Source organism: Stenotrophomonas sp. GL_101 (assembly GCF_057835675.1).
Genome location: NZ_CM174432.1, coordinates 283646 through 339790 on the forward strand (window position 1 = coordinate 283646; position 56145 = coordinate 339790).

At 67.3% G+C, this 56145-nt stretch carries 53 protein-coding genes and 1 tRNA gene (2 of these 54 only partly in view); 32 read left to right on the top strand and 22 right to left on the bottom strand.

Features of this window, described 5'->3' with window-relative positions:
- The 3 genes in view from AC3IR9_RS01240 to mmsB are tightly spaced (each overlapping or abutting the next) and all read left to right on the top strand, a layout consistent with a single transcriptional unit that may run on beyond the window.
- Positions 1–111, top strand: the final stretch of a protein-coding gene (locus AC3IR9_RS01240) for an enoyl-CoA hydratase (RefSeq protein ID WP_489293511.1). Its footprint begins 687 nt before the window's first position; 111 of the gene's 798 nt are visible here — the last part of the coding sequence; its start codon lies off the left edge, out of view; its stop codon occupies positions 109–111.
- Positions 108–1283: an enoyl-CoA hydratase/isomerase family protein gene (locus tag AC3IR9_RS01245; protein WP_489293513.1), complete on the top strand. Its 1176-nt coding sequence runs from the start codon at positions 108–110 to the stop codon at positions 1281–1283. Before AC3IR9_RS01240 ends, AC3IR9_RS01245 begins: the two co-directional genes overlap by 4 nt.
- Complete coding sequence (gene mmsB / locus AC3IR9_RS01250) at positions 1280–2170, top strand: 3-hydroxyisobutyrate dehydrogenase (protein WP_489293515.1); 891 nt, start codon at positions 1280–1282, stop codon at positions 2168–2170. The genes AC3IR9_RS01245 and mmsB overlap by 4 nt, the downstream gene beginning before the upstream one ends.
- A gap of 315 nt (positions 2171–2485) precedes the next feature.
- Here mmsB and AC3IR9_RS01255 read toward each other — a convergent pair whose 3' ends face one another.
- A complete protein-coding gene (locus tag AC3IR9_RS01255) occupies positions 2486–2911 on the bottom strand; it encodes an organic hydroperoxide resistance protein (protein ID WP_489293517.1) in 426 nt (141 codons plus the stop codon).
- 110 nt (positions 2912–3021) lie between these two features.
- On the opposite strand from AC3IR9_RS01255, the gene AC3IR9_RS01260 reads away from it, so the two are divergent.
- The gene (locus AC3IR9_RS01260) at positions 3022–3855 is read left to right on the top strand and encodes a cupin domain-containing protein (protein ID WP_489293518.1); all 834 of its coding nucleotides are present in this window, start codon (positions 3022–3024) and stop codon (positions 3853–3855) included.
- A 15-nt stretch (positions 3856–3870) separates the two neighbouring features.
- Here the strand turns inward: AC3IR9_RS01260 and AC3IR9_RS01265 are convergent, their stop codons facing one another.
- Positions 3871–4827, bottom strand: a complete 957-nt coding sequence (locus AC3IR9_RS01265) for a cation diffusion facilitator family transporter (RefSeq protein WP_489293520.1) — start codon at positions 4825–4827, stop codon at positions 3871–3873.
- Between the two features lie 158 nt (positions 4828–4985).
- Here AC3IR9_RS01265 and dusA point away from each other — a divergent pair, with 158 nt between their 5' ends.
- The 4 genes from dusA to AC3IR9_RS01285 all read left to right on the top strand — a co-directional run bounded on the left by dusA (position 4986) and on the right by AC3IR9_RS01285 (position 8807).
- Positions 4986–6014 carry a tRNA dihydrouridine(20/20a) synthase DusA gene (gene dusA, locus AC3IR9_RS01270; protein WP_489293522.1) on the top strand — a complete coding sequence of 343 codons (1029 nt, stop codon included), beginning with the start codon at positions 4986–4988 and terminating at the stop codon, positions 6012–6014.
- A 211-nt stretch (positions 6015–6225) separates the two neighbouring features.
- Positions 6226–6597, top strand: coding sequence for a hypothetical protein (locus tag AC3IR9_RS01275; RefSeq protein WP_489293524.1), 372 nt, complete (start codon positions 6226–6228; stop codon positions 6595–6597).
- 72 nt (positions 6598–6669) lie between these two features.
- Entirely contained in the window at positions 6670–7353 is a 684-nt protein-coding gene (locus tag AC3IR9_RS01280; RefSeq protein WP_228884579.1) for a response regulator transcription factor, read from the top strand.
- A gap of 26 nt (positions 7354–7379) precedes the next feature.
- On the top strand, positions 7380–8807 hold the full coding sequence (locus AC3IR9_RS01285; protein WP_489293525.1) for an ATP-binding protein: 1428 nt from the start codon (positions 7380–7382) through the stop codon (positions 8805–8807).
- A gap of 31 nt (positions 8808–8838) precedes the next feature.
- Here AC3IR9_RS01285 and AC3IR9_RS01290 read toward each other — a convergent pair whose 3' ends face one another.
- Both AC3IR9_RS01290 and AC3IR9_RS01295 read right to left on the bottom strand, forming a co-directional pair.
- Positions 8839–9630, bottom strand: a complete 792-nt coding sequence (locus AC3IR9_RS01290; protein WP_489293527.1) for a M90 family metallopeptidase — start codon at positions 9628–9630, stop codon at positions 8839–8841.
- Positions 9597–9872, bottom strand: a complete 276-nt coding sequence (locus AC3IR9_RS01295; RefSeq protein ID WP_489293529.1) for a hypothetical protein — start codon at positions 9870–9872, stop codon at positions 9597–9599. The genes AC3IR9_RS01290 and AC3IR9_RS01295 overlap by 34 nt, the downstream gene beginning before the upstream one ends.
- Before the next feature lie 130 nt (positions 9873–10002).
- Between AC3IR9_RS01295 and birA the strand changes: the two genes are divergently transcribed.
- The 7 genes from birA to AC3IR9_RS01330 all read left to right on the top strand — a co-directional run bounded on the left by birA (position 10003) and on the right by AC3IR9_RS01330 (position 14464).
- Positions 10003–10971 carry a bifunctional biotin--[acetyl-CoA-carboxylase] ligase/biotin operon repressor BirA gene (gene birA, locus AC3IR9_RS01300; protein ID WP_489293530.1) on the top strand — a complete coding sequence of 323 codons (969 nt, stop codon included), beginning with the start codon at positions 10003–10005 and terminating at the stop codon, positions 10969–10971.
- Positions 10968–11705 (top strand): type III pantothenate kinase, encoded by a 738-nt coding sequence (locus tag AC3IR9_RS01305; protein ID WP_489293531.1) that lies wholly within the window; start codon positions 10968–10970, stop codon positions 11703–11705. The genes birA and AC3IR9_RS01305 overlap by 4 nt, the downstream gene beginning before the upstream one ends.
- 9 nt (positions 11706–11714) lie before the next feature.
- Positions 11715–12527 carry an SPOR domain-containing protein gene (locus AC3IR9_RS01310; protein ID WP_489293532.1) on the top strand — a complete coding sequence of 271 codons (813 nt, stop codon included), beginning with the start codon at positions 11715–11717 and terminating at the stop codon, positions 12525–12527.
- A 41-nt stretch (positions 12528–12568) separates the two neighbouring features.
- Positions 12569–12644, top strand: a tRNA-Thr gene (locus AC3IR9_RS01315).
- A 122-nt stretch (positions 12645–12766) separates the two neighbouring features.
- Positions 12767–13687, top strand: coding sequence for an arginase (gene rocF / locus AC3IR9_RS01320; protein ID WP_489293534.1), 921 nt, complete (start codon positions 12767–12769; stop codon positions 13685–13687).
- Positions 13688–13917: 230 nt separating this feature from the next.
- A complete protein-coding gene (locus AC3IR9_RS01325; protein WP_489293536.1) occupies positions 13918–14055 on the top strand; it encodes an entericidin A/B family lipoprotein in 138 nt (45 codons plus the stop codon).
- A 187-nt stretch (positions 14056–14242) separates the two neighbouring features.
- Positions 14243–14464 (top strand): CsbD family protein, encoded by a 222-nt coding sequence (locus tag AC3IR9_RS01330; RefSeq protein WP_489293537.1) that lies wholly within the window; start codon positions 14243–14245, stop codon positions 14462–14464.
- 98 nt (positions 14465–14562) lie between these two features.
- Here AC3IR9_RS01330 and AC3IR9_RS01335 read toward each other — a convergent pair whose 3' ends face one another.
- Positions 14563–15387, bottom strand: coding sequence for a hypothetical protein (locus AC3IR9_RS01335; RefSeq protein ID WP_489293538.1), 825 nt, complete (start codon positions 15385–15387; stop codon positions 14563–14565).
- Between the two features lie 108 nt (positions 15388–15495).
- Between AC3IR9_RS01335 and AC3IR9_RS01340 the strand changes: the two genes are divergently transcribed.
- The 4 genes from AC3IR9_RS01340 to AC3IR9_RS01355 all read left to right on the top strand — a co-directional run bounded on the left by AC3IR9_RS01340 (position 15496) and on the right by AC3IR9_RS01355 (position 19972).
- Positions 15496–16791, top strand: a complete 1296-nt coding sequence (locus AC3IR9_RS01340) for a tryptophan--tRNA ligase (RefSeq protein ID WP_489293539.1) — start codon at positions 15496–15498, stop codon at positions 16789–16791.
- A 131-nt stretch (positions 16792–16922) separates the two neighbouring features.
- Positions 16923–17261 (top strand): hypothetical protein, encoded by a 339-nt coding sequence (locus AC3IR9_RS01345; RefSeq protein ID WP_489293541.1) that lies wholly within the window; start codon positions 16923–16925, stop codon positions 17259–17261.
- A 30-nt stretch (positions 17262–17291) separates the two neighbouring features.
- Positions 17292–18224 carry an MBL fold metallo-hydrolase gene (locus tag AC3IR9_RS01350; RefSeq protein ID WP_489293542.1) on the top strand — a complete coding sequence of 311 codons (933 nt, stop codon included), beginning with the start codon at positions 17292–17294 and terminating at the stop codon, positions 18222–18224.
- 95 nt (positions 18225–18319) lie between these two features.
- A complete protein-coding gene (locus AC3IR9_RS01355; protein ID WP_489295661.1) occupies positions 18320–19972 on the top strand; it encodes a M28 family metallopeptidase in 1653 nt (550 codons plus the stop codon).
- Between the two features lie 97 nt (positions 19973–20069).
- On the opposite strand, the gene AC3IR9_RS01360 is transcribed toward AC3IR9_RS01355, so the two are convergent.
- Positions 20070–21404: an MFS transporter gene (locus AC3IR9_RS01360; protein WP_489293543.1), complete on the bottom strand. Its 1335-nt coding sequence runs from the start codon at positions 21402–21404 to the stop codon at positions 20070–20072.
- Between the two features lie 220 nt (positions 21405–21624).
- Between AC3IR9_RS01360 and yedA the strand changes: the two genes are divergently transcribed.
- Together yedA and rarD are read left to right on the top strand one after the other, a co-directional pair.
- Complete coding sequence (gene yedA / locus AC3IR9_RS01365) at positions 21625–22524, top strand: drug/metabolite exporter YedA (RefSeq protein WP_489293544.1); 900 nt, start codon at positions 21625–21627, stop codon at positions 22522–22524.
- Entirely contained in the window at positions 22521–23426 is a 906-nt protein-coding gene (gene rarD / locus AC3IR9_RS01370) for an EamA family transporter RarD (RefSeq protein ID WP_489293546.1), read from the top strand. The genes yedA and rarD overlap by 4 nt, the downstream gene beginning before the upstream one ends.
- A 635-nt stretch (positions 23427–24061) precedes the next feature.
- Here the strand turns inward: rarD and AC3IR9_RS01375 are convergent.
- From AC3IR9_RS01375 to AC3IR9_RS01400, 6 genes are all read right to left on the bottom strand, one after another.
- The gene (locus AC3IR9_RS01375; RefSeq protein ID WP_489293547.1) at positions 24062–26890 is read right to left on the bottom strand and encodes a TonB-dependent receptor plug domain-containing protein; all 2829 of its coding nucleotides are present in this window, start codon (positions 26888–26890) and stop codon (positions 24062–24064) included.
- Between the two features lie 17 nt (positions 26891–26907).
- Positions 26908–27267: a hypothetical protein gene (locus tag AC3IR9_RS01380; protein ID WP_489293548.1), complete on the bottom strand. Its 360-nt coding sequence runs from the start codon at positions 27265–27267 to the stop codon at positions 26908–26910.
- 335 nt (positions 27268–27602) lie between these two features.
- A complete protein-coding gene (locus tag AC3IR9_RS01385; protein WP_489293549.1) occupies positions 27603–28913 on the bottom strand; it encodes an ABC transporter permease in 1311 nt (436 codons plus the stop codon).
- 11 nt (positions 28914–28924) lie between these two features.
- A complete protein-coding gene (locus AC3IR9_RS01390) occupies positions 28925–30085 on the bottom strand; it encodes an ABC transporter permease (protein ID WP_489293551.1) in 1161 nt (386 codons plus the stop codon).
- Positions 30086–30099: 14 nt separating this feature from the next.
- Positions 30100–30789, bottom strand: coding sequence for an ABC transporter ATP-binding protein (locus AC3IR9_RS01395; RefSeq protein WP_489293552.1), 690 nt, complete (start codon positions 30787–30789; stop codon positions 30100–30102).
- Between the two features lie 118 nt (positions 30790–30907).
- Entirely contained in the window at positions 30908–32149 is a 1242-nt protein-coding gene (locus AC3IR9_RS01400; protein WP_489293553.1) for an efflux RND transporter periplasmic adaptor subunit, read from the bottom strand.
- 206 nt (positions 32150–32355) lie between these two features.
- On the opposite strand from AC3IR9_RS01400, the gene AC3IR9_RS01405 reads away from it, so the two are divergent.
- The 5 genes from AC3IR9_RS01405 to AC3IR9_RS01425 are packed head-to-tail and all read left to right on the top strand — an operon-like array spanning position 32356 to position 36878.
- Positions 32356–33255, top strand: coding sequence for an ABC transporter ATP-binding protein (locus tag AC3IR9_RS01405; RefSeq protein WP_489293554.1), 900 nt, complete (start codon positions 32356–32358; stop codon positions 33253–33255).
- A complete protein-coding gene (locus tag AC3IR9_RS01410; protein ID WP_489293555.1) occupies positions 33252–34019 on the top strand; it encodes an ABC transporter permease in 768 nt (255 codons plus the stop codon). Before AC3IR9_RS01405 ends, AC3IR9_RS01410 begins: the two co-directional genes overlap by 4 nt.
- 20 nt (positions 34020–34039) lie before the next feature.
- Positions 34040–35269, top strand: coding sequence for a sensor histidine kinase (locus tag AC3IR9_RS01415; RefSeq protein WP_489293557.1), 1230 nt, complete (start codon positions 34040–34042; stop codon positions 35267–35269).
- On the top strand, positions 35266–35868 hold the full coding sequence (locus tag AC3IR9_RS01420; RefSeq protein ID WP_489293558.1) for a response regulator: 603 nt from the start codon (positions 35266–35268) through the stop codon (positions 35866–35868). Before AC3IR9_RS01415 ends, AC3IR9_RS01420 begins: the two co-directional genes overlap by 4 nt.
- A gap of 44 nt (positions 35869–35912) precedes the next feature.
- Positions 35913–36878, top strand: a complete 966-nt coding sequence (locus AC3IR9_RS01425) for a hypothetical protein (RefSeq protein ID WP_489293560.1) — start codon at positions 35913–35915, stop codon at positions 36876–36878.
- Between the two features lie 112 nt (positions 36879–36990).
- Here AC3IR9_RS01425 and AC3IR9_RS01430 read toward each other — a convergent pair whose 3' ends face one another.
- The 10 genes from AC3IR9_RS01430 to AC3IR9_RS01475 form a co-directional block, all read right to left on the bottom strand.
- Positions 36991–37566 (bottom strand): cytochrome b, encoded by a 576-nt coding sequence (locus tag AC3IR9_RS01430; protein WP_489293562.1) that lies wholly within the window; start codon positions 37564–37566, stop codon positions 36991–36993.
- Positions 37563–38675: a catalase family peroxidase gene (locus AC3IR9_RS01435; protein WP_489293564.1), complete on the bottom strand. Its 1113-nt coding sequence runs from the start codon at positions 38673–38675 to the stop codon at positions 37563–37565. Before AC3IR9_RS01435 ends, AC3IR9_RS01430 begins: the two co-directional genes overlap by 4 nt.
- Positions 38676–38904: 229 nt before the next feature.
- Positions 38905–40272: a leucyl aminopeptidase family protein gene (locus tag AC3IR9_RS01440; protein ID WP_489293565.1), complete on the bottom strand. Its 1368-nt coding sequence runs from the start codon at positions 40270–40272 to the stop codon at positions 38905–38907.
- A 31-nt stretch (positions 40273–40303) separates the two neighbouring features.
- The gene (locus tag AC3IR9_RS01445) at positions 40304–41014 is read right to left on the bottom strand and encodes an HAD family hydrolase (protein ID WP_489293566.1); all 711 of its coding nucleotides are present in this window, start codon (positions 41012–41014) and stop codon (positions 40304–40306) included.
- Between the two features lie 47 nt (positions 41015–41061).
- Positions 41062–42168, bottom strand: coding sequence for an AI-2E family transporter (locus AC3IR9_RS01450; RefSeq protein WP_489293567.1), 1107 nt, complete (start codon positions 42166–42168; stop codon positions 41062–41064).
- Positions 42169–42297: 129 nt separating this feature from the next.
- Positions 42298–42747 carry a protein sip-5 gene (locus AC3IR9_RS01455; RefSeq protein WP_489293568.1) on the bottom strand — a complete coding sequence of 150 codons (450 nt, stop codon included), beginning with the start codon at positions 42745–42747 and terminating at the stop codon, positions 42298–42300.
- Positions 42744–43244 carry a phage holin family protein gene (locus AC3IR9_RS01460; protein ID WP_489293569.1) on the bottom strand — a complete coding sequence of 167 codons (501 nt, stop codon included), beginning with the start codon at positions 43242–43244 and terminating at the stop codon, positions 42744–42746. The genes AC3IR9_RS01455 and AC3IR9_RS01460 overlap by 4 nt, the downstream gene beginning before the upstream one ends.
- 6 nt (positions 43245–43250) lie before the next feature.
- Positions 43251–43613, bottom strand: a complete 363-nt coding sequence (locus tag AC3IR9_RS01465; RefSeq protein ID WP_489293570.1) for a hypothetical protein — start codon at positions 43611–43613, stop codon at positions 43251–43253.
- Positions 43614–43726: 113 nt separating this feature from the next.
- Positions 43727–45154, bottom strand: a complete 1428-nt coding sequence (locus AC3IR9_RS01470) for a Do family serine endopeptidase (RefSeq protein WP_489293571.1) — start codon at positions 45152–45154, stop codon at positions 43727–43729.
- A gap of 230 nt (positions 45155–45384) precedes the next feature.
- Positions 45385–45648, bottom strand: a complete 264-nt coding sequence (locus AC3IR9_RS01475; protein ID WP_489293572.1) for a hypothetical protein — start codon at positions 45646–45648, stop codon at positions 45385–45387.
- Positions 45649–45852: 204 nt separating this feature from the next.
- On the opposite strand from AC3IR9_RS01475, the gene AC3IR9_RS01480 reads away from it, so the two are divergent.
- The 6 genes from AC3IR9_RS01480 to AC3IR9_RS01505 all read left to right on the top strand — a co-directional run.
- Complete coding sequence (locus tag AC3IR9_RS01480; RefSeq protein WP_489293574.1) at positions 45853–46791, top strand: histone; 939 nt, start codon at positions 45853–45855, stop codon at positions 46789–46791.
- A gap of 216 nt (positions 46792–47007) precedes the next feature.
- The gene (locus AC3IR9_RS01485; protein WP_489293576.1) at positions 47008–49263 is read left to right on the top strand and encodes a type VI secretion system Vgr family protein; all 2256 of its coding nucleotides are present in this window, start codon (positions 47008–47010) and stop codon (positions 49261–49263) included.
- Between the two features lie 22 nt (positions 49264–49285).
- On the top strand, positions 49286–50908 hold the full coding sequence (locus AC3IR9_RS01490; protein WP_489293577.1) for a hypothetical protein: 1623 nt from the start codon (positions 49286–49288) through the stop codon (positions 50906–50908).
- Entirely contained in the window at positions 50905–51030 is a 126-nt protein-coding gene (locus AC3IR9_RS01495) for a hypothetical protein (protein ID WP_489295952.1), read from the top strand. The genes AC3IR9_RS01490 and AC3IR9_RS01495 overlap by 4 nt, the downstream gene beginning before the upstream one ends.
- A gap of 19 nt (positions 51031–51049) precedes the next feature.
- Positions 51050–55702: an RHS repeat-associated core domain-containing protein gene (locus AC3IR9_RS01500; protein ID WP_489293579.1), complete on the top strand. Its 4653-nt coding sequence runs from the start codon at positions 51050–51052 to the stop codon at positions 55700–55702.
- Positions 55703–55729: 27 nt separating this feature from the next.
- A protein-coding gene (locus AC3IR9_RS01505) for a hypothetical protein (protein WP_489295663.1) crosses the window boundary here: on the top strand, positions 55730–56145 show its 5' portion. It continues 163 nt past the right edge of the window; 416 of the gene's 579 nt are visible here — the first part of the coding sequence; its start codon is at positions 55730–55732; the stop codon falls past the right edge of the window.

Sequence of the window (56145 nt, forward strand, 5' to 3'; positions counted from 1 at the left end):
GCACTGGTGGCCGAGCGCGAAGCCTTCGTCGACCTGTTCGACAGCGCCGACCAGGCCGAGGGCGTGAACGCCTTCCTGGAAAAGCGCGCCGCGCAGTGGAAGAACGCATGAGCGCCGTCGTCGCCAGCGACGAAGCACCGGTGCTGTTCGACGAGCGCCGTGCCGGCAATGGCAAGCGCATCGGCATCGCCACGCTCAATGCGCCGCGCACCCTCAACGGGTTCTCGCTGCCGATGGCGCACCTGCTGCGCGAGCGGCTGGAGGCGTGGGCGGCCGACGACGGTATCGCCCTGGTGGTACTGCAGGGGGCCGGTGAAAAGGCATTCTGCGCGGGCGGTGACCTGCACAGCCTGTATCGCAGCATGCTTGCCTATCGTCAGGCAGGCAGCAGCGACATTCGCGACAACGCCTACGCCGCCGAATTCTTCGACGTCGAGTACCGCGTCGACTACGCCATCCACACCTATCCCAAGCCGATCCTGTGCTGGGGCCATGGCATCGTCATGGGCGGCGGCATCGGGCTGATGTCCGGCGCCAGCCACCGTGTGGTCAGCGAGCGGTCCAAGCTGGCCTTCCCTGAAATCACCGTCGGGCTGTTCCCCGATGTTGGCGGCAGCTGGCTGCTGCCGCGCGTGCCCGGCAAGGGCGGCCTGTTCCTGGCCCTGACCGGCGCGCCGCTCAATGCCGGTGATGCCATCTATGCCGGCCTGGCCGACATCCACATCGCCGAGGCGCAGCGCGAGGCGGTGTTGGCCGCGCTCACCGAGGTGCATTGGAGCGATACCGCCAAGCGCAACCACGAACAGCTCAGCGCGTTGCTGCAGCAGCATGCCAGCGATGCGGCCACCGGCCCGCTGCTGCGCAATGCCGCCAGCATCGATGCGCTGTGCGAGGGCGATGATGTTGTCGCCATCGTCGAACGGATCACCGGGCTGGAATCGGATGATCCGTGGCTGAAGAGCGCGCAGGCCACCTTGGCTGCCGGCGCGCCCGGCTCGGCCCGGCTCGCCGTCGAACTGCAACGTCGCGCCGCCGGTGCCAGCTTGGCCGAGGTCTATCGTGTCGAGTACATCGCTGCACTGCACTGCACGGCCCACGGCGATTTCGCCGAAGGCATCCGCGCGCTGTTGATCGACAAGGACCGCACCCCGCGCTGGCAACCGACCACCCTGGCCGAGGCCACCGCGGAGTGGGCCGGCACCTTCCTTGTATCGCCCTGGACGGAAACAGCGCACCCGCTGGCCGACCTGGGCGCCACCGTCCCTGACAGGAGCCACGCATGAGCCGTATCGCATTCATTGGGCTGGGCAACATGGGGGGCCCGATGGCCGCCAACCTGGCCAAGGCCGGCCACGCCGTGCGCGTGTTCGACCTGGTCCCCGCTGCCGTCCAGGCGGCGGTGGATGCCGGCGCCAGCGCCGCGCATTCGGCGCTGGATACGCTGACCGATGCCGAGATCGTCATCTCGATGCTGCCGGCCAGCCGCCACGTCGAAGGTGTGTACCTGGGCGATGATGGCCTGCTCGGCGACATCCCCGGGGGCGCGCTGGTGATCGACTGCAGCACGATTGCCCCGGCCACCGCGCGCAAGGTCTCTGAAGCGGCCGCCGCACGCGGCCTGCAGATGCTCGACGCGCCGGTCTCCGGCGGTACTGCCGGTGCGCAGGCCGGCACGTTGACCTTCATTGTCGGTGGTGAGGCCGAGGCGCTGGAACGCGCGCGTCCGATCCTGCAGGCGATGGGCAAGAACATCTTCCACGTCGGTGCCAGCGGTGCCGGCCAGGTCGCCAAGCTGTGCAACAACATGGCACTGGGCGTGATCATGGCCGTCACCGGCGAGTCGATCGCGCTCGGCGTGGCGCATGGCCTGGACCCGAAGGTGCTCTCGCAGATGATGGCGGTCAGCACCGGCCGCAGCTGGGCCACCGAAGTATGCAACCCGTGGCCGGGCGTGCTGGAAAACGCCCCGGCCTCGCGCGGTTACAGCGGCGGTTTCGGCAGCGACCTGATGCTCAAGGACATGGGCCTGGCGGTGGAAGCGGCGATGAACGTCGGCGCCTCGATCCCGCTCGGCGAACTGGCCCGCAACCTGTACTCGATGAACCACCAGGCCGGCCGCGGCAAGCTGGATTTCTCCAGCGTCGTGCAGCTCGTTACCAGCGACCGATAAACCCGGTCGCTGGTCGGGGCATTCCACCTGAACCCTGGGCCTTCGGCGCGCCCCCTTGAACATCAAGGGGGCTGTTCTCCAGACAGACAACGGTAGTGCCGGGCTCTGCCCGGCAACCGCATTGAAAGCGGCGGCATCACACCTTCACCGGTAGGCAACGACCGTTGGTCGTTGCACCGCAGAATCAAACGCATCCCGTGGCCTGGCCCCGGGATCCACCGCGGTGGGATGGGCGATTGCCAGGCCAAGGCCAGGCAGTCGCCCATTTTTTTCGCTGCAGTAGGTACCGACCGTTGGTCGGCACGCGCTACCGCATCAGGCAACCGTCAACGTCACATCGATGTTGCCGCGGGTCGCGTTTGAATACGGGCACACGATGTGCGCCTTCTGCACCAGTTCTTCCACCTGCTCGCGCGGCAGGCCCGGCACGCTGATCTCCAGCGCCACTTCGATGCCGAAGCCGGTCGGGATCTGGCCGATGCCCACCTTGCCGGTGATGCTGGTCTCGGCTGGCAGGGCGACCTTGGCCTGGCCGGCCACGTACTTCAACGCGCCCAGGAAGCAGGCCGAGTAGCCGGCGGCAAACAGCTGTTCCGGATTGGTGCCCGGGCCGCCGGCGCCGCCCAGCTCGCGCGGGGTGGACAGCTGCACGTCCAGCACCTTGTCGGACGAGGCGGCGTGGCCTTCACGGCCGCCGGTAGCCGTGGCGGTGGCGGTGTACAGAACGTTTTCGATGGTCATGGGAATCTCCTGTGCAGTGAAGGGGGTAAGCCAGATGGCAGGTGTACTTTGCGCTATCCATGGGTACGTTGGGTTACATTTCGTCTATCAAACTTGATCCAGAGTCCGAAATGGTCGACCGCCTGCAATCCCTGCTTAGCCGCTTCGCGGTCAGCGCCGAGGTGTTTCACGCCGGCCCGCTGTGCGGCATCACCGCGCTGGGTGCCGAGGGCGAGCGCGGCCAACTGCACCTGATCCGCGACGGCCAGGTGCGCGTGGAACACGACGACGGCAGCGTGCTGCAGATCACCCGGCCCAGCGTGCTGCTGTATCCGCGCCCGCTCGCGCATCGGTTTGTCACCGATGCCCGGCGCGTTGCCGACTTCGCCTGCGCCCACCTGCAGTTCGAGGGTGCTGGCAACAACCCCGTCGCCGCCGCGCTGCCTGCGTTGATCTGCCTGCCGCTGGACGATCTGTACGGTGGCCAGCCGATCCTCGCGCTGTTGTTTGAAGAAGCCTTCGCCCAGCGTTGTGGTCGCCAGGCGCTGCTGGACCGCTTGTTTGAAGTGGTGCTGATCCAGATCCTGCGCGCGCTGATGGAGAGCGGCCAGCTTCGCGTCGGCCTGCTTGCCGGCATGGCCCACCCGCGTCTGCGCCACGCACTGGTCGCCATGCATGAAGCCCCGGCCGAAGACTGGACCCTGGCATCGCTGGCCCAGCGCGCTGGCATGTCGCGAAGCGCGTTTGCCGACAGCTTCCGCGACACCATCGGCAGCACGCCTGGCCACTACCTGCAGGGTTGGCGCACCCGTCTGGTGCAGCAGGCGTTGCGCCGTGGCGAGCCGCTGAAACGCATCGCCATAGACGTGGGCTACGGCAGTGAAGCGGCCTTGTCGCGCGCGTTCAAGGCGCAGACCGGGCATTCGCCGCGGCAGTGGAAGCAGGCCACGGCACCGGCGGGTTGACCGCGACCGCCAGGGTCAGATCGTCCACTCGCGATCGGTCGTAAACATGATCGTCAACCAGCGGTCCGGTGACTCCTCACCCAACGCCTCGCCGATCTGATCGCGCAGCCGGTCCCATTCCACCAGCGCTCGCGGCGCGTCGTCCTCGCGAACCACGAAGAACAGTTCGATCTGTTCACCACGGCCCACCTTGGCCACATAGCTGCGGTGCTCGACGAAGCCGTGCCTGGCCACGATCGTGCGTGCGACCTCGTCCACGTGCGCCTGCAGGTCCACCGGCGTGATCAGCAGGATGTCCGCCAGCGCCTGGCGCACGGTGCCCAGCGGCGCGACCATCACAAACAGGCACACCACCAGCAGGATCGCCGGATCGATGTACGGCACCAGCCACGCCCACGGCGTGCCGCGCAGGACGAACCCGCCGACGAAGGCGACCAGGTACGCCGCCGACATGCTGGCGGCCACCACCCAGTTCTTCGCATCGAGTGCGATGAATTCCGAACCGATCGAGCGGTTCGCGCGGCGTACGAACAGGGCCAGGCCACTTTCAGCGATGATCGACATCACCGCGAACACGATCGCCGGCCCCAGCGCGATCACGCGCCCGCCCGACAACAGCGCGTCCACCGCATTGACCGCCGCGTACAGCGCCGCGCCGATCATCAGCGTGCCGCTCACCCCCAGCACGATCGGCTCCAGGTGCCAGAAACCCATGGTGAAGCGCTGGTTCAAGCGCGACTGCAGCGCATCCACGTTGGTCGACAGGCTGATCAGGCGCACCACCAGCAGCGACAGCCAGGTCATCACCACGTCGATCAGGCCGTAGATGCCGTCGAAGATGATCAGCGAGGAGTTGGCCAGGAAGCCGAACACCACCGCGACGGCCGCCATCGCCAGCGATGCGGCGATCGACAGGCGCAGCACGCCTTGTTCGGTGGTGGGGTCCAGGCCGTTGAAGCGGGGCAACGTCATCGTGGCGCTCAGTGCGAAGCAGTGCGGTGGCGCATTGTCCACTGTCGCCGCCGCACCGTGCGCATTGACCACGCCCCGGCCTTCACGGCGGGGTCGCGGGCAGCGTTCATTGCGAGCGGGTAAACTGTTGATTGCGCTGGCATTGCCAGCTGTTCCCGATGCGCCACCCGATGACCCTGCCCGCCACCGACGCCGCCGCGCGTTACGCCGCCTCCCTGCGTCTGTCCGTCGCCCCGATGATGGACTGGACCGACCGCCACTGCCGGGTGTTCCACCGCCTGCTGGCGCCGGGCGCACGGCTGTACACCGAGATGGTGCACGCCAATGCCGTCATCCACGGCGATCGCGAGCGCCTGCTTGGCTTCGATGGCAGCGAGCACCCGCTGGCCCTGCAGCTGGGCGGCAGCGACCCGGCCCTGCTCGCGCAGGCCGCGCGCATCGCCCAGGACTGGGGCTATGACGAGGTCAACCTCAATTGTGGCTGCCCCTCCGACCGGGTCCAGGCCGGGCGCTTCGGTGCCTGCCTGATGCGCGAGCCGGCGCTGGTGGCCGAGTGCGTGGGCGCCATGGTGGCCGCCGTGCAGATCCCGGTCACGGTGAAGTGCCGGTTGGGCGTGGATGAAGACAACGACTACGAAACCTTCGTCAAGTTCGTCGATCAGTCGGTCAACGCCGGCAGTGCGATGTTTGTCGTGCATGCCCGCAATGCGTGGCTGAAGGGCCTGTCGCCGAAGGAAAACCGCGAAGTGCCGCCGCTCAAGTACGACTGGGCGCACCGTCTCAAGGCCGACCGCCCGGCGCTGCAGATCGTCCTCAACGGTGGCCTGGCCACGGTCGACGCCGCGCAGGCGCAGCTGCCCGCGCTGGACGGGGTGATGCTGGGCCGCGCGGCGTACCACGACCCCTACGTGCTGCATCAGCTGGAGGCCGCCCAGACCGGCGCAGCGCTGCTGCCGCGCGAGGCCCTGCTGCGCGCCATGCGCCCGTACATCGAGGAGCAGCTGGGCCGCGGCCTGGCTCTCAAGCACATTACCCGCCATCTGCTGGGCCTGTTCCACGGGCAGCCCGGCGGACGCGCGTTCCGCCAGGTACTCAGCGAAGGCGCGCACCGCGCCGGGGCCGACTGGACGCTGATCGAGCAGGCGCTGGCGGTCACCCGTGCCCGGGCCGAGCGCGTCGCGGCGTGAGGCGCGTCACCTTGTCTGCTTGACAAGGGGCTCACTTTAGTCGCCAATGTTCACTTATATGAACGGCGCGACCGCGCATCCGGAAAAGTTCAGACCGGATTCACTGCGTAAAACCAAGAATTCGCTAAAGATTCGTAAAACGCCGGCCTGGCTGGCGACTGCGATTCACAACTTTTGAACGTTTTGCCGCGCTCCGCTAGGATCTGACCGAATGCTCTCCGTGACCTGCCCCCGCCGACTTGCCGTCCTCGCCCTGCTGGCGTCGGGCGCTGCTGCATCGCTCGGCAGTGCATGGGCGCAGGAGCCGCCGCAGGATCAGGGGCGTGGCGAGGCGATGGCGCGTGCCGCGCGTGGCGCCCCGCAGGAGCGTTCGCTGTCCGATGCGGTGCGCCGCGTCCAGCGCACCACCGGCGGCCATATCCTGGGCGCCGAGCGGGTTCCGTTCGACGGCCGCGACATCAACCGGGTCAAGTACATGGATGACCGCGGCCGGGTCCGCTACATGGACGATCCGGCGCCGGCGCGTTCACAGCCCCGCGCACCGCGATCGGATATGTCTTCACTACGCGGCGATAACCCCTGAACAGGGATAGTTGTCCGTAATCAACTGTATTCCACTGGCCTCCGGCCATACCCAGGACACTAGGGAGAGTTCATGCGTATCCTTCTGGTCGAAGACGAAGCCCCGCTGCGGGAAACCCTGGCCGCCCGGCTCAAGCGCGAAGGTTTTGCCGTCGACGCTGCGCAGGACGGTGAAGAAGGCCTGTACATGGGCCGCGAAGTGCCGTTCGACGTGGGCATCATCGATCTGGGCCTGCCCAAGATGTCGGGCATGGAACTGATCAAGGCCCTGCGCGACGAGGGCAAGAAATTCCCGGTGCTGATTCTTACCGCGCGGTCGAGCTGGCAGGACAAGGTCGAGGGCCTCAAGCAGGGCGCCGACGACTATCTGGTCAAGCCGTTCCACGTCGAAGAACTGCTGGCCCGCGTCAATGCGCTGCTGCGCCGTGCCGCCGGCTGGAGCAAGCCGACGCTGGAGTGCGGCCCGGTTGCGCTGGATCTTGCCGCGCAGACGGTGAGCGTTGCCGGCAGCAACGTGGACCTCACCAGCTACGAGTACAAGGTGCTCGAATACCTGATGATGCATGCCGGTGAACTGGTCTCCAAGGCCGACCTTACCGAACACATCTACCAGCAGGATTTCGACCGCGACTCGAACGTGCTGGAAGTGTTCATCGGCCGCCTGCGCAAGAAGCTCGATGCCGATGGCGAACTCAAGCCGATCGAAACCGTGCGTGGCCGCGGCTACCGTTTCGCGATTCCGCGCAACGAAGGCTGAGCCGGTCCGCCGGGCGAAGGAAGGTGATGTCAGGCCGTCTGTGGTTCTTTAAACGCTGGCGGCCGCGCTCCCTGCAGGCGCGCCAGCTGTTGGCCGCCTCGGTGGGCCTGGTTGCGTTCCTGGCGATCGCCGGCTACGCGCTGGATGCGGCATTTGCCGACACCGCGCGGGCCAACATGCAGGATCGCCTGAAAAGTTATGCCCGGGCCTACGCGGACGGGATCGACTTCACCCGTGACCGATCGCTGTACATCCGCGAGCAGCCACCGGATTCACGGTTTGCCGGGCCCGGCAGCGGCCTGTACATGCAGGTGGTGATGGCCGACGGCTCCACGGCCAATTCGCTGTCGGCCGAAGGGCCGATATTGCCCACCGTGGGCGGTGGCCTGCTGGCCCCGCGCCAGGAGGTCTTCGAAGGCCCGCTGCCGATGATCCAGATCGATGGCAGCGAGGGCTCGGTGTATCGCTACGGGCTGGGCCTGGTATGGGATGCCGACGCCGACCCGGCCACCGAATACCCCTACACCATCTACGTGATGGAAGACTCGAGCGCACTCGGCGCGCAGCTGCGCGTGTTCCGTGCCCGGGTGTGGTTCTGGATGGGTGGCGCCGGCTTGATCCTGCTGCTGTTGCAGACGGTGATCCTGCAGTGGAGCCTGCGCCCGATGCGACGGGTGATCAACGAGTTGACCAAGGTGCAGCGCGGGGAGACCGAGCGCATGAGCGAGCGCCACCCGCGCGAGCTGGAACCGCTCACCGACAGCATCAATGCCTTCATCGAGAGCGAGCGCGAAAACCTGGAGCGCCAGCGCAACACCCTGGCCGATCTCGCGCATAGCCTGAAGACGCCGCTGGCGGTGCTGCGCACGCAGCTGGACAGCGGTGCGCACGACCAGGACCTGCGCGAAGAATTCGACGTGCAGTTGCGGCGCATGAACAACCTGGTGTCCTACCAGTTGGCACGCGCGGCCTCATCGGGCCACAAACTGTTCTCCGCGCCGTTGCCGATTGAATCCAATGCCGAAGAGATCGTGCGCGGGCTGGAAAAGGTGTACGCCGGCAAGGGCGTGCTGTGCGAGTTCGACATCGATGAGGCCGCACGCTTCCATGGCGAGCCGGGCGATCTGCAGGAGTTGCTGGGCAACCTGCTGGAGAATGCGTTCAAGTGGGCCAACCGCCGCGTGCTGCTGACCGCCAGGGCGCTGCCCGCGCCGGGCGCGCGCCGTGCCGGGCTGCGGCTGTCGGTGGATGACGATGGCCCGGGCATCGCCTCGGAAGACATCGCCAAGGTGCTGCAGCGTGGCGTGCGAGGCGACGAACGCGTGCAGGGCCATGGCATCGGCCTGTCGATCGTGCAGGACCTGATCAAGGACTACCGGGGCGAGCTGCACGTGACGCGTGCGCCCGAGCTGGGCGGTGCCCGCTTTGAGGTGACGCTGCCGCCGGGGCCGTGATGGCCCGGCGCATCGAGCAACCCGCGGTGCCCTAGCGCGTGCGGTGGCCCGGCGAGTCACCGTAGAACCGCCGCAGATGCGCGGCGACCGTCGGCATCTCCTGCTCAAGCAGTGCCGGCGCGGAGAAGTGGTATTCGGTAGCGACTGCGAAGAACTCTTCCGGCGCTTCGGCCGCATAGGGGTCGATCGCGGTGTCCCCACCTCGATCCACGCGCGCGCAGAACGCATCGTAGGCGGCCTGGAAATCGGCTGCCCACTGCTGCTGCCATGCACGTGGCAGCGGTGGGGTGCCGTCGATTGCGCCGTCCAGCGCATCGATCTTGTGCGCCATTTCATGCACGGCCACGCAGTAGCCGGCGTGCGGGTCGGCGATGTCGGCCTGGATATCGGCCCAGGACAGGATCAGCGGGCCGCTGTCCCAGGATTCGCCGATCAGTTCGTCGTCCCATTGGTGCAGTACGCCGGCCGCATCCACATGGCTGCGCTGCACCCGGAACGCATCGGGGTAGACGATCAGCTGCGACCAGCCGCGCAAGCCAATCTCACCCAGTTCCAGCAAGGGCAGGCAGCACAGCGCGGCCAGCAGCACGGCGTCGCCCTGGTCCAGCTGCAGGCCGCCGACCGGGCTGATGGTTTTCTCGTGCAGGAAGCGCGCGCTCAAACCGCGCAGACGTTCGCTTCGTTCCGGATCCAGGGCCTGCAACCACGGCCCGCGCTGGCAGCTCAGTTGCCACAGCGCTGGATCGATCGGGCGCGGCGTGCGCCGCAACCACCCCCACAGACGTTCGATCAGCGGAACATGCCCGGCAGGAAGCTGTGCCACTTCGGTGCGCGCAGGCGCGGCAGCACGTCGTCATCGCCACCCCCGCCCCCGCTGCTGGCCGCACCCGCGCTGGGCTTGGCCGCTGCCGGTGCGCGTGCCGCCGGGGCGGTGGCCGGTGCGGCGCGCTCGCTTTCGGCCGGTGCATACACGCAGCCGCCCCGCCCCGGGCTGGTCAGCGCATCGGAAGCATGCGCGGCCAACGGGGCCATCAACAGAATCAGGCAATGGGCGAACGGGCGCATCGTCGACATCCGTAAGGGCGGATCAATCTTCGATTCTAGCCCGATTCAGCGCCCGCATTGGAACCGACCGGAACGGGCACCGTGGCGGGCTTTCCCGCATAATTTTGTCGATTACCTGATGGAAGCTGCCGTGGACGACCGCCAACTGCTGGCCAAACTGGGTGCCGGGCGCCTCTCCGGCGACGCGCTGGCCCGCGAGCTGGGCCACACCCGCGCCGCGATTTGGAAGCGGATTCAAGGACTTAGGGCGGCCGGGGTGGATATCGAGGGCCGCGCCGGCGACGGTTACCAGCTGCGGCAACCGCTGGAGCTGCTGGACGCCGAGGCCATCGGTGCCGCGCTGCCGGCCGCCGCCGCGGCCGCGCTGGCCTCGCTGGAGGTGGCCTGGAGCGTCGGTTCGACCAGCACCGAATTGCTGCGCTGCAGCGTGCCTGAGCGCGGTACAGCCGTGCTGCTGGCCGAGCGCCAGACCGGCGGCCGTGGCCGTCGGGGCCGCGCCTGGACCTCGCCACTGGCCGCGCATGTGTACCTGTCGGTGCTGCGCGGATTCGCCGGCGGGCTGTCGCGGCTGGGCGGATTGAGCCTGGTCGCTGGCGTGGCGGTGGCCGAGGCGCTACGTGCGCAGGGCTTCACCGAGGTGGCGCTGAAATGGCCGAACGACCTGGTGGTCAACGGGCACAAGCTGGGCGGATTGCTGGTCGAAGGCGGCGGCGAGTTCGCCGGCCCGGCGCGCGCGGTGATCGGGCTGGGCGTCAACGTGCGCATGCCGCCGGCGTTCGCCGCGCAGATCACCCAGCCATGGACCGACCTGGCCACCCTGGCCGGCGAGGCCGGGGTCAGTCGCTCTACGGTGGTTGCGGGGATCCTCGCGGCCCTGTTGCCGGCGCTGGACGCGTTTGATGCCGATGGCCTGGCGCCGTTCCTGCCGCGCTATGCGGCGCTGGACTGCCTGGCCGGGCGCGCGGTGCGGGTGGAAGAGAGCGGCTGCATGATCGAGGGCCTGGCCCTGGGGTTGGCCGACGATGGCGCACTGCGCGTGCGCACCGATGCCGGTGAGCGGGTGTTCCATGCCGGCGAAGTCAGCGTGAGGGCGCAATGAGCGACTGGTTGTTCGACCTGGGAAATTCGCGGTTCAAGTTCGCCCCGTTGCAGGGCGTGCACGCCGGCGATGTGCAGGCCTGGCCGCATGGCGCCGAAGGCATGCCGGCCGACGCGTTGCAGGCGCTGCCCACCGGTGGCGTGGCTTACGTGGCCAGCGTGGCCGCACCGGCACTGACCCGCAGCATGCTGGCGATCCTGCAGGGACGGTTCGCACGCGTGCAGGTGGTGCATACCGAGGCGGCGCGCGCCGGGGTCCGCGTTGCCTACGCGGACCCGAGCCGGTTCGGGGTGGATCGATTCCTGGCCCTGCTGGGCGCTGCCGCGCAGGGCGAGGCGGTGGTGATTGCCGGGGTCGGGACCGCGCTGACCATCGATCTGCTCGACGCCGATGGCCTGCACCACGGCGGGCGCATTGCCGCCTCGCCCACCACCATGCGCGAGGCATTGCATGCGCGCGCGGTGCAGCTGCCGGCAACGGGGGGCGACTACCACGAGTTCGCCAACGACACCGCCGATGCGTTGGCCTCCGGTTGCGACGGGGCTGCGGTGGCGTTGATCGAACGCAGCCGCGCGCAGGCCGCCGCGCTGTTCGGGCGGGTGCCAGCGTTGCTGGTGCACGGCGGCGGCGCGCCCGCGTTGATGCCGCTGCTGGTCGATGCGCGTTTCCAGCCGTCGCTGGTGCTCGATGGCCTCGCGCGCTGGGCCGTGCACCCGCCTGCCGGCGCACGGTAGGATCGCGGCATGCTGACTCGCGCCCTGATTGTCGTACTGGCCATCCTCAACGTAGGGGTGGCGCTGTGGTGGATGCTGCGTGGCGAACCGGCCCCGGTACCGCCGGCACCCGGCATCGGTGTGGCCCAGTTGCAGCTGCTACCCGCTGCCGCCGGCATCCCCCCCGGTCCAACCACCGCTGCAGTGCCGACGACGGCGCTGGACGATGTCACCCCGGCACCTGCAACGCCCCCCGACGCGCCGCGCGCGGCGCCCGTGGCAGCACCGACGCCCCTCGCCGCACCCGCTGCACCGGTATCTGCGCCGGTAGCGCTCGCACCCACGCCACCCCCGACGCCCGCGCCCGTCGCTGCAGTACCCGCGCAGTGCGTGAGCCTGGGGCCGTTCGCCGATCGTGCCGCCGCCCAGGCCGCGCAGGGCAAGGCCGCCGCGCTGTTGCGCGGCGTACGCCTGCGTGAAGTCGCCGATGCCGGGGCCACCCGCTACCGCGTGATGCTGCCTGCCGCCGCCAGCCGTGAGGACGCCCAGGCCACGGTCAAGCGCATCGTCGCGGCCGGGCTGAGCGACTACTACATCATTGCCCAGGGTGAAGAGACCAACGCCATCGCGCTGGGCCAGTACCGCAACCGTGAGGGCGCCGAGCGCCGCATGGCCGCGCTCAGCGCCGCCGGCTTCAACGCCCGGTTGGTGCCCAGCGGCGGCGATGGCAGCGCGCAGTGGTGGCTGGATGCGACCCTGGCCGCCCAGACCGACGCCAGCGCGGCCCGCCAGCGCAGCGGGGCGGCGCAGCAGCGCTCGCTGGACTGCACGCCGGTGCGTTAGAATCCCCGCTCCGCGACGGCACCGCCGCGCGCGATGCCCATGCCGGCATAGCTCAGTTGGTAGAGCAACCGCCTTGTAAGCGGTAGGTCCCCAGTTCGAATCCGGGTGCCGGCACCATGTTGATGACCTCCCTTGATCGACGCGATGCTGCGGGTCTGCGTGCCGTGGCTGCTGCAGCGCCGCGAGTCCTCGGCGGCCGCGCTGGCTAGACTGTGCCTCTTTGCAATGGAGCAGCACCGATGGCCACGTACTCCCCGGTTTCCCTGATTGGCGTTCCCACTGACATCGGGGCGGGCCATCGCGGCGCAGGGCTGGGACCGGATGCACTGCGTATCGCCGGGCTGGCCGAGGCGCTGGTCGCGCGCGGCGTTGACGTGCGCGACCTGGGCAATCTGGATGGCCCGCGCAATCCGTGGACCGCGCCGGTAGAAGGCTACCGCCACCTGGACGAAGTGGTGGCCTGGAACCGCGCGCTGATGGAGGCCACCTACACCGAACTGCAGGCCGGGCGCATGCCGATCATGCTCGGGGGCGACCACTGCCTCGGCATTGGCTCGATCACCGCGGTGGCGCGTTGGTGCCGTGAGCAGGGCAAGACCCTGCGCGTGTTGTGGCTGGACGCGCATTCGGACTTCAACACCAGTGATGTAACCCCGTCGGGCAACGTGCACGGCATGCCGGTGGCGTGCCTGTGCGGGCTGGGCCCGGATGCGCTGACCCGGCTGGGGGGCGACGCCCCGGCGATCCGTCCGCAGCAGGTGCACCAGATCGGCATCCGCTCGGTGGACCAGGAAGAGAAGCGCCTGATCAAGCAGCACCAGGTCGACGTGTACGACATGCGCTACATCGACGAGGCAGGGATGAAGCGCACCATGGAGGCGGCGCTGCAGGGGATCGACGACAACACCCACCTGCACGTCAGTTTCGACGTGGATTTCCTCGACCCGAGCATCGCACCGGGCGTGGGTACCACGGTGCCCGGCGGCGTCAACTACCGCGAGGCGCAGCTGGTGATGGAGATGATCGCCGACACCGGCCGGATGGGGTCGCTGGACATCGTCGAGCTCAACCCGCTGCTGGACAACCGCAACAGCACCGCGCTGCTGGCGGTGGACCTGGTGGAAAGCCTGTTCGGCAAATCCACCTTGATGCGCGACTGAGTCCCGCCGGTTCAGGCGATGGGCGCGCGTGGCTGAATGGTTACCGCGTGCGTTCACATGCACTGCACGCCGTTCCGGCCAGATTGCACCCACGCGGCGGCAGTGCTGGCAACAGCCACTACGTCACCGCGATCAGGAAGACGAGCGGCAACGTGCAATGCACGGCGGCGCGCTCATCTGACAGGTGGGACCGGATTCCGGTGTCGAAGTGGATCAAACAGGAGAACCCCATGAAGCGTGTTATTGCACTGATGCTGTTGTCGATGTTCTCGGTGGCCATGCTGTCTGGCTGCAACACCGTTGCCGGTGCCGGCAAGGATGTGCAGAAGGCCGGCCAGAGTGTCGAAGACGCTGCCAAGGGCAACTGATCCACGCGATCAGGCGTCAACGGAAAAGGCCGGGACTTCCCGGCCTTTTTTCTGGGCGCGAGGGTTTCATTCAGCGTCATTCAAGCAGGTGAGCATCCGTTTCATCCGCGCTTGACCGGCGACGAACGTGTGTCACTGCATGGTGGGGGTGCGGCGAACATGCCGTTGCACTCAAGGATGCCAACCCATGAACAAAGACATCATTTCCGGCAAGTGGACCCAGCTCAAGGGCAAGGCGCAGGCAAAGTGGGGCGACCTGACCGACGACGATTTCAAGGTGGCCGAAGGCAATGCCGAATACCTGGCAGGGCGCCTGCAGGAACGCTATGGCTGGGCACGCGATCGCGCCGAAACCGAGGTCCGTGATTTCGAGAAATCCATGCGCGACGACTATCCGGATTTCCGCTGACGCAGGCCGTGCCGCGTGATCGCGGCAGCGTCATCGAGGGGTATGAAACCCGCCACGGGCCGCATCTGCGGCCCGTGGCGTCATGCTGTGTGCTGCCCTCAGCGCCAGCGGCGGTCCTGCGGCGGGTCGGGCACGTACTGCGAGGGGAAGGCGCGCGGCGCATCGCCGCGCGGTTGCGGACCCGGCAGGATGCCGCGCGCACGCAGGTTGCGTTCACTGTCATAGCGCAGTTCCAGCTGCTGGAGCGGTAGGCGGCTGTCGCGCTCGAAGGTGGTATCGCGCACCGACGATGCCTCGCGTGCGCCGTGGCCGGTGCCCAACCGCTGCGCGGGGGCCGGGGCGGCGGGGGCGGACATCGAACGGGCCTGCGCGCTGTCGGCCATGGCCTCGGCGGCCTGGGGCTGGTCGCGCAGCCGGGGCGCGGTGCGGCGCTCGATCATCGGTCCGCGCGGATACGTACGCGCCACCGCTTCACCGAATACGGCAATCCCGATCACCCCGATGTTGTCCGGCCGCCCGGTGCGCGCGGCATAGCTGCGCCCCGGCGAGGTGAACACGAACTGGGCCACCTCATCCTGCGATTTGCGCCAGCCGCTGATGTCCGCGCTCTGCCAGGGGTTGAGTACATAGCCGGTCTGGCCGGGCGCGGCGACGTTGCCGGTGATCGCATTGAGGCCATCCACGGACAGCACCACCAGCACCCGTTCGGCGCTGTCGTTGCGCAGCCGCACGCTGTAGCGGTGGCTGTTCTCGCCGGCCACCCAGCGCTGCCCGCCGTCGCGGTACTGCGGCAGCACGGTGCCGGCGTCACGGTCCAGCACGGTCAGCTGCACCGGCCCACGATCCGGGGCCGGCAGCGGTGGGGCCGGCCGGAACCCACACAGGGCCAGCACGGCGAACAGGGGCAGGATCAAGCGTTTCATGGCACGGCTCCGCGTTGGGGTAGTGGGTTGAACGACCCATGCGTTGCAACGGGGTTGCGCCCGGGCGGGTAAACTGGCGCGGTTCACCTGTCAGTCAACGATCCCCACATGACCACGCGCGTTCTTACCGGCATCACCCCCTCCGGCACGCCCCACCTGGGCAACTACGTCGGCGCCATCCGCCCGGCCATCGCGGCCAGCCAGGCGTCGGCCATCGAGAGCTTCTTTTTCCTGGCCGACCTGCACAGCCTGATCAAGGCGCAGGAGCCTGAGCGCACCCAGCGCTCGACCCTGGAAATCGCCGCCAGCTGGCTGGCCTGCGGCCTGGATGCGGACAAGGTGTGGTTCTACCGGCAGAGCGACATCCCCGAGACCACCGAGCTGATGTGGTTCCTGACCGCCATTGCCAGCAAGGGCATCCTCAACCGCGCGCATGCCTACAAGGCGGCGGTGGACAAGAACCGCGAGGAGCAGCAGGACGAGGATGCGGGGATCAGCGCGGGGCTGTTCATGTATCCGGTGCTGATGGCTGCCGACATCCTGATCTTCAAGGCCAACCGGGTGCCGGTCGGCCGCGACCAGATCCAGCACATCGAGATGGCGCGTGATTTCGCCCAGCGCTTCAACCACGTGTACGGCAAGGAGTACTTCCCGTTGCCGGAGGTGGTGATCGACGAGCAGGTCGCCACGCTGGCCGGCCTGGACGGCCGCAAGATGAGCAAGAGCTACCACAACACCATTCCGCTGTTCGCCCCGCGCGCGGAGCTGAAGAAGCTGGTGTTCTCCATCCTCACCGATTCGCGCCTGCCCGGCGAGGCCAAGCGCACCGAAGGTTCGGCGCTGTTCCAGATGTACCAGGCCTTTGCCAGTGCCGAGCAGACCGCTGCGTTTGCCCAGGCCTTCGCGGCGGGCATCGGCTGGGGCGAGGCCAAGCAGCAGCTGTTCGAGCGCATCGATGCCGAGTTGACCCCGCTGCGCGAGCGTTACGACGCGCTGATGGCCGAGCCGGAAAAGATCGAAGCGTTGCTGCGCCGCCGTGGCCAGCAGCTGCGCGAGCAGTACGCGGTGCCGTTGCTGAAGGAGCTGCGCCATGCGGTGGGCCTGCGCGATCTGTCCACTGCCGGCGATGTGGCCAGCGACGCGGCCAGCGACGTACGCGCCGCGCCGCCGTTGTTCAAGCAGTACCGCGAAAAAGACGGGCGGTTCTACTTCAAGCTGCTGGCCGGCGATGGCAGCCTGCTGATCCAGAGCGCAGGCTTCGACTCGCCACGCGATGCCGGCCAGCTGATCGGCGTGCTCAAGCACGCCGAGCATGGCGATGCACTGCAGAGCGAGCTGTTCACGCTGGAGGCCGGGGTGGATGCGGTGCTGGCGGCGTTGCAGGCGCTGCGCGAGCAGGGGTAGGCATCCACCGTTGGTCGATGCGGAACGCGGCCGTGGCATGATGCCAATGCGTACCGGCCCAATGCCAATGCGTACCGGCCCAATGCCAATGCGTACCGACCAACGGTCGGTACCTACAGAGGGAGACTGCGATGGCCTGGTTGTCGTTGTTGTTGTTCCTGCCGTGGTTCGTGCTGCTCGGCGCGCTGTACTGGCTGTTCCCGCGGCAGCCCCGGGATGCCGCGCGGCGCTGGTTCGATGCGGTCGCGCTGCTGCTGTCCTTCGTGCTCAGCATCGTGGCGATGCTGTGGGGCCACCATATCGGCGTCGTGCAGACCGATGCCGGGCCGATCTGGCGCCAGGTGCTGGCGGTGCTGTATGCCTACGGTGCCTTCCTGGCGGTGATGGTGGGCGCCCTGCTGCTGCGCACGCCGTGGTTGGCGCAGCGTGCGACCAAAGCCGCATCGAAGCCGGTAGGTGAATCGTCCTAAGATGGCCGGTAGCTCGCCAGTGATGAACCCATGACTTTCGACCCCAGCATCCACACCATCGATACGGTGTTCCAGCGCAGTGACTTCGACGCCGCCTACCTGGTGGTCGAGGCCGGGCGCGCGGCCTTCATCGATTGCGGCACCGGCCTGGCCGTACCGGCCATGCTGGCCGCACTCGCCCGCGCCGGGCTGGCGGCCGAGGCGGTCGACTGGCTGATCCTTACCCACGTCCACCTGGACCACGCCGGCGGCGCCGGGCTGTTGATGCAGCAGCTGCCGAACGCGCGGCTGGTGGTGCATCCGCGCGGCGCACCGCACATGCTCGACCCGACCCGGCTGATTGCCGGTGCCACCGCGGTGTACGGCGCGGAGGAGATCGCGCGCAGCTATGGGCCGATCCTGGCGGTGGCCGCCGATCGCATGGTGATCGCCGAAGACGGCCACCGGGTCGACCTGGCCGGGCGCAGCCTGCTGTGCATCGACACCCCCGGGCATGCGCGCCACCACCTGTGCGTGTGGGACCAACGCAGCCGCGCCTGGTTCACCGGCGATACGTTCGGGCTGTCCTACCGCGAGCTGGACAGCGAACGTGGCGCGTTCATCATTGCGACCTCCTCACCGGTGCAGTTCGATCCGGAACCGCTGAAACAGTCGATCGCGCGCCTGCTGGCGTTCGAGCCGCAGGCGATGCTGCTCACCCATTACGGCCGCGTCGGCGATGTGCCACGGCTGGCCGCCGACCTGGTCGAGCAGATTGATGCGATGGTCGAGATCGGCCAGCAGTGCGACGGGCGCCCGGACCGCCATCGCTGCCTGGTCGCCGCGTTGACCGCGTTGTACCTGGAACGCGCGCAGGCGCATGGGTGCCGGCTCGACGATGCCGCCGTGACCCGGGTGCTGGCGATGGATATCGAACTCAATGCACAGGGCCTGGCCTGCTGGCTGGATCGCGATCGCCGCTGACCGAAAGCGTTGACCGGGCGCGTTGCGCGGTCATGCAGGTGTCACGTTACACTCGCAGACCCTTGCTTTCGTTGCTGGTGTCTGCCGTGAATCCGATGCGCATGCTGCTGCTGTCGTCCTGCCTGTTCGTGGGCGGCCTGGCCTACGCGGCCAACGATCTGCCCGGTGGCGGCATCGACGCCGATGCGCTGTCGCGGCATGTGCGCATCCTGGCCTCGGACGAGTTTGAAGGCCGCGCGCCGGCCACGCCCGGTGAAGAGCGCACCGTGCAGTACCTGATCGAGGAATTCAGCAAGTACGGCCTGCAGCCCGGCGGCGTCGACGGCAGCTGGGTGCAGCCGGTGCCGATGGTGCGTGCCCAGGTGGATGGCCCGGTGCGTGCGCAGCTGCGCCAGAAGGGCAAGACACGCGCGCTGGCCAATGGCGAGGACGTGACCCTGCAGAGCCTGCGCCCGCAGCAGGCAGTGGCGATCAAGGACGCACCGCTGGTGTTTGTCGGCTACGGCATCGATGCCCCCGAGCGCCACTGGAACGATTACAAGGACGTTGACCTGCACGGCAAGATCGCCGTGATGCTGATCAACGACGCGGACTTCGAGACCGAACAGCCCGGCGCGTTCGATGGCAAGGCGGTCACCTACTACGGGCGTTGGACCTACAAGTTTGAAGAAGCCGCACGGCGCGGCGCGCAGGGCGTGCTGATCGTGCATGAGACCGCGCCGGCCGCCTACGGCTGGGCGACGGTGAAGAGCTCGGGCACCTCGCCGTTGTTCGACATCGAACGCACCCAGGCGCAGGCGCTGGCCCAGCACGTGCCGGTGCGCGGCTGGATCCAGCGCAGCGTGGCCGAGCAGGTATTTGCCGAGGCCGGGCTGGATTTCGATGCGGAAAAGCGCCGCGCGATGACCCCCGGGTTCACACCGGTCACGCTGGGCGATGCCACCTTGTCGGTCAACTTCAAGCTCAAGCGCGAGCAGGTCATCACCCGTAACGTGGTGGCCAAGCTGCCCGGCGGCGCGCATGCCGATGAAGCGGTGATCTTCTCCGCGCACTGGGATGCGTTCGGGATCGGCCAGCCCGATGCCAAGGGCGACCGCATCCGCCGGGGTGCGATCGACAACGCCACCGGCGTGGCCACCGTGCTCGAGCTGGGGCGGGTGTTCGCCGCCGGCCCGCAGCCGCAGCGCACGCTGTATTTCGTCGCACTGACCGCCGAAGAAAAGGGCCTGCTCGGCGCCAGCTACTACGCCGCGCACCCGCTGGCGCCGCTGGACAAGACCGCTGCGGTGCTCAATATCGAGATGTTCAGCCCGGACGGTCCTACCCGCGACATCGCTTCGTGGGGCAAGGGCCGGGTGTCGCTGGAAGGTGACCTGGAGCGCGTGGCCAAGGCACGCGGCCGCAGTTACTCGCCGGACCCGAACCTGGAAGCAGGCTTCTTCTACCGTGCCGACCATTTCGCGTTCGCGCGGTTGGGCGTGCCGGCAATCACCATCGGGCCGGGGCTGGACATGACCGACGGTGGGGTGGAAAAGGGCCGCAAGCTGCGCGATGCCTACTTTGCCGCGTGCTACCACCAGGCCTGCGATGCCTGGACCCCGCAGTGGGATGCCAGCGGCCATGCCGCCGACACCCTGCTGGTTTACGACCTCGGCGCAGAGCTGGCCAACAGCCGGCGCTGGCCGCAGTGGGAAGAAGGTTCGGAATTCCGCAAGGTGCGCGAGCAGAGCGACGCGGCGCGCCGCTGATCGGCGTACCGCACTGACCGGGTTGCCGAGGCTGCCGGCCTGCGGCCGGCACGACCGCCACGCGACCACCGGATCACCGGTGGCCGCGTGAGGCATGTTACTGGCGCGTACCGTCCAGCCAGTTCGGGCCCTTGTTCTTCAGGAAGAACACATAGACCACCAGCGATACCGAAATCACCGCGGTGACATAGATCGCGAACTCGTTGACGTGGCCGGTCTTCAGCGCGCCCTGGTACAGCAGCGGCGCGGTGCCACCGAACAGCGAGTTGGCCATCGCATAGCCGAAGCCCACGCCGAGTGCGCGTACATGGGTGGGGAACAGTTCGGCCTTCACCACTGCGTTGATGGAGGTGTAGCCGGTGAGGATGACAAAACCGATCGCCAGCACCACGAAGGCCATCAGCGGATCGTGCTGGTGCGGCAGCTGGGTGATCAGGTACCAGGTGTAGAGCACGCCGCCAATGCCGAAGAACACCAGCAGGCTCTTGCGCCCGACGATGTCGGACAACCAGCCGCCGATCGGCTGCAGCACCATCAGGAAGGTCAGCACGCCCAGGTTGATCAGGGTACCGGTCATGACGTCATCGCCGGCAAAGGCACTCTGGATCATCTTCGGCCCGTTGACCGAATAGGTATAGAACGCCACGGTGCCGCCGGCGGTGATCAGGAAGCACAGCAGCAACGGACGCCACTGGTGGACGAACAGCTCGTACATCGAGCCCGATGCCTTGGCCCGTCCTTCCTTGGCCGCCTCGATCGACTCCACCTGCAGCGACTCATCCATGCTCCGCCGCAGCCAGAACACCACGATGGCGGCGATGCCACCGATGCCGAAGGCGATGCGCCAGCCCCACTCGGAGATCTGCGGCTTGTCCCACCACAGCAGCATGGCCAGCAGAGTCAGCTGCGCCAGCACGTGGCCACCGACCAGGGTGACGTAGTGGAACGAAGACAGGAAGCCACGACGGCCGGGGATGGCCGCTTCGGACATGTAGGTGGCGCTGGTGCCGTACTCGCCCCCGGTGGCGAAGCCCTGCAGCAGGCGCGCGAACAACAGGATGACCGCCGCCCAGATGCCGATCTGCGAGGCATTGGGGGTGATGGCGATCAGGAACGAACAGCCGGCCATCACCGACACCGACACCGTCAGCGCCAGGCGCCGGCCGTAACGGTCGGCGAAACGGCCGAAGTACCAGGCCCCGATGGGGCGCATCAGGAAGGTGGCCGCGAAGATCGCCCACACATACATGGTGGAGTTCTTGTCGGCGGCCGAGAAGAACTGCGATTCGAAGTAGACCGCGAAGACCGAGTAGACGTAGACGTCATACCACTCGACCAGGTTGCCGGCCGAGCCTTTGAGAGTGTTGGAGATCGAGCGGCGTAGTGCGGCCCGGTCGGTGGTTGCCGCAGGGGCGGGGAGGGAAGTACTCATGCAGGGAAGGTGTCCTGGCTGGGAAACGATGTGGCGGGTAGCGGCGGGGTCCGGAACGCAGGGATCCGGCACCTCGCCCACCTACCTACCCTAACCTACGTCAACGACAGGTGCCGACGCGGTCCAGCGGCACGCCGGGCGGAAACAGCATGCCGCCGGCCGAGGTGATCCGAACGCTGCAGTGGCCTAGAATCCGTGTTCCCCCGGATGGTGCCGTGCCATGTCTTCACCTGAACCCGCAGCGGCGGCTCCCCGGAGCGGCCTGGTCGTACTCGCGTTGCTGCTGGTGTACGTGGTCTGGGGGTCCACCTATCTGGGGATCCGGCTGGCGCTGGAAGGCGGGGCGCTGCCGTTGACGATGGTGTCCGGCGCGCGCTTCATCATCGCCGGCTCGCTGATGTATGCGGTGCTGCGCTGGCACGGGATGGCCGCACCGACCCGGCGCCAGTGGCGCAACCTGGCGATCATGGGCCTGACCATGCTGGTGCTGGGCAACGGCATGGTGGTGCTGGCCGAGCGCACGGTGTCGTCGGGCCTGGCGGCCACGGCGGTGGCCTCGGTGCCGCTGTGGATGGCGCTGTTTGCCGCGATGCGCGGCCAGAACGCCAGCCGTGGCGAGTGGCTGGGCATTGCGGTGGGGTTTGTCGGGGTGGTCTGGCTCAATGCCGGCAGCAGCCTGACCGCGTCGCCGCAGGGCTTGATCCTGCTGCTGATCGCGCCGATCGGCTGGGCCTTCGGCTCGGTCTGGGCGCGCGGGCTGGACCTGCCCAGCCCCTTCATGACCGCCGCCGGGCAGATGCTGTGCGGCGGGGTGATGCTGGTGGCGCTGGGCCTGGCCACCGGCGAGCGGCCGACCCAATGGCCGAGCCTGGGGGGCATGCTGGCGGTGGCCTACCTGTGCATGTTCGGCTCGATCGTGGCATTCACCGCCTACGTCTGGCTGCTGCACAACGTGCGCCCGGCGCTGGTGGCCAGCTATGCCTACGTCAACCCGGTGATCGCGGTGATCCTGGGGACGCTGATCGGCGGCGAGCATTTCGGCCTGCATGACGTGCTGGCGATGGCGGTGATCCTGGCCGGCGTGCTGGTGCTGACCCTGGCCCGGACCCTGGCCAAATGAGCGGCCTGCAGGAACACAGCGCGCAGGAGCAGCGGCGTGGGCTGGCGATCACCGCCTTCACCTTCACCCTGTGGGGCCTGGTGCCGGTGTATTGGCACCTGCTCAGGGCGGTGCCTTCGCAGCAGATCATCGCCCACCGCATCATCTGGAGCACGGTGCTGGTGGTGGCGTGGCTGCTGTTGAGCAAGGGCGCCGGCTGGTGGAAGCCGATTGCCGCGCAGAAGCGCGCGCTGCCGACGCTGGCGTTGAGCAGCGTGGCCATCGCGTTCAACTGGGGCCTGTACATCTGGGCGATCAACGCCGGACACGTGATCGAAACCAGCCTGGGCTATTTCATCAATCCGCTGGTCAGCGTGGTGCTGGGCGTGGTGGTGCTCAAGGAGCGCCTGCGCGCGCTGCAGTGGCTGGCGGTGGGCTGCGCGGCGCTGGGCGTGGCATGGTTGACCATCGATGCGGGGACGCCGCCGTGGATCGCGCTGGGCCTGGCCTGTTCGTTCGGATTGTATGGCCTGCTGCGCAAGATGATCTCGGTCGACCCGGTGGCGGGGTTGGGGGTGGAGAGCCTGTACCTGTTCCTGCCGGCGATCGGCTTTGCGCTGTGGAGCGAGAACGGCCACGGCGGCGGGTTCTTCAGCGGTTGGGGCTGGAAGAACGACGCGTTGCTGATCCTGGGCGGTGCGGTCACGGCCCTGCCGCTGATCGGCTTCGCCTATGGGGTGAAGCGGATTCCGTTGTCGCTGGTGGGCATCCTGCAGTACATCGCGCCCAGCCTGGGCCTGCTGCTGGGCGTGTTCTTCTTCCGCGAGCCGTTCGATACGGCCAAGGCGATCGGCTTCGCTGCGATCTGGACCGGGCTGCTGTTGTTCATCGGCGACAGCGTGTGGCGCACGCGGCGGCGGTGAGGGGGGTGTAAAGCGGCTGAAGCTCCGCAGGGTGGGGTCGATACCGCCAGGCAATGATCATCGCCGCGCCGCGCGCCCGTTCTGTTGCGAACAAAAAAGGTTCCTCTCCCATCTGAGGGGAGCGTCTTGTTGCAAGGGCCGTCGCAGAGTGAGCACGACGCGACGCCGCAGGCCAGGTGTGCAGGCGCCATTTGGATTGACTGGCGTCTCCGATCGGGCCGGTCGCGAGCATGAGGGCCCCGTAGCAGCCGGTAGGCCCCTGGCGCAAATGTCCCCCGGCCGCGGGCGGCCTCCTCCTTGATTTTGCCCAGGGGCCTACCGGCTGCTACGGGGCTCGGCTTGCGGTGGGCAAGTGGACGCCACGCTTTTTTTGACGGTGGTCGTTGGGTCGGGCGCTGGGGCCCATGCCCTTTCCGGCGAATGTCCTCCGGCGTCGGCCTGCGGCCGCCCCCTCCCCCTTTATTTCGCCTCCAAGGGCATGGGGCCCCAGCGCCCGACCCAACGACGGCTGCGTCTGGTAAGCGTCAAGGCACGTTTCTGTTTGCCCCGCAGATGGGCGAACAACCACAAAAAAGGCGGCGCCCGAGAGCGCCGCCTTACTTCCATTCAACGGCTTGGAGAGAGTAAGCCGTGGATCAGAAACGCTGCTGGTACTTCATGTACATGAAACGACCGATGTCGAAGCCGCCGTAGTAGGTGAAGCTGCTGTTGGGCTGGCTGTACATCGTCGGGCCCTGGTGGTCGAACACGTTGTTCAGGCCCACCGACACGGTGCCGTTCCACGGCAGGCTGTAACGCACCTGCACGTCGTGGAAGGTGTTGGAGCCGACCTTGTTGGTCGGCGATGCATCGGTGTAGGGCGAGTTGAATGCCGGCAGGTTGCACTCGTCCATGTAGGAGCACTTCTCCTTCATGCTGGAGTAGTAACGCGCGGTCCAGCCGATGCCCAGGTTGCCGTAGCTCCAGTCCAGGTTGAAGGTGGAACGCACGCGGAAGTTGCCGCCCCAGCCGCCCAGCTGCTCCACCGGCGTGGTGGCAGCATCGTCGTTGCGCTGCTCCAGGTAGTCGGTGTAGGTGGTGTTCCAGTTGACCGCGAACGTGCCGATCGTCGTTTCCGGCAGGCGGTAGCGCACGTTGACGTCATAACCGGCGGTTTCGCGGTAACCGGCGTTGACCAGCGACCGGTCCAGGCCGTTGACCTGGCCGTTGGCGGCGCGGGTGAAGCGGCCGCAGGCCGAATCCACACCCTGCACGTAGCACTGCTCCAGGATATTGGTGGCCGACTCGCCGACGATGGCGTTGTCGATGCGGATCTTCCACCAGTCCAGGCTCAGGTCCAGGCCGGAGACGAACTCCGGGCTGTACACCAGGCCCACCGTCCAGGTCTTGGCGGTTTCCGGCTTCAGGTTCACGTTGGAGCCCGAGCTGAAGTCCACCGTGGCCTGCTGGCCCGGCTTGCTGGCAACGGTGCCGTCGCTGTTGAGCTGGCGGAAGTTGGCCGGCACCTTCAGTGCGGCGCAACGCGCGGCCACGGTGGCGCTGGTGGCGGCAGTACCGAAGGCGGTGTCGCACGGATCGGTGAACGAATCGCGGCTGCTGACGGTGCCGCCGTACAGGTCATCCACGGTCGGCGCACGGAAACCGGTGCCGTAGGTGGCGCGTACCAGCAGGCTGTCGACCGGCTTCCACTTCAGCCCGAACTTGCTGTTGGTGGTGCCACCGAAGTTGGTGTAGTCCGAGTAACGGCCGGCCATGTCCAGCGACAGCTCGCGGGCGAACGGCAGGTCGGCCAGCAACGGAATCTGCAGCTCCAGGTAAACCTCGTTGAGCGAATAATCGCCCCGGGTCGGCTGGCCGCTGGTGCCGGCGATCTGGCCGTTCTGCACCTTCACGTCCGGGGTGTAACTGGCTTCTTCGCTGCGGTGCTCAATGCCCATCGCCGCCAGCATGTCGCCGGCGGGCAGGGTGAACAGCGCGCCGGAGATGTTGGCGCTGGCCACCTTGGTGGTGCTGCGCATCGTGTCCACGAACCGGCTGAACAGGTAGTCCTGCACCTCCGGGTTGCTCAACGCGCCGGGGCCGGTGTACCCCATCGGTGCGGCCGGGTTCCACGGCACACAGCCGGCGATCACGTTGCCGGCGGTACCGCAGCGTGCAACGCCGTTGCCATCCAGGAACGACGGGCCGACGGCCTGGTTGACGTTGGGCTGGTACATGCTGCCGGTACCACTCCGCTCGCCTTCATTGCGGTTGTACATGTAGCTGACGTTCCAGTCCCAGTAACGCGCACCGGTTTCAAACGTGCCTTCCAGACCCAGGCTGGCGCGTTTGGTTTCCAGGGTGTTCTCGGTGCCGCGCGGCATTTCTTCGCTGCGGTGCGAGAACAGCACGTCCTGGCCCCACAGGTTGAATGCACTGTCCTTGGACAGGGCGGCACGGGTACCGTTGCGCGCCTGCGCGGCGGTCACCGAGTAGGGGTAGCCGGCCAGGTGCTTGGTCGACTCGCGCTTGCTGTACAGCGCATCGGCCACCAGGCGCAGGTCGTCGGTGATGGAGAAGCCACCGTTGGCGAACACCGAGGTGCGCTCCATGCCGGTGAGCAGGCTCATGTTGGTCTTGGTGTTGGCACCGTTGGCCGGATCGGCCGCGCCGAAGTTGGCCGCATGGGTAGGGTCGCCGCCCGGGCCGACGGTCAGGACCTTGCCGCCCACGGTGACCGAGCCCCACGGGGTGTTGCTGTTGAGGCCATCGCTTGGGTGACGCTCGCCATTGGGGTAGGCGGTGAACGCGCGCGCGCCGCCGAGTACTTCGTCTTCCTTGGTGCGTTCGGCACCGACGGTAACCCAGCCGCGGTCGAAGGTCTTGCCGAAGGTAGCGCTGTAGGCGCGCTTCTGGCCATCGCCTTCACCGTACTGGCCGACGTACATGCTGGCTTCGCCGCCGTCGAAATTCTTGCGGGTGATGATGTTGACCACGCCGGCGATGGCGTCCGAGCCGTACAGGGCCGAGGCGCCGTCGGTGAGCACTTCCACGCGCTCGACGATGGCCGAGGGGATCGCGGCCAGGTCGGCGTAACCGCCCGCGCTGACGCCCATGCGGCGGCCGTCGATCAGCACCAGGCTGCGTTCCGGGCCCAGGTTGCGCAGGCTGACATACATGCCGCCGAAGTCGCGGCCGGAGTTCAGCGAGTTGGCGCGGCTCATGCTGGGCGCGCCGGCGGCGGTAATGTCCTGCAGGATGTCGGCGACGTTGACGTAGCCCTTCTTCTCGATCTCCGCGCGGTTCAGTGCGACCACCGGCTGGGCGGTTTCCACGCTGGCCTGGCGGATGCGCGAGCCGGTGATTTCGATGCGGTCCAGCGTGGTGGCGCCGTCAGTGGCGGTCTGGGCGAAGGCAGGGGCACTGCAGCTGGCAACAAGCGCGATGGCAATCGCGTTGCGCAGCGGGTGGGTCTTCAAATACATCCGTGCAATTTCTCTTTTCAGGAAAACAAGCGCCCTTGCGGGCGGTGTGGGGTACAACCAACACGACGCGGGGGGCGGGAGTCTAATGACTTTTCAACTTTTTTACTTTCATCTGAAAGCGTAAAAACCGCTAAAAATGAACGCTCGCTGACAAATTCGCGACTTGGCGAACAATCTTTCTGCACTGTGCGCGCGGCAGCATTGGCAACGACATCGCGTGCGCGCAGCGGCACCCATAACGGCGGTGGCCGACGCAACTTGAGCATGTCGGCGAGGCGGCGCAGGTCTGTGTTCATGCACGTGGCAAGACCTGCGGCGATCAGCGTCACCACCAACGGTGGTGACCTACCTCTGCAGCGGTGATCGATGTCGGACACCAAGATGGCCTGCGGCAAACATCGGAGTGCGCAGTTGTGTTCCGCAAGCCGAGCCCGTTGGCGGCCGGCAGGTCCTTGGCAAAATAAAGGAGGAGGCCGTCGCCGCAGGCGTCGGCCGGGGGACATTTGCACAAGGGCCTGCCGGCCGCCAACGGGCCCCGGACGCTAGTGCCACAGCCAAACGAAGACCCCGCTCGCTGCTGTTGCCCTATGGTTGAACCAATCCCCCCATATGGGAGAACACCCAAAAAAAAACCGCACCCTTGCGGATGCGGTTTGTAGATGGCGACGTACACGCAAACGCGCGTGCCGTCATCACCCACCTGTCGAAATGCTCAGGTCTCGCGCAACGCGGCGGTGATCGGCAACCGTGCTGCACGCAGGGCCGGGAACAGGCCCCCGACCAGCCCGATCCCCAGTGCCCACTTCAGGCCGGTCCACAGCAACTGCGGGGAAACCTGGAACTGGAACACCACCTGGCTGAAATTACTGCCCAGCGTGGAGACGGTGTAATTGTTGAACACCAGCCAGGCCAACAGCCCTCCCAGCAGACCGCCGAGCAGCGCCAGCAGCATCGTTTCCAGCATCACCGCAGTCACCACCGGCAGCCCACGGAAGCCGATCGCCCGCATGGTGGCGATCTCGCGCGCGCGCGTAGCCACCGCCGCGTACATCGTATTGAGCGCACCGAACACCGCCCCGACGGCCATGATCGCGCCGATCACCGTGCCCAACACACTGATCACCTTGCTCAGCCCGCCGGACTGCTTGCGGTAGTAAGCACGGCTGGTTTCCACGTCCAGCTTCAGCCGTGGGTCGTTCTCCATCGCGTCCTTGAACTGCTTGAAACCGGCCACGCCGTCGGTGCGCACGTTGACCGACTGGTAGGCGCTGCGGTTGTAGGTGGTGGACAGGGTCTGGGTATCGGCCCACAGCTCCGATTCGTGCACGTCATCGGAGGCGAACACGCCCACTACCTTCCACTCCTGCTTGCCCAGCTGCAGGGTCTTGCCCACCTCCAGCCCGGCGAACTGCGCCTGGGCCCCCTTGCCGACCACGATCTCACGCAGGCCCGGCGTGAACTTCCGGCCTTCGACGATCCGGATTTTCTCGCGCACCGCCCAGCCCTTCTCGCCCACCCCGCGGAACTGCACGTTGACATCGGAGTGGTCGCTGCGCGAAGGCAGACTGACCACCTGCGACAGTTCGGCCGAGACCAGCGGCTTGCCGTCGTTGCCCCGCGCCAGGCCGGGCAGGCTCTCGATCAGCGGTACCTGGTCGCGCATGATCACCGAGTTGGTTTCGGCCTGCGAACCGCCGCGCAGCACGATCGCCACGTCATCGCTGCCACTGCGGTCCAGGGTGGCCTTGAAGCCATCGCCCATCGCCAGCATCGCCACCAGCACGCCGACCACGCCGGCAATGCCGACCACGATCACCGACGAGGCGCCCCAACGCTGCGGCAGGCTGGCAATGCCGATCCGCGCCGCTGCCAGCGACAGCCGGCCGCTGCGGGTGAGCAGCAGCCAGCCTGCCACCACCACCACGATGGCCAGCACCATCCACCACGGCAGTACGATCCAGACCACCAGCGCCACCACCAGCAGCAGCACCGTCAACGCATTCCATATCCATTGCCTGTTCATGGTGGGCCTCCTCAGCGTCCGGCCAGTGCATCGACGATTTTCAACCGCTGCGCGCGCAATGCCGGCAGCAGCCCCACCACGATTCCAATCACCGCCATCAGCCCCAGTGCCATGCCCCAGGTCTGTGCGGGTACGCCGGGCAGACTGATCATGCCCTGGCTGTTGGCGCTGATCACCGGCATCAGGATAGCCGCCAGGCCCATGCCGATCAGCCCGCCGAGCACGATCAGCAGCACCGACTCGATCATCACCAGCACCAGCACCGTGCCGTCCTTGAAGCCCAGTGTCTTCAGGATGGCCAGCTCGGGGATGCGCTCGCGCACGGCCTGGGCCATGGTGTTGCCGGTCAACAGCACCAGGGTGAAGAACACCGCACCCATGATCCCGGTGACGATCATCCCGATGTCGGCGAACTGCTTGGCGAAGGCCTGCGAGAACGCCGCCTCGGTCTGCGACTTGGTCTCGCGGTCCGAATTGAGCGACAGCGCATCGATGGCCTGGGCCACCCGCGAGGCGTGCGCCGGGTTGTCCAGCTGCACGGTGTAGAAGCTGACTTGGTTCTTGATGTAGTCGTTGGACTCGTCGAAGTAGCTCCAGTGCAGCAGCAACTGGTTCTCGGCCGCGGCATTGTTGCGGTCGCGGGCCCGGTAGATGCCGACCAGTTCCAGCGGCCAGTCATTGCTGCCCTTGCGCGGGAAGATGGTGGCCTGCATCGGGATGGTGTCGCCCAGCTTCCAGCCGAAGCGCTTGGCCAGCGTCTCCCCGACGAGGGCGCCGGTACGGGTGTTCTTGAACGCCTCGGCCTGGGCCGGCGGCAGTTCGAACTCCGGGTACAGGTCCATGTAGTTGTCGGACACCGAGAAACTGGGGAAGAAGTTCTTCTGGTCCTGGTAGATGCCACCGAACCACATCGCGTAGTTCACCTTGCGCACGCCAGGTACCGCTTCGATATCGCGCAGCAGGCGCAGCGGCAGGCTCTGGGTGATCGACAGCTTGGAGGACACCACCAGCCGCTTGGCGCCTTCGATGGTGTCACCGCCGGAGTTGAAGGCCACGCGCACCGAGTCGAGCATGCCAAACAGCAGGAACGCAGCCACCACCGAGAGCAGGGTCAGCAGCGTGCGCGTCTTGCTGCGGAACAGCTGGGCCCAGATCAGCGAGAAGTATTTCATCGCGGCATCCTCCGTCAGTGGGCCGCTGGCGCGTCGGCCAGTTCGCCCTTGTCCAGGTGCACGGTATGGGTGGCGTACTCGGCGGCCTTGGGATCGTGGGTGACCATGATGATGGTCTTGCCGTGTTCGCGGTTGAGCTGCTGCAGCAGGCCCAGGATCTCCTCGGCGGACTGGCGGTCCAGGTCGCCGGTGGGTTCGTCGCAGATCAGGAAGGTCGGGTCGGAGACGATCGCCCGGGCGATCGCCACGCGCTGCTGCTGGCCGCCGGACAGTTCATTGGGACGGTGGCTGCGGCGGTCGGCCAGGCCCACCAGGGTCAGAGCGATCTCGGCATTGCGCTTGCGCTGGGCCGCGCCGAGGTGGGTCAACAGCAGCGGCAGCTCGACGTTCTTCTGCGCGGTCAGCATCGGCATCAGGTTGTAGAACTGGAACACGAAGCCGACATGGTGGCTGCGCCAGGTGGAAAGCTGGCCGCCGCTCATGCGGTCGATGCGCTCGCCTTCGATCTCGATCTCGCCGCCGCTGGGCGTATCCAGCCCGCCGATCAGGTTGAGCAGGGTGGTCTTGCCCGAGCCAGACGGACCCATCAGGGCGACGAAGTCGCCGCGCTGGATGTCCAGGTCGATGCCATGCAGCACCTGCACCTTCTCGGGGCCGCGTTGGTAGGTCTTGGTGATGTTGCGGAGCGAAACCAGGGTCGACATGGGCGGTTCTCCGGAAGGGCGGACGACGATCAGAAGCACGTCACGCGGCGCCAGCGCCTGCATGCATGCAAGGTTCGGTCAACACACTACGTCGTTGCGCACATGCAGGCGCAACGGGTTACTGCTGTTGCTTTTCCACGACCCTGGCGCCGTCGTGCAGGTCGGCCGGCGGGTCGATCACCACCACCTCGCCGGCACTCAGCCCCTGGCTGACCTGGCGATCAGTGTTGAGCATGGCCCCGGCGGTGACCGGGCGCAGTTCCACGCGCTGGTCGTCCTTGACCACGAAGGCCACCGTTTTCTGCTCACGTTCGACAATCGCCGCCGCCGGCGCACGCACGCCCTTGGGCGCGGTGGCCCGGGCGGGCTGCGCGGCCTCCAGGAAGCTGACCCGCACGCCCATTTCCGGCACGATCCGCGGGTCTTTCACCTTCAGCGCCACCCGCACCTTGACCGTGGCCTTGCCGCGATCGGCGGTGGGGATGATGGCGATCACCTCGGCCGGAATCTTCCAGTCGGGGTAGGCATTGAGGGTGGCTTCGACCGGCATCTTCGGCTCCACGCGGCCGATGAAGGCCTCACCGACTTCCACCTCGATTTCCAGCGATTCCATGTCCACGATGGTGCCGATGCCGGTGCGGGTGAAACCGCCGCCGGCCGACAGCGGCGAGACGATCTCGCCGGGCTGCGCGGCCTTGGCGGTGACCACGCCGGAGAACGGTGCGCGCACGGTGTTGTTGTCCACGCCAAGGTCGGCGATGGCCAGTGCGTCGTTGGCGACCTTGATATTGCGTTCGGCGGTGCGCAGCTGCGCCCGCAGGTTGTCGCGCTGGGCGGTGGCCAGGTCGTACTGCGAGCGCGACACCAGCTGCTGGCCGACCAGGGTCTGCAGGCGCGCCGCTTCGGCGTTGGCCTGCGCCACCTGCGCCTGCAGCCCGGACAACTGGCTGCGCGCGGCCTCCACCTGCGAGGCCGAGAGACTGCGTTGCGCGTTGGCATCGATCGGGTCGAGCGTGGCCATGATCTGGCCCGCTTCGACGCGCATGCCTTCTTCGATCATCACCTCACGGACCTTGCCGGTGATCTTGGCCGAGACCGTGGCCATGCGCCGGGCCACCACGTAGCCGCTGGCGTCGAGCACCGAGCTGCTGGCAGTGCCTTGCTGGATCGCCACCACCGGCGCGGTGCTGACCTCGATGGGGCGTTGCCGGCCGAACACGAACCAGGCGATGCCGGCGACCAGTAGCAGCGCGATGATTGCCAGCGCGATCCACAACCCGCGACGGGGCGAGGACGGCGGCGGGGCGGCCGCCTTGCGGTCGATGCGGAGTTCCTTGAGCAGTTCAGCGGATGCGTTCATCGTGACTCTGGACGGGGAATCGGGCCGAGTGTGACCGCAACGGCGGTCGCGGGGCAAACCGTCGGGGCTGCCCGGTGGTGCCCAGCATGCCCGCCGGCCCGGCGTAGCGGCAGTGACAGCTGTCACCCGCTTGCACTGACGACGGCCACTGGGTGGGCGCCCGGCGGGGGCGGATGCTGGCACCGTCACCTCCGGAGAACCCGCCGATGTCCGACCCTGCCGTTGTTCCGCTGGCCCGCCTGCACGGCGCCCAGGTCCATTACGGTGCGGTTGCCGCACTGCAGGGCGTGAGCCTCGACCTGCACAACGGCGAGATCCTCGCCCTGCTCGGTCGCAATGGCGCCGGCAAGAGCACCGCCATCGCGGTACTGCTCGGCCTGCGTCGGGTCGACGGCGGCCAGGCTGAACTGCTCGGCGGCGACCCGCAGCAGCGCGACAGCCGCCGCGGCATCGGCGTGATGTTGCAGAGCACCGCATTGCCGCCGATGCTGCAGGTAGGCGAACTGATCGACCTGGCCCGCGCCTGCTACGACCACCCGCGGCCGCTGGACGACTGCCTGGCGCTGGCGGGCCTCACCGAGCTGGCGACGCGCCGCTATGGCCGCCTGTCCGGTGGCCAGCAGCGCCGCGTGCAGTTCGCCATCGCCGTCTGCGGGCGGCCACGCCTGCTGTTCCTCGATGAGCCCACCACCGGCCTGGACATCCAGGCCCGCCAGGGCCTGTGGCAGGCGATCCGGCAGCTGGCCGGCGAGGGTTGCGGGGTGCTGCTGACCACCCACTACCTGGAAGAGGCCGAAGCACTGGCCCAGCGCGTGGTGGTGATCGAACAGGGCCGGGTGCTTGCCGACGGGCCGCTGGCGCAGTTCCGCCAGCAGCTGGCACCGCGCCGGATCCGCTGCCGTAGTGCGCTGGATGTGGACCGGCTGAAGGCCTGGCCGGGCGTGCGCGAGGTACGGCGCGAGGGCCTGCGCCTGCACCTGCTGGCCGAACCGGCCGAGCCGGTGGTGGCGCGGTTGCTGGCTGAAGATCCCTCGTTGCAGGAACTGGAAGTGCATGGCGGCGGCCTGGCCGACGCCTTCGTCGAACTCACCCGGGAAGCCGCATGAACACCCTGACCCCGCCCCGCGTTGCCACCCGCCGCGCATCGGCCTGGCGCATTTACCGTGCCGAAGCGCTGTGCGAACTGCGCCGGGCCTGGCGCACGCCGGCCTTCGTGCTGCCTTCGTTGTTGTTCCCGGTGCTGTTCTATTCGTTGTTCGGCCTGTTGCTGGGCCGCGGCCACGCAGCGCAGTACATGTTGGCCACCTACTGCGTGTTCGGCGCGATGGCGCCGGCGCTGTTCGGCTTCGGCGTGCAGCTGGCACTGGATCGCGAAGGCGGGCTGCTGACCCTCAAGCGCGCCTTGCCGGTGCCGCCGATGGCGCCACTGCTGGCGCGGTTGTTGATGGTCGTGCTGTTCGCGGTGGGGGTGGCGGTGCTGCTGATCGGCGTGGCCACGCTGGCGGGGGTCACGGTACCGGCCGCGGCGATGCTGCAGCTGCTGGCGGTGGCGGCGTTCGCGGCAGTGCCGCTGGGCGCCATCGGTCTGTGGATCGGCAGCCATGTCGGCGCCAATGCCGCGCCGGCGGTGGTCAACCTGGTGTACCTGCCGCTGGCCCTGCTGTCGGGGCTGTGGATGCCCTTGTCGATGTTGCCCAAGGTGTTTTCCACGCTGGCGCCGTTGTGGCCCACCTGGCACCTGGCCCAGCTCGCACTGCCGGCGGTGGGCCAGCCAGCGCAGGGCAGTGCGTGGGTGCACGTTGCGGTGCTGCTGGCAGTGACCGGCGTGGCACTTGGCCTGGCGCACCGTCGCCTGCGTCGGGTCGGGTGAGTGGCGCGGACGAAGATGGCATGATCGCGCCTGACCGCCCCGCCTTGGAACCGCCCGTGTCGTCCAGCTGGATCGCTACCTTCCTGCGTCCCGCGCCGGATTCGGCCGTGGCCGACAACCTGCGCCGTGGCAGGTCGATGTGGGTGGATGCCATCCACCTGCTGTGGACGCTCTGGGTGTTCCTGACCCCGCTGTTCGGCGGTGGCTACAGCTGGCGCTGGGCAGCGCTGACGGCACTGACCTATCCGCTGTTCCTGCTGCTGTACCTCGGCGCGTTGCTGGCACCGCGCCGCCATGCCCCGCGCTATGCGCTGTCGATGGTAGCGCTCGGCCTGATCCCGATGGCGTGGTACCCGTCGGCGATCAGCTACTTCATCTTCGGCTGCGTGATGATGCGGGTCAGCCGGCGCGGCAGCTACGCGCGCTTCCTGCTGCAGCTGCTGGCGCTCAACACGCTGTTTGTCTGCGTGGGCGTGTTGGCGGGATACCCGTGGCAGGCGCTGGTCTGGATCCCCTGCATGGCGCTGATCATCTCGCTGGTGGTCAATTTTGAAACGGCCAGCCAGGAGAAGGATGCCGCCTTGCTGTTGTCGCAGGAAGAGATCCGCCGCCTGGCGGCCACCGCCGAGCGCGAGCGCATCGGCCGGGACCTGCACGACCTGCTGGGGCACACGCTGTCGTTGATCACCTTGAAGCTGGAGTTGTCGCGCAAGCTGGCCGACCGCGATCCGCAGGCCTCGCGCCGCGAAGTGAGCGAAGCCGAAACGATCGCCCGCCAGGCGCTGGCCGAAGTGCGCAGTGCGGTCACCGGCATCCGCGCCAGCGACCTGGCCGCCGAGCTGGCCTCGGCGCGGCTGCTGCTGGAATGCCAGCACGTGCACCTGCATTACGCCCCGCCGCCGCCGATGCCGGCCGATATCGAACGGGCGCTGTCGTTGGTGCTGCGCGAGGCCGCCACCAACATCGCACGGCACGCGCAGGCGAACCAGGCGTGGATCACCTTTGAAACACAAGGGCGGACCTTGCTCATGCAGGTCCGCGACGATGGCCGCGGCGGCGTGCACGCCGATGGCAACGGCCTGAGCGGCATGCGCGAGCGGGTGGCGGCGCTGTGTGGCCACTTGTCGTTGCAATCGGTGAAGGGCGAGGGCACCTGCGTCGAGGTACGGGTGACGTTGCCGGCGGCGACCACGGCAGTGCCGGCACTGCCCGTCGTGGCGTCTTCGCTGCCCACCGGAGACCTGCCATGATCCGGATTGTATTGGCCGAAGATCAGGCGATGGTGCGCGGCGCGTTGTCGGCATTGCTCGGGCTGGAGCCGGACATCCAGGTGCTGGGCAGTGCTGCCGATGGTGAAAGCGCGTGGCGCCTGCTGCTGCAGCTGAAGCCGGACATCCTGGTCACCGACATTGAAATGCCCGGCCTGTCCGGGCTGGAACTGGCACAGCGGATCGCTCGCCAGGGCCTGCCGATCAAGGTGGTGATCGTCACCACCTTCGCCCGCTCGGGCTTCCTGCGCCGCGCGCTGGACGCCGGCGTGTGCGGTTACCTGCTCAAGGATGCGCCGGCGGAAAAGCTGGCCGACGCCTTGCGCCAGGTGCAGCACGGTGGCCGCGCGATCGACCCGCAGCTGGCGCTGGATGCGTGGTCGCAGGCCGACCCGCTCAACGACCGCGAACGCCAGGTGCTGCGCCTGTCCGGCGACGGCCGCTCGGCCGGCGAGATCGCCACCCAGCTGGGCCTGTCGCATGGCACCGTGCGCAATTACCTGTCCGAATGCATCGGCAAGCTCGGCGTGGCCAATCGCATCGAGGCGTACCGGTTGGCGCGACAGAAGGGCTGGTTGTAAGCGCTCGGGTATCCTTGCCGCTCATCAAGGACGACGGGCAGTGCATGAAGCATCATTTCGGAGATCTGCTGGACCGCGGCAACGGCCTGTGGACGATCACCCCCAACGCCGAGCGCTGGGCGTGCCACTACGCCGACGTGGCCGACGCACCTGCCGATGCCACCCGGCTCACGTTGACCGGCAAAGACCTGCATTGGCAGTGTGCGGGGGAACTTGCCCAGCTGCGCGAACTCACCCTGCACGAACCCACCGCTGCGCAGCTGGCCGCGTTGGACCGGTTCAGCGGCCTGACCGCGCTGCGCATCAGCCATGCGCGGCCGAAATCGCTGGCGATGCTGGCGGGCATGACCCACCTGCGCGAGCTGGTGCTGGAGTACGTTTCGGGGGTGGACGACCTGTCACCGCTCGGCGGCTTGCCCGCACTCCAGGCGCTGCACCTGGAAAACCTGCGCCGCGTGCATGATTTTTCCGGCCTGGGCGGCGCGGTGGCGCTGCGCGAGCTGTCCATCGTCGGCACGCTGGACTGGAACCAGCCGGTGGACGACTTCGGCTTCCTGGCCACCCTGACCGCGCTGGAACATCTGAAGCTCACCTGGTTCCGCGCGCCCACCGTATCCCCGGTGCTGGGCGCGCTGACCGGGCTGGCGCACCTGCGCACGCTCGACGTGGTCATGAACGGCCTGCCGCTGGAAGAATTCGCGTGGATCGAAGCGAACCTGCCGCAGGTGCAGGGGGCCGTACGCCCGGCCTGCATTCCCTTCGGTGGCGAGGACCGCCGCATCGACCCGATGGACCACCGTGCGTCGATGCCGCTGGACGAGTTTCTCACCTACAGCGGCGTGTTCGTGGGCGACAACGGCAGGCGCTACGAGCGCGTTGCCGCCGAGGTCATGCTGTTGGGCAAGGGAGAGCGCAACGCCACCGGCAAGCTGGAGACCGTGCAGGCCAGATGCGCGCAGCATGCAGCGCGGTATCGCGCGCTGGTGGACGGCCTTCGCGCAACCCGGTAGGCATCCACCGTGGGTGGGTGCGGATGTGTGCGATCGGATAGCGGTGGCGCTCTACCGACCAACGGTCGGTAGCTACCGGTGGGAAGCGGTAGCTACCGATGGGAAACGTTAGTTATCGGCGCGGGTCGATATCCGTGGCGTGGGAGTCGTCGGTCCCGGGCCCTTTTGCCATCGCCTGGAATACGCCATCGCGGCGCACCCACAGGTGGAACAGCGCGGCCGACAGATGCACCACCACCGTGGCGAACAGCACATACGCCAGCAGGCTGTGCGCATTGCGCAGCGCGGCGTACAGCGATGGATCGTGGGGCACGATCGGCGGCAGGTTCAGGCCCGACCACATCACGATCGGATAGCCGCCGGCCGACAGCATTGCCCAGCCCACCAGCGGCATCGCCAGCATCAGTCCATACAGCACCCAGTGCGAGGCGTGCGCGGCCAGGGCCTGCCACGCGGGCAGGTCGGCCGGCAGTGGCGGTGGCCGGTGGCGCAGCCGGTTGTACAGCCGCACCAGCACCAGCAGCAGGATCGCGATACCGAGCGGGCGGTGCAGGTTGATCAGCATCGGCCGCCATTCCAGCGCGGCCACCATTCCCACGCCGACGAACAGCATGGTCAGGATCAGCGCGGCCATCAGCCAGTGCAGTACGCGTGCGGTGAGATTGAAGTGGCCGGTATCGCGGTTCATTTCGCACCTTCCCCGGCCGTGGCGGCCGCGCCCTTGCCGCTGGCGATTTCGCGCTCGCGGCGGTTGAACGACTGCGAGTACACCGCCGAACGCGCAGCCAGGATTGGATCGTTCGAGCCGGCGATGCCGCTGGGCAGGATCAACGGATCGTAGTTGAGGTCGCGGCAGGCACCGGTGGCCTGCGACTGCTGCGCGGTCAGGCTGAGCGTACCGACCTTGACCTGGCGGCGCTGCGGCGGCCACACCTGCGACGGATCATCGATCGGGTCGCCGGCCTCGGCCAGGGTCACCCACATGTCCCAGCGTACCGGGCCCTGCGCCAGCCGTTGGGCGAACTCGTCGGCCAGATAATCCAGCCCGGCCTGTGCGCGCTGCTCGGCGCTCATTTCCACGAACGCGGCCTGCGGGCGCATGCTCCAGCGCACATCGTGGTGACTGCCATCGGCGGCGGTGAAGCGGAAGCTGTTGACCCCGTTGTAGTCGGTGTTGGCCCAGCTGTTGGACCATGGCGCGGTCTTGGCCCATTGCCCGAAAGCGCGCGCGCTGGGGTACTTGGCCTGCACCGCCGCCATCTTCGCCGGGTCCGGCTTGCCGGTGGCGGGATCGGGAATGCCGGCGCGGGTCTGTTCCAGGAACGCCGCTGCAGTGGGCACCGCGAAGAACGGGAAACTGTTCATTGCCGTGCGCCATTCCTGGCCGTCATCGCTGACCAGCTGCAGCGCCATGCTGCGCACGCGTGCGTTGGCATCGGCCCCGTGTGGGTTGCCGCCACCGATCGACAACCGGCCCAGCACCGGCACCTGTGGCTGGGCGAACACGCGCGCCGAACTCAGCGCGGCGCCCTCTGGCGTGCCCCGGAACGTACCGCTGACGCAAACGCCCTTGCTGTGCGCACGACGGAACCCCGGGTGCGCCGGGCCGGTCGCTTCGATGCTGTCGGTAAAGGCCTGCGCGGTGGCGCGATCGCGGCCGATCCAGCCGGCCAGCCAGGCGAAGGCCAGCACCAGCACGCCGGCGATGACGGCGATCAGGCCCAGCCACAGCAGTGGTGAGGGGGCGCGCGGGGCACCCGGGTCTTGGCCGGCGCGGGTATAGCCGAAGAGGGACATGCTTGGTTTCCTGCCTTCACGATGCGTGTGGGTGGGCGACAGGACCATCCTCGCAGAACCGGGCGGGGCCGGATATTCACATTTTCGACAACTGTTGAACGGCAAGCAGACCGGGCAGCGGGGCAGAGCCCCGCTCTACAACGGCAATCAGACCGGGCAGTGGGGCAGAGCCCCGCTCTACGATGTTCGGACAGCCGCGTAGTGCCGGGTTCTACCCGGCAGGCCGATCTCAGGCGTAACGCGTCTTCAGCATGTCCCACGCCGAGCGCAGCGCCAGCGCTTCGCCACCGGCCGGGCGGCCGGGGCGCTCGCCGTCGTTCCAGGCGTACACGTCCAGGTGCGCCCAGAGCTGGCCTTCGGCGATGAAACGCTCCAGGTACAGCGCCGCGGTGACCGCACCGGCCATGCGCGAGCCGGCATTGGCCAGGTCGGCGATGTTGCTGTGCAGGTAGCGCAGGTACGGGCGCCACAGCGGCATGCGCCACACCGGGTCGCGGGTGCGCTCGCCGGCCTGCAGCCACTGCTGGGCGAGGGTGTCGTTGTTGCTGAACAGTGCCGGCAGGTCCGGGCCCAGCGCCACGCGTGCCGCGCCGGTCAGGGTGGCGAAGTCGAGCACCAGCTCGGGGTGGTGTTCGCTGGCGTAGGTGAGCGCATCGCACAGCACCACGCGGCCTTCGGCGTCGGTATTGTCGATCTCGATGCTCAGGCCCTTGCGGGTGGCGATCACCTCACCAGGGCGGAAGGCATCGGGGCCGATCGCGTTTTCCACCGCCGGAATCAGCAGGGTCAGCTGCACCGGCAGCTGCTGGGCCATGACCAGCCCGGCCAGGGCCAGCGCGTGCGCTGCACCGCCCATGTCCTTTTTCATGTTGCGCATGCCGTCGGCCGGCTTGATGTCCAGCCCGCCGGTATCGAAGCACACGCCCTTGCCGACCAGCGCCACGTGCGGCTGGCCTTGCGTGCCCCAACGCAGAACGATCAGCCGCGGGGCGCGGTGCGAGGCGCGGCCCACCGCGTGGATGGCCGGGAAATTCTGTTCGAGCAGCGCATCGCCGGTGATCACCTCGATCTGCGCACCGTGTGCGCTGGCCAGTTCGCGTGCGGCGTCTTCGAGCTGCTGCGGGCCCATGTCTTCGGTGGGCGTGTTGACCCAGTCGCGCACGCGCAGGCTGGCGGCGACCACGTCGCGCACTTCCGCCGACGGGGTGGCCGCCAACTGCGCCGGGGCGCGGTTGGGCTTGCGGTAGCGCGCGAAGCGGTAGCTGCCCAGGCCCCAGCCGATGTGCAGCAGGGTCTGGATTTCCACCGGCAGGGCGTCGGCCAGCTGCCACACGCTGCCTTCGGGCAGGGCGAACGGGGCATGCGCGTAGGCGTACGCATCGCCGGGATCGCCAATGCCGACAATCGCACCGGCCAGGCCGTGCTCACCGGGCAGCAGCACGACGCTGCCACCGCTGCCGTTGAAGCGCTGCGCATCCAGCCATGCCACCAGGGCTTCGCTCTGCTGCGCGCGCCAGGCGGCAAACTGTTCGCGCTCCATCACGTGCAGCGGCAGGGCCTTGGCGGTGTCGGTGGTAAAGCCGGTCATCGGGGTCATGCGGGGTCGTGCTCCTTGGGTGGCCGGCTGCTTACGCGTGCGCGACCAATGCGTTGGCATCGAGCCAGTCGGCCAGGCCGGTCAGGGTGTCGAACTGCAGGTCGGGCTGCAGCGAAGGATGGGTCCAGGTGTGCTCGACGCGGTTGATCCAGCAGCCGCGCAGGCCCGCCTGCATCGCCCCGACCACGTCCATGTCGGCGTGGTCGCCGACGTGCAGCACGTGCGTGGGTGCCACGCCCAGTCGTTCGCAGGCGGCGTGGAAGATGCTGGGCGCCGGCTTGGCCGCGCCATGTTCACGCGACCCGAGCTGGAAGACGAAGTGATGGTCCAGGCCGATCCGCTGCAGGTCGGCGTTGCCGTTGCTGAGCGCGGCCACCGGCACGCGCGCGGCGATGCGTGCCAGCGCGTCGATCGCATCGGGATAGCATTCCACCTGGTTGCGCGCGGCGTAGAACGCCTCGTAGGCCGGTTCAAGCAGGGCCAGGTCGGCACCGCTTTTTTCCAGCGCCTCGCTCAACGTCAACCGGCGCAGCGCGCTGAGGTCGTAGTGCAGGTGCGGGTTGTCGTGGAAGGAGCGTTCGCGCAGCTCGCGCATCGCCTGTACCGGGTACATCGCGGCGGTGGCGGGGCTGTGCTGCAACATCCACTCGTACAACACCTGGTCGATGCGGGCGCCGATGGGGGCGAACGGCCACAAGGTGTCGTCGAGGTCGAGGGTGATGGCGAGGACTGGGAAATTCACCAGGTCATTCTACTCCTGCGGTCCTTGCCGGGGGTGGCCGCATCGGTTCATTCAAGCAGCCGCGCCCAGCCCTGGGTGCCCTCCAGCCGCGCCAGCACCAGCTTGATGCAGACCAGCAACGGCACCGCCAGCAGCAGCCCGACCATGCCCCAAAGCCAGCCGAACAGCATCAGCGCCAGGATCAGGATCAGCGGCGAGATCGCCATCCGCCGGCCCAGCACGATCGGGGTGATCACCTGGCCCTCCACCGTATGCAGGGCCAGGTAGCAGGCCGCCGGTAGCAATGCCTGGAGCGGATCGCTGAATTCCACAAAGCCCATCAGCAGCATCAGTGCCACCCCGATCAGCGGGCCCACGTACGGCGCGAAATTCAGCAACGCGGCCACCGTGCCCCACAGCAGCGCTTCCTGCACGCTGATGCCCAACAGCAGCAGGATGCCCGAGAACACCAGCCCGACCAGGGTGTTGATCACGGTGATGGTAAGGACATAGCGCGACACCTCGCGTTCGATCGAACGCAGGATGTCGGTGGTGAAGCGTTGCTTCTGGCGGCTCGGGAACAGGGCGATGGCATGCTTCTGCAGCGCCTGCCCGTAGATCATGAAGAACAGGGTCAGCAGCACCACCGCCAGCACCGAGGCGGCCAGCCGTGGCGCGCGGGTCAGTACCTTGTACGGGTCGTCCAGCTGGGTGCGCACGATCTGCACGCGGCGGCTGCCTTCACCGCCGGCCACGCGTGCGAAGTTCTCTGCGGCCTGGTTGGCCTGCTGCACCGGCTTGGTCAGGTTCTGCACCTGGCGCGCCACCTTGCGCAACTGCTGCGGGGCTTCCTGCGCCCATTCCATTGCCGGGCCCACCAGTTGCACGCCCAGCGCCGCGGTGCCGCTCAGGCCGACCCCGATCACCAGCACCGCGCCGAGGAAGCGGGGGATCCACAGCTTGCCGAGCAGCCTCAGGATCGGGTTGCCCACCAGCGCGAAGAACATGGCCAGCAGCACCGGCAGGATCACTTCCTGTGCCGCCCAGAGCGTGAAGCCGACGGCAAGCGTGGCCAGCACCACCAGCGACATCGGCGCACGTGGGCGGGGCGGCAGTGGTGCAGCGATGGCCTGGTCGGCAGGCGCCTGGTCGGCGGGAGTGGCAGGAACGCTCATGCGGGCGCCAGGCAGGAAAGGAACGCCATTATTGGGCAGTCACGGTGGTGGTGGCGTGTTGCAGGCGTCGCTGAAAAGCCAAGGCCCCGCCACGGCACGCGGCAGGGCCCAGGCAGGACCGGGCCCGGCTCAGCGTTCGGACATGTCCGTGGCCGCTTCGGCCGGCTGCGGCTGATGCGCTGCCGGCGGTTCGACGCGTGTGCTGGCGGCGCGTGCCGCCGGTGCTGGCGCGGCCTGCACCGCGTCGGCGGCGTCATCGACCTTGTCGGCGGCCTGCTCGGCGGTCTCTGCCGCCTCGCCGGCCTGCAGCGATGCCACGGCGGCTTGCGCGCTGGCCACCAGGTTGGATACCGAGCCGATCATCTGCAGCCAGCGGGCCGCATGGAACCGCGCATTGCCCGGTTCCAGCTTGCCGGCCAGGAAGCCGCCGGCCAGGCCGACGGTGATGATCCGCAGCGGCGTCCAGCCGGTACGCCAGACCTGGCTCAGGGTGAGCCAGTTGCCCTGGGTTTCATCGACCCGGATCGACACCACCTGCTCGGCGCGTTTGACCCGGCGACGCAGTGCCTCGAAGTTCATGGCGTGCCCTCCGCCTTGCCCACATGCGCATCGGGGTCTTCTTCGGTGGGCTCGTCAAACAGGCCCAACCGCGACAACTGGCGGCGCGTGGCATGCATGCCGGTGTGGCGGAAGAAGTACGACACCCGCCAGATCGCATAGCCGGTAACGGCCAGGCTGAGGATCGAGGTGATCAGCAACGCATGGAACCAGGACATGCCAAAGCGCTGCATCAACGCGATCAGGGTGCCGGCCAGCAACAGCCAGGCCGACGCCCCGAACACGATCGCCACCCCGCTCCACGCCAGCGCACGCCCGAAGGCACTGCGCGCCAGCGCAAACTCGGCCGAGGCCAGCCGCCGCACCGAACGCAGCGTGTGCTTGGCTGAATCCACGGTGGCACGCCCGGCTTGACCTACCTGGCGGATGCTCTCGTCCAGGCGCGGTGCCTGTTCACCGTCCTGCGGTGGCGGCGATGCCGCGCCTCCGTTGGCGGTCGACTGGGTTTGATCGCTCACGCCGACTTACTTGTCGCCGCTGCGGGCAAGCTTGGCGATGATCCAGCCGGCGGCAAAGGCCACGCCGAACGATGCCAGCGGACGCTCGCGGATGAGTTCGGCGGCGCTGTCGATCATGTCCTTGCCCTTGTCCATCAGTGCATCAACCTGTTCCTTGGCGGCGGCACCGCCAAACTCGGCGGCGGCCAGGCCGGACAGCGCGGTATCGGACAGTTCGGCCTTGACGTTGGCCTTGCCGATGCGCAGTTCGTCGCTGGCAGCGCCGGTGGCGCCCTTGATCGCACCGCCGGCAGCGCTGGCCGCGGACTTCAGGTGCGAACCGGCTTCACCCAGGTGATCCTTCAGGTTTTCGGTATTGGTGGGGCTCATCGTGACTCTCCGTTATGTGCGATGGGGAAGGTGACCGCCAGCAGACCGACGGTAACGAACACAAGGTAATAGCATCGGCAGGGTGTAAGGGGCGTTACGGCCCCCTGACTCGTTCAGCGCATCACCAGTACGCCGGGTGTATTGCCACGCACGATGCGCAGCACCAGCTGCGGCGGGCGCTGTTGGAAGTTGGCGCGCCAGCTGGCCAGGTCGGTGAATTCGCCGGCGCTGGTTTCGGTGATCACATCGCCGGCGGCCAGTCCCAACGTCGCCGCGCGGCTGCCGCGTTTGACCTCACTGACCTGCACGCCGCTGATGCCAGCCTGGCGCAGCGATTCGGGCAGGTCCACGAAGGTGGCGCCGATCAGGCGCGGATCCAGCGATTCGCCACTGACCGCACGCGGCTGTTCTTTCAGGGTTGCCTTGAGATGCTGCGCCTTGCCATCGCGACGGATGTCCAGGGCGAGCGTGCTGCCCACCGGCTGCAGGCCTTCCACGTTGTGCAGCGCCTGCGCGCTGTCCACCCGCTGGCCGTTGGCGGCCACCACCACATCGCCCGGCCGCACGCCGGCCGCGGCCGCGCCGGACCCGGCCAGCACCCGCGTCACCACGGCGCCACGCACCTCGCTCAGGCCCAGCGCCTGCGCGATCTGCGGGGTCAGGTTCTGGGCTTCCACGCCCAGCGTGCCGCGCACCACGACACCGTGCTTGACCAGCTGGTCGACCACGTCGCGCGCCAGGTTGGAGGGAATGGCCAAGCCCAGGCCGATGTTGCCGGCCATGCTGCCCTGCGGGTTGAAGCTGGCGGTGTTGATGCCGACCAGCTGGCCCTGCAGGTTGACCAGCGCGCCACCGGAGTTGCCCGGGTTGATCGATGCATCGGTCTGGATGAAGTTCTGGTAGCCCAGCCCGCGGATGCCGCTGCGGCCCACCGCCGAGACGATCCCGGAGGTGACCGTCTGGCTGAAGCCGAACGGATTGCCGATGGCCACCACGAAGTCGCCCACGCGCAGCTGCTCGCTGTTGCCCAGCGGCAGCGCGGTGAGCTTGTCGGCGGGGATGCGGATCAGCGCGATGTCGGTATCGCGGTCCGAGCCGAGGAACTCGGCCTTGACCGAGCGCCCGTCGGCCAGGGTCACCTGCACGTCATCGGCGTTGTCGATGACGTGGTGGTTGGTCAGCACCAGGCCCGCGTTGGCATCGATGATCACCCCCGAGCCGAGCGATTCATTGATGCGCTCCTGCGGAACTTCGGGGAACAGGCGGCGGAAGAACGGGTCGTTGAAGTACGGGTTGCGCACCCGCACCACCTGCTTGGTGTTGACGCTGACCACCGCGGGCATCACCCGTTCCAGCATCGGTGCCAGCGAGGGCACCGCCTGGCCGGCCACCGATGCCGGCAGCGCGGCGGTGGCCGGGATCGACAGCGTGGCCGGTGCCGCTTCTGCACGGTTGTCCAGGTGCGCATTGATGGCAGTGGCGCTGAAGCCACCGAAGGCAGCGGCAAGGGCGAGCGTGAGCAGGGTCGGGAGCGGTCGCATGGTCCGTCGGTTCCGTAACGAAGAGCGGGTGGGGGCAAAAGCACGTATACGGTAAAGCAAGCTGAATGAGTGTGTCGGTTCCCGGCTAAACCGGGAATGAAACCCATCGCGGCCCTCCGTCGGCCTCCCCGCCACCGCCGCGGCCCCGGCGGCCCTGGACCGTCCCATCCGCGCCGGTTCAACCCGATGGTAACGCTGTTGATCCAGGACAACGCGCTCCGATGACCGGTCTACGTCACCCCGCCGACACGCGCCCAACACCGTCGCAGGTGCATCGCCTGGCGACGATGCGCGCGCCGCCGATGGAGGTGCGATACGGCCCGCGTTGCAACCCCGTCGATCGCCAGGCGGTGCCGTTCGAGCAGGTCGATCTGGCGCATGGACGCGGCGGTGTCGCTTTCAACGGCGGCGCAGTTGTGCAGGTAATGGGCAACGAACAGATCGAGTGCGACGGTCAATTGCATGTCCTCGCCGATCGGTGGGACACGCACCATGACCGCAACCCACGCCCGTTCTTGGCGATGCACCGACGCTGTTTTAAAGGGGTTTCCTGCAGATGGCCGGTGCGTGCCGGGGGCAGGCCGTCGTCCGGCCAAGCACACAGGCGGCGCATGGGCTGCGACAAGACCGTTCCACGATGGACCGCGCCGGTATAGCATCGCCAGCGAATTAACTGACCAGGCCCTTAGGAGGCAATCATGAGCAACGGTAATGGTGTGACCGCGACCCTGTCGCAGGGCGTGGACGAAGTGAAGGAAGTGGCTGGCAAAGTGGGCGAGACCATCGCCACCACCGCCGAAGATGCCGTGGCGTCGGTAAAGAAGACCGTCAAGCGCGCACGCAAGGCTGCCACCACCCAGGTTGCCAAGGTCAAGAAGGCCGTCAAGAAGGCCGAGAAGACCGTCGCCAAGAAGGCTGACAAGGCCGCCAAGTCGGTCGGCAAGACCCTGGCCAGCGCCAAGAAGAAGCTGGAAGCTGCCAAGAGCAACGCCAAGGCCGAGGCCGCTGCGCTGAAGAAGCAGGTCGCCAAGAAGAAGGCGGCCGCCGAGAAGGCCCTGACCAAGACCACCAAGGCCGCCAAGAAGGTTGCCGGCAAGAAGGTCGCCACCGCCAAGAAGGCCGTGACCAAGAAGACCGCCGCTGCCAAGAAGGTTGTGGGCAAGAAGGTCGCCGTCGCCAAGAAGGCCGTTGCCAAGAAGTCGGCGACCGCCAAGAAGGTGGTCGGCAAGAAGACCGCCGCTGCCAAGAAGGTTGTGGGCAAGAAGGTTGCCGTCGCCAAGAAGGCCGTTGCCAAGAAGTCGGCGACCGCCAAGAAGGTGGTCGGCAAGAAGACCGCCGCTGCCAAGAAGGTTGTGGGCAAGAAGGTCGCCGTCGCCAAGAAGGCCGTTGCCAAGAAGTCGGCGACCGCCAAGAAGGCCGTGGCCAAGAAGACCGCCGCTGCCAAGAAGGTTGTCGGCAAGAAGACCGCCGTCGCTCGCAAGACCGTTGGCAAGAAGGTTGCTGTTGCCAAGAAGGCCGTCGCCAAGAAGACCGCGACCGCCAAGAAGGCCGTAGCCCGCAAGGCTGCACCGGTCAAGCGCAGCAGCGCTGCCAAGACCGTGGCCCGCAAGGCCCCGGCCAAGCGCGCTCGCAAGTAAGCCGTTGAACGCGGCGCCCGCCCCCGGGTGGGCGCCGTGACAGGTGGCATGTACCGGCCGCTGCGCCGGTTCTGCCGGCGGTAATGGCACGGCTTCGCTTTGCACAAAGCTGAAGCGGTTTACGCAACAATGGCCTGCAGGCGTCAGAAAGTTGGCGCCGGTCATAATGAAATGGCACAGTCGGGGTCTCGAAGTCATGGGACGAAGGAACGCCCGATGTTTGCCGAAGCTCACACCAGCGGTCCGGCACTGACCCGACTGCACCAGGACCATCGCCTGATCCGTGTCGATACCGTCCTCGATCCGCAGACCTTCCTGGTCAAGCGCTTCGACGGCAGCGAGCGGGTGTCCCAGCCGTTCGCCTACCAGGTTGAACTGCTGTCCATCCAGCCCCGGCTGGAACTCAAGCAACTGGTCGGCCAGCCCTTGCGGCTGCGGCTGGGCGACGAATTCGGCGGCCATGGCGTGCACGGCTATGTGCGCGAGTTCGCCAGTACCGGCCGCGAAGCGCAGTTCACCAGCTACCGCGCCGAGATAGCGCCGTGGTTCGCCTTCCTGGACTACACCAGCAACTGCAGGATCTTCCAGGACATGAACGTGCTGAAGATCGTGGAGACGGTGTTTGCCGATTATCCCGACCTGGCCCGCTTCGACTACGACCTCGATGCCGGCAAGCTGCCGCGGCTGGCGTACTGCGTGCAGTACAACGAATCGGATTTCGCCTTCGTCTCGCGCCTGCTCGAAGACGCGGGCATCTATTACAGCTTCCGCCACGACGAGGACGGCCACAGCCTGCTGCTCAGCGACGACTCCACCCTGAGCGTCGCGCTTGGCGAGCCGGCACCGGTGCTGTTCCGCGCCGACCAGGGCGTGCAGCAGCAGACCGGCCTGCATCGCTGGGGTGCGCGGCGGCGGGTGGGGGCGGGCGCACAGTCGCTGAGCAGTTTCGATTTCAAACAGCCCGGCACGCCCCTGCGCGTGGTGCGCGGCAACCAGGCCCCACGCGGCGTGCTGCCCGAGCTTACCCAGTACCGCTACGATGGCGCGGCCCGTTTCGCCGACAGCCGCGTGGGCGAAGCGCTGGCGGCAGTGCGCAACGAAGAAGCCGCCTGGCCCACCAAGCTGTTCGAATGCGCCGGCAACGCGGCCGGGCTGCAGGCCGGTGGCTGCTTCACCCTGGAGCAGCAGCCGGACTTCATTGGCCGCGGTGCCGAGGATCGCGAGTTCTTCGTGGTGCGCCTGCAACGCGAAGGGCGCAACAACTTCGCCAGCGACTTTGCCAGCGCCGAGACCCCCAGCTACGCCATCGAAGCGGAAGTGCTGCGCCGCAAGATTCCCTATCGCCCGCTGCGGCAGACGCCCTGGCCGCGCATGCCCGGCCCGCAGACCGCCACCGTGGTCGGGCCGCCCGGCGAAGAACTGCACGCCGATGCCTATGGGCGGGTAAAAGTGCAGTTCCACTGGGACCGCAAGGAAGACCGCCGCGACAACGGCGCCGAAAACAGCTCCTGCTGGATCCGCAGTGCCAGCCCGTGGGCCGGCGCGGACATGGGCGGGGTCTCGCCGCCGCGCGTGGGCCAGGAAGTGGTGGTGGACTTCCTCGATGGCGACCCGGACCGGCCGATCATCACCGGCCGGGTGTTCAACGAAGACAACATGCCGCCGTTCGGGCTGGAGGTCAGCGGCCTGAAGTCCAAGACGGTCAAGGGCGCCGGCTGGAACGAGATGACCATGCACGACACCGCGGGGGGCGAGCTGCTCAACATGCGTGCCCAGCGCGACATGGTCACCACCGTGCTCAACGACCAGAACGCCAGCATCCAGAACAACAAGTCCACCGCGGTGGCGGTGAACCACAGCATGAGCGTGGGCGCCAACCAGGACATCAGCGTGGGCGCCAACCGGGGCATCAACGTCACCGGCACCGACACCCTGGGCGTTACCGGTACCCGCACCACCAACGTCACCGGCGCGGTGACGCAGGCCTACCAGTCCGGCCAGACCAAGACCATCGCCGCGGCCGGCTACACCGAAACCATCACCGGCGATTTCGGCACCACCCTGACCGGCAACTACAGCAGCCAGCGCACCGGCACCTGGAAGGAAACCGTCACCGCCACCTCGCTGCGCCAGGTCATCGGCAAGGTGACCCAGGAATACTCGGCCGGCCGCGAGACCACCATCACCGGGCTGGACAAGCGCGGCGTGCAGGGCGCGGTGGAAGACAGCAACATCGGCGCGCGCACGGTGGGCGTGGACGGCACCTTCGACCACGAAGTCACCGGCACCCACAGCCAGCTGTCCAACGGCAACATGACGTTGGGCTCGGCCAGCAAGGTCACCGCCGCAGTGGGTGGGGCCTTCATCGAAATCACCGACGGCGAGATCAAGATCTCCGCCGGTGGCTCGGAGGTGGTCATCAACAGCGGTGGCGTGTCGGTCAACGGCAGCGAGATCAAGCTCAACTGCTGACCGGTCCACCGGAGGGACATCCATGCACGACACCCCCATGCTGCGCGGTATCCAGAAGCTCAGCGACGCCTGGCTGGCCGCCGCCGCCGATCCCACCCGGCGGCTGCTGGTGTGGCGCCTGCCGGCCAATGCAAGCCGGCTGTTGGCGGCGTTCTTTGAAATGCAGCGACACGATGCCGGCCGCGACACGCCCGATTATTTCCTGCGCGTGGATACGGCATTTGAACTGGGTTTCCGTTTCAGCCGCGAGATCAAGCAGACCCTGCTCGAACGTTACCTGGGCAGCCAGGACGAACTGCGCGGGCAGGGCATCACCCTGGGCTGGCGCGGCCCACATGCCGAGCACGCCGACAGCGCCCAGGGCGTGGTGCAGGTGCTGGACAGCTTCGCCGCCCACCACGGCAACCACCTGCGGCTGCTGGCCGTGGTGCTGGAGCCCGAGCGCATCGTGCCCGGCGAAGGATTCGAGCGCTGGGTGGAGGCCGCGCTCGCTGCCGCCCCCGGCGATCGCCTGCGCCTGGTGTTGGTGGATACCGACGAAGACCCGCGCTGGCAGCCGCTGCTGGAGCGCCACGCCGCCGTGGCCGCACGCATCGAGGCGCCGGTGGACATGTTCGCCATCGCCCGCGACACCGCCGCCCAATCCGGCGGTACCGGCCCGGAAGTGCTGTACCGGCAACTGCTTGCCGACCTGATGCTGCTGCTGGAGCGCGGCAGCCCGCAGCAGGTCGTCGCGCGGGCCGAGCGCGCGCTGGGCCTGGCCGGGCGTCATGGCTGGCACGACCAGCATGCGGTCGTGCAGATGATGGTGGCCGGTGCCTGGCTCAAGGCCGGCGACCATGGCCAGGCCATCGGCGCCTACCGGCATGCCCGCAGCGCCGCCGAAACCGCACGCGGCCATGGCAACCCGGCCGCGCCGGAACTGGTGCTGCAGAGCTGGTTCGGCGAAGCCGGCTGCTGGCTCACTGCCAACAATCCCGAGCGCGCCGCGCAGACCTACCTGCAGGCCTCCACGTCGGCGGCCAGCATTCCGCACCCGATGTTCCAGCTGGAGGGCCAGCGCATGGCCGGCTACTGCCTGCTGCAGGATGGCAAGCGCGAAGCCGCGCGTACCCAGTTGCTGGAGGCGATCCGCATCGCCCGGCCGCTGACCCCGCAGGATCGCAAGGCAACCACCCTGCCGCAGGCGCTGTGGGACCTGCTGCAGCTGCAGGACCTGCGCCGCACCGAGAAGATCCAGCTCACCGCACCGGCCTACCTGGAACAGACCACCGCGCTGCACGCCCAGGCCGAAGAGCTCGCCAGCCGGCTCGGTCCGCACCCCACCCGCACCCAGCTGGACGTGATCGAGGCCCAGCTCAACATCGCGCTGGAACAGGCTTTCCACCGCACCCAGCAGGAGCGCGAGCGCCTGATCCAGGGCGGCGATGAATTCTTCCGCAAGATCGTCGCGGTGGGCCGTGACTTCCTCGACCCGCACTGGAACGGCCTGCCCGCCATCGAACACCCGCTCGACCATGAGATCCCGGTCTGGAGCGAGCCCCCGGCGATGCAGCCGCTGCCCGATCCGGGGCCGTTGCTGGCCGGAACCGAACGCTACGATGTTGCCGTTCCTGCGGCCGCCAACGGAGGTGTTGCCGCATGAACTCCAGGATCCTGGTAATGACCGTCGCCGTGCTGCTGGGCATGGCCATCGTGGTCTGGCTCGGCGTGGAATACCGCGACGAAGTGAAGGCCTTCCTGCGCGCGCTGCTGCGCGCGCTGTAAGCAACACAGGAGTGTTGCCGTGAGCATTGCCGCCAAGCATTTCGACCCGCAGCTGGGCATCGACATCCACATGTATGCGATGCCGCCGTGCCCGTTGCCCACGCCGCACATCGGCCTGGTGCTGGACCCGTTCGACTACCTCCCCTTCATCGGCTCCACCATCAAGGTCAACGGCGTGCACCGCGGTACCGCCGGCACCGGCGGGCTGGACATCCACATTCCGTTGGGCGTGTGGGGCCCGCCGCTGGCCGCGCCGATGGGCCCACAGTTCGACGGCGAAGAAATCTTCATGGGCAGCCGCACGGTATCGGCCGATGGCGAGCCGTTCTCGCGCCTGGCCATGCCCGTGCTGGACTGCAACCTGGCCGGCATGATCAACCCGTTCCGGGTCAAGAAGCCCAAGAAGCCGCTACGCGCGATGTCACTGCCGACCGGCTTGAACGTGGCCATTCCCACCAGCGTCAAGATCGGCGGCCCGCCGACCGTGTCGTGGACAGCGATGGCCTTCCGCGCCGCGTTCGCCGGGCTGGGCAAGCTGCGCAAGACCGATTTCTTCCGCAAGAAGATGGATGCGTTCGCCAACTGGCGCCGCGCCAAGTGGGGCCACCTGCCGTCGGGCACGTTCAAGTGCAAGATCCTGCGTGCCGAGCCGGTGGATATCCGCGATGGCAGCGTCTCGGTCAGCCACGAAGACTTCAGCATCCCCGGCCGCCTGCCGCTCAGCTGGCGCCGCGTGTACGCCTCGCGCCACGCGCAGCGCCCGGGCGTGTGCGGGTATGGGTGGCAGACACCGGCCGACATCGCCCTGGCCTTCGCCACCGACGGCAGCGCGTGGCTGTCCGGTCCGGACGAGGTGGCCTTCTTCCCCGAACTGCCGCGCCGCGACGGGTTCGATGCGGCCACACTGGATTTCGTCGACGGCGCACGCTTGTGGCGCCAGGACGGGTACTGGATCGTTCGCTTCAAGGGCGGCCTGCAGTACCACTTCGACGCCACCCCGGCCGCCGGCGTGGCGGTGCTGCCGCACGAGCGCAGCCTGCCCATCGCACGCATCGAAGACCGCTGCGGCAACCACTGGCGCTTCGAACGCCGCGATGGCCACCTGGTGCGCATCGTGGAAAGCGGCGTGGACGGCCTGCAGGGCCGCTTCGTCGAGGTGGAATCGCGGCAAGGCCATATCGACCGCCTGCAGCTGCACGACCCGGCCAGTGGCCTGAACCACCTGCTGGTGAGCTACCGCTATGCCGACGGCGACCTGATTGCCGCGGTGGATCCCTTGGATGCGCCGCGTACCTTCGGCTACCAGCAGCACTACATGGTGCGCCACACCGACCGCGTCGGCCTGTCGTTCTATTACGCTTTCGATGCGCAGTGGCGCGTGGTGCATTCCTGGGGCGACGGTGGCCTGTACGACTACCAGTTCGCCTACGACGCACTGCTGCATGAAACCCGCATCACCGACTCGCTTGGCCATGTGAGCCTGGTCAAGTTCGACGAGAATCGCCTGCCGTTGTGCGAGATCGACCCGCTCGATGGCGTCACCGTATTTGAGTACGACGACTTCGGTCGTACCGTGGCGGTGACCGATCCGGAGGGCTTGCGGACCGGGTTTGAGTATGACGAACGCGGGAACCTGGTGGTGTTGGTGCGTGCCGATGGCACCACGCTGCAGCAGCAGTTCGATGAGAACGACCAGCTGCTGGCCGTCACCGACCCGGATGGCAACACCTGGCAGCAGCACTACGATGCGCGCGGGCTGCTGGTCGAGCAGACCGACCCGTTGCAGGCCGCCACCCGGTACGCCTATGACGGCCATGGCCTGCTGCAGTCGCAGACCAACGCGCGTGGCGCGATCACCGCGGCGGCTTACGATCGACATGGTCTGGTCGCGTCGGTGCGTGACCCGCTCGGCCACGAAAGCCGCTTCGAGCACGACCCGTTGGGCCGCCTGCAGCGCCAGATCGACCCGCTCGGGCAGGTGAGCGCCTACCAGTACGACGCCAAGGGACGGCTGCTCACGGTGCTGGCCGCCGACGGCACGGGCGTGCGCTGCGAATACGACGCCGAAGACCAGCTCATCACCTACCTGGACGAAGCCGGCGCCCGCACCCGCCTGCAGTACGTGGGCATCGGCCAGATCGGCAAGCGCGTGCAGGCCGATGGCCAGGTGGTGGAGTACCGCTACGACACCGAGGAACAGCTGGTGGCGGTCATCAACCAGCGCGGCGAAACCTACCAGCTCACGCGTGATCCGCTTGGCCGCATCGTCGAGGAAATCGACTACTGGGCGCAATCTCGGCGCTACGAGTACGACGCCGCCGGCCGCCTCACCGCCACGCTGGATCCGCTCGGCCAGCGCATTGGCTTTGCCACCGACAAGCTGGGCCGCATCACCGCCAAAACCCTGCCGGACATCCGCCAGCCGGGGCGGCAGGCCAAGGAAACGTTCGAGTACGACAAGCGCGGCCAGCTCATCGCGCTGCGCAACCCGCACCGGCATGCCGTCCGTCGCTTCGATCCGTTGGGGCAGCTGCTGGAGGAAGTGCAGGATGGTTTCCGCGTGGGCTACGCCTATGACGCGGTAGGCAACCGCATCCAGCGCCAGACCGGTGCCGACAATACCGTTACCTTTGACTACGACCTGCGCGACCAGCTGATCGAAGTGGGCATCAACGACGAAGCGCCCATCACCCTGGAGCGTGACGCGTTGGGCCGCACCACCCGCGAGCAGCTGAGCGTGCACGTGGAGCGTCGCTTCGAGTACGACGCGCGCAACCTGCTCACCGCGCAGGCGGTGCTGCGCGATGCGGCCCCGCTGTTCGACACCCGCTACGACTACGACCGCACCGGCAACCTCACTCGTCGCCAGGACAGCGCGCAGGGTGTGGACGAATACCGCTACGACGCGATTGGCCGCCTGCTGGCGCACACCGACCCCAAGGGCGTACTGCACCCGTACTACAACGACCCGGCCGGCGACCGCCTGCGCACTGAAATCCGCGAAGTGCGCATGCGCAAGGTGGCCGGTGGCGACGACCAGGCAGAGCTGCTGTGGACGCGTGAGGGCACCTATCAAGGCGTGCACTACGTGTTTGACCGCGCCGGTGACATGGTGCGCAAGGGCAGCCCGGGTGGTAATGATGCCAGCGACCTCGAGCTGATCTGGGATGCCAACCATCGGCTCGCCGAGAGCCGGCGCGGGGGGAAGAGCACGTACTACGGGTATGACCCGTTGGGGCGACGGGTGTTCAAGCGCAATCCGACTGACACCACGTGGTTCTTCTGGGATGGCGATGCGTTGTTGGGTGAGGTGAAGCAGGCCAACGACGCCGAAGAAGCCGCGCCGGTGTGGGTGGACAACGTGGCCAGCCTGATCGAGGTGAAGCGACGGCAGCGGCGGTTGGGGAAGCTGCATGCGGGGGTGAGGGAGTATGTGTACTACCCGGGGTCGTTTGTGCCGCTCTCACTCATTGCTGCAGACAATGTTGCACTTCCTCAGGTGGTGGCCCCCAATCAGGCTCCACACCAAGGTGGCCGTGCCTCCAGTGATTCTGCGGCGGACACACTAGGGGATAGGCAGCCCGCCGTGCCGCCAGCGCTGCCTTCGATTGACGAGCGCAAGCGCATAGCGACTGCAACGCAGGAAGGGCGCTCTGGCTTTGGCGGTCTTGGCGCAACGACGCTTGGAACGAGCGCTCTTTCTCAGCGGGACGAGGCAAGCGATGACCGCCCCGGCTCATCACTGCTTGGCTCAGGGAAGCTGGGTGCTTTGGGTCTCGGCGTAATGACAAAGGCAGTACCTGCATCGGTCCAGCCACCTTCTTCCGCAGTGTTGGAAATTCCACCTGATGGATTGGCCGGAGACTCAGATGGGCAGGGATTGCCCGATGATCAAGCGCCAGAAAGTGAGGTTCCTGAGCGAGTTTCGCTGCCCGCTGCAAGTCAGGCGGGAAGCGGAGTGCACTACTTCCACGTCATGCCAAATGGATGTCCAGAGCGAGTTCTGAGCGCGGCCGGAGCCATTGTATGGGAGGGGCGCTTGGGGGCATGGGGACAGGTTGAGACAACTTTTGCGCCTAGTATCGAGAACAACTTGCGGTTGCAGGGCCAGTACTTCGATAGTGAAACAGGCTTGAACTACAACCGAAATAGATACTACGACCCCCAGGCTGGGTCTTACGCGTCCAAGGACCCTTTGGGGATATTTCCATCCGAAAATATCTACGATTACGCACCCAATGCCCTTGGTTGGATTGATCCGCTGGGTTTGGCTCGTCGAGGTAATCAGGCGACGCAGACTCATATGGATCAAGTCCGGGATGCATTCATCCGGGATAATCCAAGCTACGATCTTGTTGCAGGTGGGCGGGATGCAGCATCCGGCTTAGACATCCCCGAGGAGTTCATCAAGCCTCTCACGCCAGGAAGAAGGGGAGGGACATACCCCGACATGACTTTCATTGATCGAACATCCGGCAGGACGGTCCGCATACAGACGGTGGATAAGGGCGGGTTCTTCGGAGGAATGTCCAGGCGTGAACTGACGAACGCAGGAAGGCTTTCAAATCAGAGAATAAACGACACAATACTCACAGTCGTAAAGGGGGCTGGGTTGAAGCCGGGTTCCCTTGATGTGAGTAATCTCGGTGCGGGTATACATTGCAGAACGTGAGCAGGGTGACAAGTGGCTAATTCGAAAATGATTCAACAATGCGTGTTTATGACTTCTCTGGACGAGAGTGAATTCGCGGAAGCACTCTTGGTGGCGCGTCCATCGATCAGATTTATCAACATGCTGGAACAGCCGGATACCAAGCAGCCGAAGTACAGAAGCAGCATAGATGAGTGCGGCGGGGCTCATGTAACTATCGTGGATTCATCTATAATTTCTGAAGATTATTTCCATAAGAACTATGTTAAGGATCATCCATCTGGAAAGGGATGGATTTACGCATTGGTCGGATCAGGGCTTGTCAGTCTTCTAAGATCGAGAGCTGCAGACTTCCTGCAAGGTTCTATGCTCAATGGCGAGTTGCGAGCTTCGATTCCTACAGGTGACGAGACTACCGAGGAATTTGTGGCAATCGTCCTTCGTGAAGCAAAGGCGCGCGGAGG

What these genes read in the sequence shown, in the direction of transcription:
- AC3IR9_RS01245 (WP_489293513.1), top strand. Translation starts at nt 108, where the DNA reads ATGAGCGCCGTCGTCGCCAGCGACGAAGCACCGGTGCTGTTCGACGAG.
- mmsB (WP_489293515.1), top strand. Translation starts at nt 1,280, where the DNA reads ATGAGCCGTATCGCATTCATTGGGCTGGGCAACATGGGGGGCCCGATG.
- AC3IR9_RS01255 (WP_489293517.1), bottom strand. Translation starts at nt 2,911, where the DNA reads ATGACCATCGAAAACGTTCTGTACACCGCCACCGCCACGGCTACCGGC.
- AC3IR9_RS01260 (WP_489293518.1), top strand. Translation starts at nt 3,022, where the DNA reads ATGGTCGACCGCCTGCAATCCCTGCTTAGCCGCTTCGCGGTCAGCGCC.
- AC3IR9_RS01265 (WP_489293520.1), bottom strand. Translation starts at nt 4,827, where the DNA reads ATGACGTTGCCCCGCTTCAACGGCCTGGACCCCACCACCGAACAAGGC.
- dusA (WP_489293522.1), top strand. Translation starts at nt 4,986, where the DNA reads ATGCGCCACCCGATGACCCTGCCCGCCACCGACGCCGCCGCGCGTTAC.
- AC3IR9_RS01275 (WP_489293524.1), top strand. Translation starts at nt 6,226, where the DNA reads ATGCTCTCCGTGACCTGCCCCCGCCGACTTGCCGTCCTCGCCCTGCTG.
- AC3IR9_RS01280 (WP_228884579.1), top strand. Translation starts at nt 6,670, where the DNA reads ATGCGTATCCTTCTGGTCGAAGACGAAGCCCCGCTGCGGGAAACCCTG.
- AC3IR9_RS01285 (WP_489293525.1), top strand. Translation starts at nt 7,380, where the DNA reads ATGTCAGGCCGTCTGTGGTTCTTTAAACGCTGGCGGCCGCGCTCCCTG.
- AC3IR9_RS01295 (WP_489293529.1), bottom strand. Translation starts at nt 9,872, where the DNA reads ATGCGCCCGTTCGCCCATTGCCTGATTCTGTTGATGGCCCCGTTGGCC.
- AC3IR9_RS01305 (WP_489293531.1), top strand. Translation starts at nt 10,968, where the DNA reads ATGAGCGACTGGTTGTTCGACCTGGGAAATTCGCGGTTCAAGTTCGCC.
- AC3IR9_RS01310 (WP_489293532.1), top strand. Translation starts at nt 11,715, where the DNA reads ATGCTGACTCGCGCCCTGATTGTCGTACTGGCCATCCTCAACGTAGGG.
- rocF (WP_489293534.1), top strand. Translation starts at nt 12,767, where the DNA reads ATGGCCACGTACTCCCCGGTTTCCCTGATTGGCGTTCCCACTGACATC.
- AC3IR9_RS01325 (WP_489293536.1), top strand. Translation starts at nt 13,918, where the DNA reads ATGAAGCGTGTTATTGCACTGATGCTGTTGTCGATGTTCTCGGTGGCC.
- AC3IR9_RS01330 (WP_489293537.1), top strand. Translation starts at nt 14,243, where the DNA reads ATGAACAAAGACATCATTTCCGGCAAGTGGACCCAGCTCAAGGGCAAG.
- AC3IR9_RS01335 (WP_489293538.1), bottom strand. Translation starts at nt 15,387, where the DNA reads ATGAAACGCTTGATCCTGCCCCTGTTCGCCGTGCTGGCCCTGTGTGGG.
- AC3IR9_RS01340 (WP_489293539.1), top strand. Translation starts at nt 15,496, where the DNA reads ATGACCACGCGCGTTCTTACCGGCATCACCCCCTCCGGCACGCCCCAC.
- AC3IR9_RS01345 (WP_489293541.1), top strand. Translation starts at nt 16,923, where the DNA reads ATGGCCTGGTTGTCGTTGTTGTTGTTCCTGCCGTGGTTCGTGCTGCTC.
- AC3IR9_RS01350 (WP_489293542.1), top strand. Translation starts at nt 17,292, where the DNA reads ATGACTTTCGACCCCAGCATCCACACCATCGATACGGTGTTCCAGCGC.
- AC3IR9_RS01355 (WP_489295661.1), top strand. Translation starts at nt 18,320, where the DNA reads ATGCGCATGCTGCTGCTGTCGTCCTGCCTGTTCGTGGGCGGCCTGGCC.
- AC3IR9_RS01360 (WP_489293543.1), bottom strand. Translation starts at nt 21,404, where the DNA reads ATGAGTACTTCCCTCCCCGCCCCTGCGGCAACCACCGACCGGGCCGCA.
- yedA (WP_489293544.1), top strand. Translation starts at nt 21,625, where the DNA reads ATGTCTTCACCTGAACCCGCAGCGGCGGCTCCCCGGAGCGGCCTGGTC.
- rarD (WP_489293546.1), top strand. Translation starts at nt 22,521, where the DNA reads ATGAGCGGCCTGCAGGAACACAGCGCGCAGGAGCAGCGGCGTGGGCTG.
- AC3IR9_RS01375 (WP_489293547.1), bottom strand. Translation starts at nt 26,890, where the DNA reads ATGTATTTGAAGACCCACCCGCTGCGCAACGCGATTGCCATCGCGCTT.
- AC3IR9_RS01385 (WP_489293549.1), bottom strand. Translation starts at nt 28,913, where the DNA reads ATGAACAGGCAATGGATATGGAATGCGTTGACGGTGCTGCTGCTGGTG.
- AC3IR9_RS01390 (WP_489293551.1), bottom strand. Translation starts at nt 30,085, where the DNA reads ATGAAATACTTCTCGCTGATCTGGGCCCAGCTGTTCCGCAGCAAGACG.
- AC3IR9_RS01395 (WP_489293552.1), bottom strand. Translation starts at nt 30,789, where the DNA reads ATGTCGACCCTGGTTTCGCTCCGCAACATCACCAAGACCTACCAACGC.
- AC3IR9_RS01400 (WP_489293553.1), bottom strand. Translation starts at nt 32,149, where the DNA reads ATGAACGCATCCGCTGAACTGCTCAAGGAACTCCGCATCGACCGCAAG.
- AC3IR9_RS01405 (WP_489293554.1), top strand. Translation starts at nt 32,356, where the DNA reads ATGTCCGACCCTGCCGTTGTTCCGCTGGCCCGCCTGCACGGCGCCCAG.
- AC3IR9_RS01410 (WP_489293555.1), top strand. Translation starts at nt 33,252, where the DNA reads ATGAACACCCTGACCCCGCCCCGCGTTGCCACCCGCCGCGCATCGGCC.
- AC3IR9_RS01415 (WP_489293557.1), top strand. Translation starts at nt 34,040, where the DNA reads ATGATCGCGCCTGACCGCCCCGCCTTGGAACCGCCCGTGTCGTCCAGC.
- AC3IR9_RS01420 (WP_489293558.1), top strand. Translation starts at nt 35,266, where the DNA reads ATGATCCGGATTGTATTGGCCGAAGATCAGGCGATGGTGCGCGGCGCG.
- AC3IR9_RS01425 (WP_489293560.1), top strand. Translation starts at nt 35,913, where the DNA reads ATGAAGCATCATTTCGGAGATCTGCTGGACCGCGGCAACGGCCTGTGG.
- AC3IR9_RS01430 (WP_489293562.1), bottom strand. Translation starts at nt 37,566, where the DNA reads ATGAACCGCGATACCGGCCACTTCAATCTCACCGCACGCGTACTGCAC.
- AC3IR9_RS01435 (WP_489293564.1), bottom strand. Translation starts at nt 38,675, where the DNA reads ATGTCCCTCTTCGGCTATACCCGCGCCGGCCAAGACCCGGGTGCCCCG.
- AC3IR9_RS01440 (WP_489293565.1), bottom strand. Translation starts at nt 40,272, where the DNA reads ATGACCCCGATGACCGGCTTTACCACCGACACCGCCAAGGCCCTGCCG.
- AC3IR9_RS01450 (WP_489293567.1), bottom strand. Translation starts at nt 42,168, where the DNA reads ATGAGCGTTCCTGCCACTCCCGCCGACCAGGCGCCTGCCGACCAGGCC.
- AC3IR9_RS01455 (WP_489293568.1), bottom strand. Translation starts at nt 42,747, where the DNA reads ATGAACTTCGAGGCACTGCGTCGCCGGGTCAAACGCGCCGAGCAGGTG.
- AC3IR9_RS01465 (WP_489293570.1), bottom strand. Translation starts at nt 43,613, where the DNA reads ATGAGCCCCACCAATACCGAAAACCTGAAGGATCACCTGGGTGAAGCC.
- AC3IR9_RS01470 (WP_489293571.1), bottom strand. Translation starts at nt 45,154, where the DNA reads ATGCGACCGCTCCCGACCCTGCTCACGCTCGCCCTTGCCGCTGCCTTC.
- AC3IR9_RS01475 (WP_489293572.1), bottom strand. Translation starts at nt 45,648, where the DNA reads ATGGTGCGTGTCCCACCGATCGGCGAGGACATGCAATTGACCGTCGCA.
- AC3IR9_RS01480 (WP_489293574.1), top strand. Translation starts at nt 45,853, where the DNA reads ATGAGCAACGGTAATGGTGTGACCGCGACCCTGTCGCAGGGCGTGGAC.
- AC3IR9_RS01485 (WP_489293576.1), top strand. Translation starts at nt 47,008, where the DNA reads ATGTTTGCCGAAGCTCACACCAGCGGTCCGGCACTGACCCGACTGCAC.
- AC3IR9_RS01490 (WP_489293577.1), top strand. Translation starts at nt 49,286, where the DNA reads ATGCACGACACCCCCATGCTGCGCGGTATCCAGAAGCTCAGCGACGCC.
- AC3IR9_RS01495 (WP_489295952.1), top strand. Translation starts at nt 50,905, where the DNA reads ATGAACTCCAGGATCCTGGTAATGACCGTCGCCGTGCTGCTGGGCATG.